Raw genomic sequence first — 57,290 nt, 5'->3', positions numbered from 1 at the left:
CGTGCCGGTCGCCTCGGCGATGCTGCCCATCCGGCTCGACACGACCGCCAGCACGCCGCGCGCGTCCTCGACGAGCGGCAGCAGGATCGGCAGCAACTGCATCGGCCCGCGCACGTTCGTATGCATCACCGCGTCGAAATCCTCGGCCGTGATCGTCTCGACGCCTTCGGTGCGCGGCCCGTACACGCCCGACACGAGCACGGCCGCATCGAGCCGTTCGCCGTCGAGCTTCCAGCCGAGCGCCGCGATCTGCTCGGGCCGCGCGATGTCGAGCGCATGCGCGTGCGCGCCGAGCGCGCGCAGCGCGTCGAGCGACGCTTCGTCGCGCGCGGTCGCGATCACGTTCCAGCCGTCGCGCCGGTACTGCCGGACGAATTCGCGGCCGAGGCCGCGCGATGCGCCGACGATCAATACGGTTTTCATGCCCGTCGCTCCTTTCCTGGGCGCCGCCTGGGCGGTGCCGGTGTCAGATCCGTTCGAAATGGGTCGCGGCCGCGTGACGGCGGCCGCCACGCGCATGCCGCGTTACTGCGCGTCGTCGCACGGCTTCAGCGTGGCGGCGACCGCCTGCGCGACGCCTTCGAGCCGCCGCGCGGCGTCCGCCGCGATCATGTCGTTGTCCGGCGCATGGTTGCCGCCGGCGGTGAGCGCGGCCACGCAGCGCTTGTAGGTCTCGTCGAGCGCGTCGAAGTTCGACACGGCCATCCCGAGGTTGCGCATCCGGCCGTCGTGCACGCCGTACACGAGCCCGTGCACGGTGAGCGACTGGCCGCGGGCCCACGCGTCGTTGACGATCGTCGTGCGGCATACGTTGACGACCTGCTCGATCGCGTTCAGCTCGATCAGGCGGCGATAGCGCGCTTCGCCGACCGGCCAGTCCTCGAGCAGCGCCGCGTGACGCTCGCGCACGTCCTGCACGTGATGCAGCCAGTTGTCCGCGAGGCCGACGCGCCGGTTGAGCAGCGCCGCGTTCACGCCGGAGCAGCCGTAGTGGCCGACGACCATGATGTGCTTCACGCGCAGGATGTCGACCGCGAACTGGATCACCGACAGGCAGTTCAGGTCGCTGTGCACGACGACGTTCGCGATGTTGCGGTGCACGAACACTTCGCCCGGCGGCAGGCCGATGATCTGGTTCGCGGGCACGCGCGAATCCGAGCAGCCGATCCACAGGTACTCCGGCGCCTGCTGGTCGGCGAGGCGCGCGAAGAATTGCGGATCGTCCTCGAGCTTGCGCTTGACCCAGGCTTCGTTGTTGTCGAACAGATGTGAGAGCGGATTGTCTGGGGTATTCATCGGTGGATTCCGTTGACGGAAATCGGATCGATATCGGATCGATCGGCAGGTTCGGTGTCCGCGGCGTCAGGCGGCGCGCTGCGCGTCGCCTTCGCCGTCGTTCTGGTCCGTCGCGCCGAAGCGCGCGGGGTAGCGCACGTTGAAGCGCAGCGCTGCGTCGTACGGATAAAAATCGGGCAATTCGCCCTGCAGCAGGCGGTCCTTGCTCGCCTGCCACAGCGCGGGATCGAAGAAGTCCGCGTGGTGCTTCATGAACACGTCGCGCACGCGCGGGTCGCCGAGCAGGAACGGTCCGTAGGTCTCCGGAAAGATGTCGTGCGGGCCGACGGTATACCACGGTTCGCCGGACAGCTCGTCTTCCTCGTTGCGCGGCGGCGGCACGCGGCGCACGTTGCAGTCGGTCAGGTACTCGATCTCGTCGTAGTCGTAGAACACGACGCGGCCGTGGCGCGTGACGCCGAAGTTCTTGTACAGCATGTCGCCCGGGAAGATGTTCGCCTTCATCAGCTCCTTCACCGCATTGCCGTATTCCTTCACGCCGTGCTCGACGTCCGCGTCGCTGCCGTTCTGCAGGTACAGGTTCAGCGGCGTCATCCGGCGCTCGATGTACAGGTGCTTGATCACGAGGTTGTCGTCCTCGTATTCGAGCAGCGACGGCACTTCCTTCTCGAGCTCGCGCACGAGCGCGTGGTCGAGCCGCGCGAGCGGCAGCGCGACGCTCGAATACTCGAGCGTGTCGGCCATCCGCCCGAGGCGGTCGTGGCGCTTCACGAGCTGGTACTTCTCCATGATCTGCGCGCGCGTCGTTTCCTTCGGCGGCGGGAAGTGGTCCTTGATGATCTTGAACACGTACGGGAACGACGGCAGCGTGAACACGAGCATCACGAGGCCCTTGATCCCGGGCGCGATGATGAAGCGGTCGCTCGAATGCGACAGGTGGTGCAGCAGGTCGCGGTAGAACAGGTTCTTGCCCTGCTTCTGCAGGCCGACCGACGTGTAGATCTCGGCCTTCGGCTTGCCCGGCATGATCGTGCACAGGAAGTCGACGTACGCGGACGGCACGCCCATGTCGACGAGGAAGTACGAGTGCGAGAAGCTGAAGATGATCTGCAACTGGTCGCGGCGCAGCAGCACCGTGTCGAGCGCGAGCAGGCCCGGCCGCACGTGGCGGATCGGCACCGCGAACGGCAGCACGCGGTCGGCGTTGATGATGCGGCCGATGATGTACGCGCTCTTGTTGCGGAAGAACAGCGAGGACAGCACGTGGATCTGGAAATTCGGCGCCGCGTCGAAGCGGCCGAATTCGTCGTCGATCGCCTGCATCACGCAGCCGATGTCGCGCGGGAGATCCTCGAACGCCGGTTCGAGCTGGAAGTTCGTGACGACGCGCTCGAGCGTGGCGGCGAGCCCGTCGGTGCCCGGATAGTACGCGCGGTAGGTCGGTTTCGCGGCCGGCTCGTCGTTCTCGAGATACTCGGTCGAGATCGCCGGGCGCACGAAGATGAAATCGTTGCTGAAGTACGACCGGTGCAGGATCTTGCAGCACACCGAATTGAAGAAGGTTTCCGCGCACTCGGGCTGGCGGTGCGACGTGAGCAGGCCGATGTAGTGCAGCTTGATCTGCTGCCACACTTCGTCGTCGATGTTCTCCGCGTCGTATTCGTCTTCCAGCAGCTCGACGCATTCCTGCACGCGCTCGTCATATGACGTGATCCGCTCGCGTGCGAGCCGCTGCAGCCCGTGCCAGTCGGAATGCTCGAACAGCGTCTTCGCCTCGACCGCCGCTTCGCGGAAGATCCGGTAATGGCGATCGAAGTATTCGAGCATCGTCTGCGCGACGTCGAAACCGATCTGCGACGACAGCAGTTTGGGGAAGTGATTCATCGCGTGCAGGCTCGTTCGGGAGGGGCTGTAAGCACTCGCCATTTTAGCGCCCAAGTCGGCGTTTCAATGACTTTCGGGGTGACGCGCCAACGGCGTCCAATCGGCGCGTTGTTCACCGTTGCGTGCCGTTCGGTGCATCTTCGCGTAAAGATACGGGTACGGAACCGATTCTGGCACGAACTTTTTTTGACCGCCCGGCCGCCGCCGGGCACGCGTTCCGCACGACGGCGATAGAATCGACGCACCGCCCGCCGTGCCTGCCGCCGGCGGGCATTCGCACCGATAACGACGAGACGCCCCACCGATGAACGCACTGGAACACCAACTCGACTATCCCTTCGCCGACACGCTGCCTGCCGCGGGCGACACGTTCGAGGTCGCGCCCGGCGTGCGCTGGCTGCGCATGCCGCTGCCGTTCTCGCTCGACCACATCAATCTCTGGCTGCTGCGCGACGAGATCGACGGGCAGCAAGGCTGGACGATCGTCGATTGCGGGATCTCGTCGGACGCGATCCGCGCGCACTGGGAGCAGATCTTCGACACGCATCTCGACGGCCTGCCGGTGCTGCGCGTGCTGGTCACGCACTGCCACCCCGATCACTTCGGCCTCGCGAACTGGTTGTGCGAAGGCGGCGACCAGGGCCGCTGGAACGTGCGGCTGTGGATGACGCTCGGCGAATACATGTTCGGCTGCCTGATGGCGGCCGGCAACGGCTCGAACGCGGGCGGCGCGGCCGCCGCCGATCATTTCGCGCGCCACGGGCTGACCGATCCCGCCGCGCTCGACAAGCTGCGCAACCGCCGCGGCTACTACTCGGATCTCGTGCCGGCCGTGCCGCCGCGCTACCGCCGCCTGCGCGAAGGCGACGCGGTCGGGATCGGGGCGCGCACGTGGCGCGTCGTCACCGGTTTCGGCCATTCGCCTGAACATTGCGCGCTGCACAGCGAAGCGGACGGCGTGCTGATTTCCGGCGACATGGTGCTGCCGCGCATCTCGACGAACGTGTCGGTGTTCGACCTCGAGCCGGAAGGGAACCCGCTCGCGCTGTACCTGCAGTCGCTCGGCCGCTACGAGACGATGGCGGCCGACACGCTCGTGCTGCCGTCGCACGGCAAGCCGTTCCGCGGCGTGCGCACGCGCATCGCGCAGCTGCGCGAACACCACGATGCGCGGCTCGCCGAAGTGCGGGTCGCATGCGCGGAAAAGCCGACGAGCGCGGCCGACATCGTGCCGATCATGTTCCGCCGCCGCGAGCTCGACATCCACCAGATGACGTTCGCGCTCGGCGAGGCCCTCGCGCACCTGAACCTGCTGTGGCTCGCGGGCGAGCTCGTGCGCGAGCAGGGCGACGACGGCGTGCTGCGGTTCCGCGCCGCCGGCTGAGCGCGCTTCGTCGTCCTTACACGACGGGTTCGTAGCGCCACCCGTCGCGATGCCATTGCATCGTGTGCGTCGGCTCGAGCGCGGCGAGAAACGCGGCGTCGTGCGACGCCACCACGATTGCGCCGGGGAAACCGGCCAGCGCGGCTTCGATCGCACGCACCGATTCGAGATCGAGGTGATTGGTCGGCTCGTCGAGCAGCAACAGCTGCGCGGGCGTGCCGCGCCACAACGCACAGGCGAGCGCGGCCTTCAGCCGTTCGCCGCCGCTCAGCTGCCGGGCGGGCTGCGTCGCGCGCGTTGCATCGAGCTGCAACAACGCGAGACGGCTGCGCAGGTCGCCTTCGGCGAGCGGTGTATCGAGCAGCCCCAACTGCTCGACGATCGAATGCTCGGGGTCGAGCAGCGCGAGCCGCTGGTCGAGATAGGCGGCGCTGACGTGTGTCGTGCAGGCACCTGAGCGCGGTTCGAGTTCGCCCGCGAGCATCCTCAGCAAGGTCGATTTGCCGCAGCCGTTCGGGCCCGCCAGCGCGACGCGCACGGGGCCGCTCGCGGACCACGTGATTTCGCCGGTGCCGCCCGCGACGCGCCACGGCGGTTGCGCACGGTCGAGCGTGAACAGCTGGCGGCGCGCGCTGACCTCGGTACCCGGCAGCGATACGAGCACGGGGGCATCTTCTTCGACGCGCGCGGCCGCTTCCTGCACGCGTTCGTCGAGCGTCGCCTTGAAGTCGCCCTGTTGACGCCGGACGGCCCCCATGATGTTGCGCGCCGCCCCCTTGCGGCTTTGCTTCGCCCCCGACGACAGGTTCGCCGTCTTCGCGTCGCGCAGCGATGCGGCCGCGTGACGCTGGATCGTGTCGTGTTCCTGTTCGAGCCTGCGCCGTACGCGCCCGCGCTCGGTGCGTGCATGGTCGAGCGCCGCTTGGGCGGCCTGCTGCGCCGCGTCGCGCTGCGCGCGGTAGAGCGCGTAGTTGCCGCCATACGAGCGCGCACCGTGCGGCGTCAGCTCGACGATGCGCTGCACGCCGGCGAGCAGCGCACGATCGTGGCTAACGATGACGACGCCGCCGCGCCAGCCGTCGAGCGCCGCGCGCAGCCACGCGCGGCCCGGCGCGTCGAGATGGTTGGTCGGTTCGTCGAGCACGAGCAGGCCGGCGCCGGACAGCAGCGCGCCGGTCAGCGCGACGCGCGCGCGCTGGCCGCCGCTCAGCGCATGAGCGGGCGTGTCGGGGCGCACGTCGCGCAGGCCCGCCGCATCGAGCGCCGTGCGCAGCCGCTCCGCGAGATCCCAGCGATCGCCGATCAAGTCGAAATCTTGAGGCTCCGCGCGGCCGTGCGCGAGACGCGCGAGCGCGCCGAGCGGCACATCGAGCGCGGCGACCTGCGCGACGGTTCGCGGGCCGGCGGCGGCGAGCGCGTCGTGCTGCTGCGCGACGTAGACGACGGGCGTGTGCCGCTCGATGGTCCCCGCGCTCGGCGCGCGGCGCCCCGCGATCAGTTGCGCGAGCAGGCTCTTGCCGACGCCGTTGCGGCCGACGATGCCGGTCGGCGTGCGATCGATGGTCAGGTCGAGCGAATCGAACAGCGTGACGCCGTCGTCGAAGCGGAAGGAAACGTGATGAAGCGCGACGAGCGCGCCGGCGGGCGTGGCTGCAGCCATGAGCACCTCCAAAAATGCGTGAAGACCTTCGCGCGCGGCGTGCGTGGCACGGGCGGCGAAAACATTTCGGGAAGGCTTAGTGGTTCACTTTGGCTGGCGTCCGGTAGGAGGAACAGGCGCGCAGTGTAGCAAGCGGCGCGCGCGGGTCGCAAGCGAGCGGCGCGGGGCCGTCGCTTGCGCGCCACGCGCGGTTACTGCACGGCCACCGTCGTGAAGTTCTGGCGTCCGAACGGACTCACGTGATAACCGCCCACGTTCGTGCGCGTGAGCGCGGCGGCCGTCGGGTAGCCGAGCGGGATCCACAGCGCCTGGTCGTGGATGATCTTCTGCGCCGATTCGTACAGCTTCGCGCGCTTCGCCTGATCGGCCGTTGACTTGCCGTCGGCGATCAGCTTGTCGAGCTGCGCGTCGCAGAAGCGCGCGAAGTTGATGCCCGACTTCACTGCATTGCAACTGAACAGCGGCGACAGGTAGTTGTCCGGATCGCCGTTGTCGCCGGCCCAGCCCATGAACAGCATGTCGTGCTGGCCGAGCTTCGCCTGCTTGATCAGCTCGCCCCACTCGATCACCTTCACGTCGGCCTTCACGCCGATCTTCGCGAGGTCGGCCTGCAGCAGTTCCGCGCCGACCTTCGGGTTCGGGTTCAGCACGCTGCCGGTCGGGCGCGTCCAGATCGTCGTCGAGAAGCCGTTCGGGAAGCCGGCCTGCGCGAGCAGCTGCTTCGCCTTCGCGGGATCGTACGGATACGGCGCGACATCCTTCGCATAGCTCCACGTGTTCGGCGGGTACGGGTTGTTCGCGGCCGTCGCGGTGTTGTCGAACACGACCTTCAGGTAGGTCGCGCGGTCGAACGCGAGGTTCAGCGCCTCGCGCACCTTGTCGTTGTCGAGCGGCTTCTTCTGCGTGTTCAGCGCGACGAACGCGGTCATGAACGCGGGCGTCTGCACGACCTTCAGCGCGCTGTCGCCCTTCGCGGCGAGCACGTCCTGCGGCTTCGGCGACAGCGCGATCTGGCATTCGCCGGCCTTCACCTTCTGCAGCCGCACCGACGGGTCGGGCGTGATCGCATAGATCAGCCGGTCGACCTTCGGCTTCGTGCCCCAGTACGTCGGGTTCACGTCGTAGCGGATCAGCGCGTCCTTCGTATAGCTCTTCAGCACGAACGGGCCGGTGCCGACCGGCTTCGCGTTCAGGTCGGCCTGCTTGCCGGCCTTCAGCAACTGGTCCGCGTATTCGGCCGAATAGATCGACGCGAAGCCCATCGTCAGGATCGGCACGAACGTCGCGTTCGGCTCGTTCAGCACGAACTTCACGGTGCTGTCGTCGACTTTCGTGACCGACTTCACGAGCTTCACGAGGCCCATCGACTGTGCGTGCGGGAAGCCGCTCGCGCCGGCCACCTTGTGCCACGGGTTCGAATCGTCGAGCATCCGCGTGAACGTGAACACGACGTCGTCCGCGTTCAGCGCGCGGCCCGGCTTGAAATAGTCGGTGGTCTGGAACGCGACGTTCGGGCGCAGGTGGAACGTGTACGTGAGGCCGTCGGCGCTCGCTTCCCATTTGTCGGCGAGCGCGGGCACGACCTTCTTCGCGGCTTCGTCGTAGGACACGAGCGTGTTGAAGATCACGTCGGCCGATGCGTTGGTCGTGACGAGCGAGTTGTACTGCACGACGTCGAAGCCGTCCGGGCTCGATTCCGTGCAGACGGTGAGCGGCTTGGCGGCGGCGAGGCCGGGGGGCGGCGAGGGCGGCGGCAACGGCGGCCGCCGCGAACAGCTTGACGTGCATAGGATCTCCCACGTGGCTTGTGTTTTTTGCTGGGTGACGGATGCGGGCGCGGCCCGGAAGCGGGCAGGGCCGGCGCGGCTGGCGAATAGCATACCGTCAAAGCGCGCGACGCGTGAAAAAAGGCGCCGGAACGCGGCGAATTGACCGAAAAACGGCTGCGTTCGCGACGGAACGGGTGTTGATGCGGCGCAGGCGCGGGGAGGGGGACGGGCGGACGGCGAAGCGGACGGGCGCGGCGAGGGCGCCTCGGAAGGTGACGCGGAACCGACGCGTCGACGATACGGCCCGGCGCACGTCGCGCGGGCCGCGCCGACGCCTCGTCAGTGCGCGCCGGCCTTCGGCTTGCGCGGCGCCTTTTCGAACAGGCGGTCGTACAGCCAGCGCGGCAGCACGTGCAGCACCTTCGCGACGACGCCCATCTGCCACGGAATCACGCGGAACGCGTGCTGCCGCGCGATCGCGCGCGCCGCGCGTGCGGCGAAGCGGTCGGCGTCCATCAGGAACGGCATCCGGTACGGGTTGTGCGCGGTCATCGGCGTGCGGATGTAGCCGGGCGCGATCGTCACGACGCCGACGCCGGCCGGGCGCAATTCGACGCGCAGCGATTCGAGATACTTGATCGCGGCCGATTTCGACGCGCTGTACGCGCCGGAGCCCGGCAGGCCGCGCACGCCGGCGACACTCGCGACGCCGACCAGCGTGCCGTGGCGGGCGGCCGTCATCGGGCCGACGAACGGCTCGAACGTCGCGACCATCCCGTAGTAGTTGATGTCCATCACGTCGCGGAACGTCGCGAGGTCGCCCTGGCCCGTGACGGCGCCCTGGCTGATGCCCGCGTTCGCGATCACGACGTCGGGGCAGCCATGCGTCGCGATGAACGACGCGGCGGCCGTCGCGAGCGCGTCGGCGTCGCGCACGTCGGCGGAATAGACGGAGATGGACAGCTTGGGGAAGCGCCGCGCGAACGCATCGAGGGCATCGGTGCGCCGCGCGACGAGGGCGAGCGTGGCGCCCTGGCGGGCGTATTCCTCGGCCATCGCGAGGCCGAGGCCGCTCGACGCACCGGTGATGAAGACCTTCAGCGGAGTAGTCATGCCGGTGCGCGGACGGGGATCAGAGCTTCTTGTCCTGAACCTGCTTCACGAGGAAGTCGAGCACCTGGGCCGTGCCCGGGATGCTGTTCGTGTAGGCGGGGCCCGTCTTGTACTTGCCCTGGACGACGACCGTCGGCACGCCGTCGATCGCGTAGTCCTTCAACAGCTTGGCCGACTGGTTCACCTCGCCCTGCACGCTGAACGAGTTGTACGCGTCCATGAACTGCTTCTTGTCGACGCCTTGCGTGGCCAGGAAGTCGGCCTGCGCCTGCGGCGTCAGCAGGTAGTTCTTCTGCTTGTGGATCGCGTTGAAGATCGCCGGCGTGACCTTCTCGACGATGCCGAGCGCGGACACCGCGTAGAACAGTTTCGAGTGCGGAACGAAGTCGTCGCGGAACGCGACCGGCACGCGCTTGAAGTCGATGTTGTTGCCCTGTTTCTTCACCCAGGCCTCGATCGTCGGCTCGAATTCGTAGCAGTGCGGGCAGCCGTACCAGAAGAACTCGATCACCTCGACCTTGCCGGCCGGCGCGGACGCCGGCTGCGGCGACTTCATCACCTCGAAGTCCTTGCCGGCGACCGGCGCGGCGGGCGAAGCGTGGACGAGGCCGGCGGCCAGGCCCAGGGACAGAAGGAGCGTGCTAAGCAGTTTTTTCATGTTGTGAACGTCGAATCAGTTGCTCGGGTTACGGAACGTAACGGGTTCTGCGTGGGCTCGGCCGGTTGGCTTACTGCTTCGTGAAGCGGATCACAGCCGTGTCGACACCTGCGTCGGACAGGCGCTGACGGGCCGAGTTCATATCCTCGAACTTCGAGAACGGGCCGACGCGCACGCGGAAATAGGTCACGCCGCTGACGTCGCGCTTCGACACCTTCGACTCGAAGCCCTGGAAGCCGAGGCGCGCGCGCTGCTGCTCGGCGTCGCCTTCGGTCTTGTACGCGCCCACTTGCAGGAAGTAGCCGGTGTTCGCGTCGTTCGCGGTCGGCGGCTTCGCGGCCGCCGCGGCGGCGGCCGACGACGTCGGCTTCGGCGTGTTCGCGGCCAGCTGCTGTTGCTGCTTTTGCGCGGCGGCCTGCTGTGCCTGCTTCTGCGCGGCGAAGCGTGCGAGGTCATCCTCGCCGCCTTGCTGCTGTTGCTGCGCCTGTTGCGTCTTCTTCGGCGGCGGCGTGGTGTCGGCCGGCTTCGGTGCGACGGCGACGCCGTTGCCCGACGACGTATTGTTCGATGCCGCGGTGTTGTTCGAACCGCTGGTGCCGTTCGGGTTGCCCGACGGCGGCACCTCGACGATCTGCGGCTCGGGCAGCAGGCTGCCCTGGGTCTGGTTCGCGGCCTGGCCGGGCGCGGTGTTCGGCGGTGCGGGCTGCGCGGCCTGCGGCACCGGCTGGCCGGGCGTCTTGCCCTGCAGCGCGCGGTTCGGGTCGAACTGCTGCGGCTGGCTCGCGCCGTTGTCGGCCGGCGGCGGCGCGACCTTCGACACGAACGGAGACGGCGAACGCGTGATGTAGAGCGCCACCACCACGGCGATCGCCAGGCCGACGATCAGGCCCAGCACGATTCCAAGAAATGTCCCTCCGGCTTGTTTCGATTGCTTCGAAGTTCGGCGTGGTTGTGCCATTGCTTGAGTCACCTGCAAAAAGAATCGTGAAAAGGCCGCGGCAGGCGCTGCCGCGGCCATTCGCTGCCCGGATCGGGCTGCTTACATCTTGGCGGGCGCGGACACGCCGAGCACCGCCAGGCCGTTCTCGAGCACCTGCCGGGTCGCGGCGAGCAGCGCGGCGCGCGCATTGCGCGGCGCTTCGTCGTCGACCAGGACGCGCTCCGCATTGTAGAACGAGTGGAATTCGCCAGCGAGATCGCGCAGGTAGAACGCGACCGCGTGCGGCGCCAGCTCGTTCGCCGCGTGCGTGAGCATGTCCGGGTACTCGGCCAGCTTCTGCATCAGCGACGCCGCCTGCGCGCTCGTCAGCTGCGACAGGTCGGCGCCCGGCAGCTGCGCGACGTCGACGCTGTAGCGCGACTTCAGTTCGTTGAGCACCGAGCAGATCCGCGCATGCGCGTACTGGACGTAATAGACCGGGTTTTCGTCGTTCTGTTTCAGCGCGAGGTCGATGTCGAACACGAATTCGGTATCGGCCTTGCGCGAGATCAGGAAGAAGCGCACCGCGTCGCGGCCGCGCGTGATGGTGGCCTCGTCGATCAGGTCGGGTGCCGCTTCCTGGCCCGCCGCCGCGCCGCCCGACCATTCGATCAGGTCGCGCACCGTCACGTAGCTGCCCGCGCGCTTCGAGATCTTCACTTCCTGGCCGTCGCGCATCACGGTGACCATCTTGTGCAGCACGTAGTCGGGATAGCCCTTCGGAATCCCGATGTGCAGCCCCTGCAGGCCGGCGCGCACGCGCGCGATCGTGCCGTGGTGGTCCGAGCCCTGGATGTTGATCACCTTCGTGAAGCCGCGCTCCCACTTCGTCACGTGGTACGCGACGTCCGGCACGAAGTACGTGTACGTGCCGTCCGACTTGCGCATCACGCGATCCTTGTCGTCGCCTTCGTCGGTCGTGCGCAGCCACAGCGCGCCGTCCTGCTCGTAGGTCATGCCGGCCTTGATCAGCGCGTCGACCGTCTTCTCGACGCGGCCTTCGCTGTACAGCGACGACTCGAGGTAGTACTGGTCGAACTTCACGCCGAACGCCTGCAGGTCCATGTCCTGCTCGCGACGCAGGTACGTGACCGCGAACTTGCGGATCGCGTCGAGATCCTCGACGTCGCCCGTGCCCTTGACCGGTTCGCCGTCCGACGCGGCGACCGTCTCGCCGTTCAGGAAGTCGCGTGCGATGTCGGCGATGTATTCGCCGTTGTACGCGGCTTCCGGCCAGCCCGCGTCGCCCGGCTTCAGGCCGCGTGCGCGCGCCTGCGTCGAGATCGCGAGGTTGCCGATCTGCACGCCGGCGTCGTTGTAGTAGAACTCGCGGTGCACCGCGTAGCCCTGGCTCGCGATCACATTCGCGAGCACGTCGCCGAGCGCGGCCTGGCGGCCGTGGCCGACGTGCAGCGGGCCGGTCGGGTTCGCCGACACGAATTCGAGCAACACTTGCTTGCCTTTTTCGCGATCCGACGTGCCGAACGCGCGGCCCTGGTCGAACACGGCGGCGATCACCGCCTGCTTCGCGGCGGCCGACAGGCGCAGGTTGATGAAGCCGGGGCCGGCGATCTCGGCGGCTTCGACGAGGCCTTGCGCGGCCGGCTGCGCGGTGAGCGCGGCGACGATCTGTTCGGCGAGCTGGCGCGGGTTCGTGCCGAGCGGCTTGGCGAGCTGCATCGCGACGTTGCACGCGACGTCGCCGTGTGCGGCGACCTTCGGACGCTCCAGCGTGATGGTCGGGGCGACGGACGCCGCATCGGCGCCTTTCAGCGCGTGTGCGACCTGCTTGACGCTATCCGCGAGCAGGGCTTCGAGGGTCTGTTTGTGTGCTGGCAGCATGCTGGTAGAAGGCTTCGTTGGTGGCGGCCGGAAACGCCGGCCCGCCGGCGCGCTTTTTAAGCGCGCGTTTCAGGGATCGCAGAATTTTAACAGGTGCTAATATGCCGCTCAGGCGGTCCGCGTCCGCGAGGCCGGACGCCGGTCTGCCAGCGTTCCCCAACCGCGCCGCGCAGGCACAACAAGATGAAAAGGGAATTGTCATGATTACGTTCAAGAGCAAGGCGGCACAGGATCTCGACGTGCTGAAGGATTTCGCCGTGTACGTGCTGGGCCTCGTCGGCAAGCAGCTGGGCGAGCGCGGTGTGATTACGCACGACGAGCTGGACCACGCGATCGCCAAGCTGGAAGGCGCCGTTGCGCAGGCGAAGCAGGAACGCGCCGAGCATGCCGGCCATTTCCACGAGGACGAAGCCGACCACGCGCACCACGAAGTGCCGCCGAGCCTGGCACAGCGCGTCGCGCCGTTCCTCACGATGCTGCGCGAGGCGAAGGCCGGCGAGGCCGACGTGCACTGGGGCTTCTGAGCTTCGTTGCCCGGCAGGTCGAAAGACCGGCAACGCAAGAAAAAGCCCGCTCGAACGCGGGCTTTTTCTTTTGTCTGATCAAACGGGCGGGTGGCCGCCCGTCCGCGTCGATCAGAGCTGCGGCGCGAGCGCGCGGCGCGCGTCGTCGAGCGACAGCGCCATGCGCCGCGCGTAATCCTCGAGCTGATCCTGCCCGATTTTTCCGACCGAGAAATAGCGGCTGTCCGGATGCGCGAGGTAGAAGCCCGACACGCTCGCGGCCGGCAGCATCGCCAGCGAGTCGGTCACGCTCATGCCGATCTCGTCCGCATGCAGCACGTCGAACATGTCGCGCTTCACGAGGTGATCGGGGCAGGCCGGGTAGCCGGGCGCCGGGCGGATGCCCGCGTACTTTTCCGCGATCAGCGCGTCGTTGTCGAGCGTCTCGCCGCTCGCGTAGCCCCACAGCTCGCGGCGCACGCGCGCGTGCATCGCTTCGGCGAACGCTTCCGCGAAGCGGTCGGCGAGCGCCTTCAGCATGATCGCGCTGTAGTCGTCGTGGTCGGCTTCGAACTGCTTTTCCTTCACGTCGACGCCGAGGCCGGCCGTCACCGCGAACATCCCGATGTAGTCGGCCACGCCCGACGCCTTCGGCGCGATGAAGTCGGCGAGCGAACGATTCGGCCGCATCACGCCGTCGACCACCGGCCGCACGCTCTGCTGGCGCAGGTTGCGCCACGTGAGCAGCACTTCCGAGCGCGATTCGTCGCTGTAGATCTCGATGTCGTCGTCGTTGACGGTGTTCGCCGGCAGCAGCGCAATCACGCCGCTCGCGGTCAGCCAGCGACCCTGGATCAGGCGCGCGAGCATCGACTTTGCGTCGGAGAACACGCGCCGCGCCGATTCGCCGACGATCTCGTCGTTCAGGATCGCCGGGTACGGGCCCGCGAGGTCCCAGGTCTGGAAGAACGGGCCCCAGTCGATGTAGTTCGCGAGCTCGCCCAGGTCGTAGTTCTTGAACACGCGGCGGCCGATGAACTTCGGCTTCACCGGCGTATAGCCGGCCCAGTCGACCTGGGTCTTGTTCGCGCGCGCCTCGGCGAGCGTGACCATCGGCTGCGCCTTGCGGTTCGCGTGCTGGTCGCGGATGCGTTCGTAGTCGGATTTCAGCTCGTCGAGGTACTTCGCCGCGCCTTCGTCGGACAGCAGGTTCGACGCGACCGACACCGAGCGCGATGCGTCCGGCACGTAGACGACCGGGCCTTCGTAGTGCGGCGCGATCTTCACGGCCGTGTGCACGCGCGACGTCGTCGCGCCGCCGATCAGCAGCGGGATCTTCTTCACGCGGAAGTAGTCGTCGCGCTGCATTTCGGACGCGACGTACGCCATTTCCTCGAGGCTCGGCGTGATGAGGCCCGACAGCCCGATGATGTCCGCGCCCTCGACCTTCGCCTTCGCGAGGATCTCGTTGCACGGGACCATCACGCCCATGTTGACCACTTCGAAGTTGTTGCACTGGAGCACGACCGACACGATGTTCTTGCCGATGTCGTGCACGTCGCCCTTCACGGTCGCGATGACGATCTTGCCCTTCGCGCGCACGTCGCCGCCCGCTTCCGCGAGCAGGCGCTTTTCTTCCTCGATGAACGGGATCAGGTGCGCGACGGCCTGTTTCATCACGCGCGCCGACTTCACGACCTGCGGCAGGAACATCTTGCCCTGGCCGAACAGGTCGCCGACGACGTTCATCCCGTCCATCAGCGGCCCTTCGATCACGTTGATCGGACGGCCGCCGGCCGCGGCGATCTTCGCGCGCGCTTCCTCGGTGTCCTCGACGATGAAGTTCGTGATGCCGTGCACGAGCGCGTGCGCGAGGCGCTTCTCGACCGGCTGGTTGCGCCACTCGAGGTTCTCTTCCTTCTTCGCGGCGCCGGTCTTGAACTTGTCGGCGATCTCGAGCAGGCGGTCGGTCGAATCCGCGCGGCGGTTCAGGATCACGTCCTCGACGCGCTCGCGCAGTTCCGCGTCGAGATCGGCGTACACGCCGAGCTGGCCCGCGTTCACGATGCCCATGTCCATCCCGGCCTGGATCGCGTGATACAGGAACACGGTGTGGATCGCCTCGCGCACCGGGTCGTTGCCGCGGAACGAGAACGACACGTTCGACACGCCGCCGCTCACCTTCGCGTACGGCAGGTTCTGCTTGATCCAGCGGGTCGCCTCGATGAAGTCGACCGCGTAGTTGTTGTGCTCCTCGATGCCCGTCGCGACCGCGAAGATGTTCGGATCGAAGATGATGTCTTCCGGCGGGAAGCCGACTTCGTTCACGAGGAAGTCGTACGAGCGCTTGCAGATCTCGGTCTTGCGCTCGAACGTGTCGGCCTGGCCCGTTTCGTCGAACGCCATCACGACCGCGGCCGCGCCGTAGCGGCGGATCAGGTTCGCGTGGTGGCGGAACGCGTCCTCGCCTTCCTTCAGCGAGATCGAGTTCACGATCGCCTTGCCCTGCACGCACTTGAGGCCGGCCTCGATCACCTCCCACTTCGACGAGTCGATCATGATCGGCACGCGCGCGATGTCCGGCTCCGATGCGATCAGGTTCAGGAAGCGCACCATCGCCGCCTTCGAATCGAGCATCGCCTCGTCCATGTTGATGTCGATCACCTGCGCGCCGTTCTCGACCTGCTGGCGCGCGACGGCGAGCGCCTCGTCGAACTGGCCGTTGAGGATCATCCGGGCGAACGCCTTCGAGCCGGTGACGTTGGTGCGTTCGCCGACGTTGATGAAGAGCGTCCCGGGCGTGACGTTGAACGGCTCGAGGCCGGCAAGGCGCATCATGTGATCGGTCATGGCGGTGCGAATTCTGGTGATGAAGGACGTGGGGGGCGGTCAGGCGTTGTCGCTGTACTGGTTCGGCCAGCGGCGCGGCTTCACGTCGGCGAGCGCCTTCGCGATTTCGGCGATGTGTTCGGGCGTCGTGCCGCAGCAGCCGCCCGCGAGGTTCACGAGCCCGGCCTGCGCGAATTCCTTCAGCAGGCCCGACGTGACGTCCGGCGTTTCGTCGAAGCCGGTATCGCTCATCGGGTTCGGCAGGCCCGCGTTCGGGTAGCACGACACGTAGGTGTCGCACAGCTTCGCGAGCTCGGCGATGTACGGGCGCATCAGCGCCGCGCCGAGCGCGCAGTTCAGGCCGAACGTGAGCGGCTTCGCATGGCGCAGCGAATTCCAGAACGCCTCGACCGTCTGGCCCGACAGGATCCGGCCCGACGCGTCGGTGACGGTGCCCGAGATCATGATCGGCAGGCGCTCGCCGGTATCCTCGAACAGCTCGTCGAGCGCGAACAGCGCGGCCTTCGCGTTCAGCGTGTCGAAGATCGTCTCGACGAGGAACAGGTCGACGCCGCCGTCGAGCAGCGCCTTCGCCTGCTGGTAGTACGACGTGCGCAGCTCGTCGAACGTGACGTTGCGCGCGCCCGGATCGTTGACGTCGGGCGAGATGCTGGCCGTCTTCGGCGTCGGCCCGATCGCGCCCGCGACGAAGCGCGGCTTGTCCGGCGTCGCGTATTTCGCGGCCGATTCGCGCGCGAGCTTCGCCGACTCGACGTTCATCTCGACGACGAGATCTTCCATCCCGTAGTCGGCCTGCGCGACGGTCGTCGCGCCGAACGTGTTGGTCTCGACGATGTCGGCGCCGGCCGCGAAGTACTGGTCGTGGATCTCGCGGATGATCTGCGGCTGCGTGAGCGACAGCAGTTCGTTGTTGCCCTTGATGTCGCGCGGGAAATCCTTGAAGCGCTCGCCGCGATATGCGGCTTCGTCGAGCTTGTAGCGCTGGATCATCGTGCCCATCGCGCCGTCGAGGATCAGGATGCGCGATTTCAGCAGCGCGGGCAGTGCGGCGCCGCGCGTGTAGGGCGCGTCGAGCGGGACGGAAGCGGCGAGAGGGGTCGCAGACATGGGCGGAAGACCGGCGAAGACGGAAAACCGCCATTGTAGCCGGTGCGCCTGAGCGCCGCCCGGCCTTGCGCCGCGCGGGCGGCCCGCCAAATGAAAACCCCCGCCGGCGAACCGGGCGGGGGCGTGATCGGAGTGCTCGCGGGGGCCGCGCGGCGTGCGCGGCGAATGGCCCGGCCGCACGAGGCGCCGGGCCGCGGGTCGTCAGTGCAGCACGACGGGCATCATCATCAGGCTGTCGAATTGTCCGAGGAATTCGTCGACCTCGTCGAGCGACGGCTCATCCTCGATCAATTGCTTCACGTGTGCGCGGAATCGTTCGGCAAGCTCGCCGTCGATGAAGATTTCGCGCTGCGCGTTCTTGTCGACGATTTCGTATCCGCCGGCATTCATCAGATGATGGCCGGCCTGCGGCGCGAATTCGACGACGCAGTAGTTGGGGCTGTTGTAGATCATTTGCATGGCGGCACTCCTCTTCGCAGTGGCATCTGGCCTTGTTGTCCCCTAGGTGGGGCGAGCCTTGCCGGTTTCAAGGGGCTTGCGCTGCACACCCCGTTCCCGTTTGCGTGGGGTGTATCGGTTAGAAGCCGATATCGATGAAACGTTTCCCATTGTCTGCCGGTGGACGGAAATAGTTGTTAAAGAGTGTCATCGGCCATTTCACGGGAATCTGTAATCGGTCGAAATTGCCGAATCGCGTGCGCTTACGCGCGGGTTCACTGTGTGACAGTCGAAGCAGCCGGCGGCGCAGCCGGTTGGGCGGGCGGTTGCACGGCGGCCGGCGGCACCGGTTGGGCCGGTTCCGCGGCCGGTGTGGGCGAGGCCCCCGGCGCCGGCGCATCGGCGGGCGCGTTCGTTGCGCCGCCCGGCGGCGCGGCGTCGGCCGGCACGCTCGGCGCCGCGAGGCGGCCATGCCACACCAGCTCGATCTGCGCGCCGTTCGGCTCGGTCTGCATGAGCCGCGCGGGCAGCCAGCCGAGCGACGGCGCGAGCCACATGTCGATGCGGCGCGTATCGCCGTCCCGGCGCGGCAGGCGCATGAAGTGCCGCGCGTCGATAATGCCGGCCTGCGTCTGCACCTGCTCGTCGCCGATCACGGCGATCGGCCAGGTCTCGCCGCTGTTGTTGTCGATCACGAAGAACTGCTGCGTGACGCCCGGCTTGTACGCGGACGGATTGCCGCGCACGAGCCCCGACAACTGCATCAGCATGCTGAAGCGGTCCTGCACGCCGTCGGGCAGCGGTGCGTTGTTCGGCGTGCGCGTGAACACGACCTGCCGGATCTCGCGGTTGAAGATCGCGATGTCTTCCGGCCGCTTGCCGCGCTTCTCGACGTAACGGTCGGGCGCGATGCCGAACGCGTCGATGCGGCCTTCGCTGCGATAGGTGAACGGGCCGACGAACGGCACGGGCATCGACACCGACAGGTCGTACGTGTGCCCGTCGGTGCGCCAGCGGATCGTGCCGATCATGTTCTGCATCCCGTTGTAGAACGTGTCGTATTGCAGGTCGCCGGACGGCGGCGCGGCGAACTTCACGCCGCTCGTCGCGGGGCCCGGCGTCGCGGCGCTGCCGGCGCCGGCGGCCGATGCGGCTTGCGCGCCCGACGCACCCGGTACGCCGCTCGCCGCCGACGTGGCGGCAGGCGGCGGTTCGCCGTGCTCGGCCGTCTGCGTCGACGTGAGGACCGGCTCGGGCGCCGGCGCGGGTTTCGGCGCGGCAGCCCTGGGCGTGGCGGGGGCCGGGCGTTCGACCGGCTTCGGCGCCGGCGGGGCAGGCTGGCGCTCGATCGGCCGCGGTTTCAGCAGCTCGATCTGCACGGGGATTTCGGCGGGCGGCGGCGTGAACGATTCGCGGCTGCGCATAAGCCAGACGGCGGCGAGCGCATGCAGCACCAGCACGACGACGAGCGCGACGGCCACGCGCAGCCAGCGGCGGGGCAGGGCGTGACTCGGGCGGATGTCGGCGGGCTGAATGGGCATCGGAACAGGATCGGGGCGGTCGCGTGACGTCGGGCGCGCAAGCGCGCCACAGGAATCGGACCGTCGGATGCGCTGCGCGTTCGCGATGCGAGACGTGTACCGGTGCGTCAGGCGTCGCGTGCGTCGGGACTATAGCCGAGTTCGTAAGACAGTTTCCGCGCGCATGCGCGCAGCGCGGTGTCGATCTCGCCGCCCCACGCGATGTCGAACGAGCCTTCCTGGCCGAGCGCGACGAGCGCGAGCGCGAGTTCGCCGACCGCATCGAATACCGGCATGCAGAACGCGTGGATCGTCGGCAGCAGCATCCCTTCGACGCGCGCGGCTTCGTGCCGGCGCACGTCGGCGAGCACCGCGTCGACCTCGTCGAGCGTGCGCGGGCCGCCGTGGTGCGGCGAGCGGCGCGTATCGGCGAGTTCGCGCTCGAGCATCGCGGCGGTCTTGCCGCGCGGCAGGTACGCGGCGAACAGCAGGCCCGTCGCCGAGCCGAGCAGCGGCATCACGTCGCCGAGCTTCAGCGACGCCTTCGCCGGATGGCTCGATTCCATCCAGTGCACGATCGTCGGCCCCTGGTTGCCCCACACCGCGATACCGACCGTCTGGTCGAGGCGGTCGCGGAATTCGGTCAGCGCGATCCGCGCGAGCTTCACGCCGTCGACGCGCGCGAGCCGCGCGAGCCCCATCTGCAGCGCGAAACCGCCCAGCTCGTAGCGGCCGGACACCGGGTCCTGCGACACGACGCCGAGCCGCGAGAAGCTGACGAGGTAGCGGTGCGCCTTCGCGGGACTCATGCCCGCGCGCTGCGCGAGATCGCGCAGCATCATCGCGCGCGGCTCGCTCGTCAGCACGTCGAGCAGGCGGAAGCCGACCTCGATCGACTGGATGCCGGAACGGACTTTCTCCCCGTGCTCGCCGGAAGCGGCGTCATCGGTGTCGGAGTCGGCGAGATCGTCGTCGGGAAGCGGGCTGGCGGGCATGGGCAACGGGTGCGCGAAAATGCGGCAGGAATCGGGGCGGAAACGGCAGGCGCGATCGTCGCGCGCCGCATGGATTCACCATCGTAAAATAGATTCCCTCCATCGTCACTACAACGGCAGAGTCCCCCTTATGAAACTTGCTTCGCTGAAGGACGGCACGCGCGACGGCCAGCTGATCGTCGTGTCGCGCGACCTGCACACCGCGGCGATCGCCGACACGATCGCGCCGACGCTGCAGCGCGTCCTCGACGACTGGGCGTTCTACGCGCCGCAGCTGCGCGACCTGTACGACGCGCTGAACCACGGCCGCGCGCGCCATGCATTCGCGTTCGATCCGGCCAACTGCATGGCGCCGCTGCCGCGCGCGTTCCAGTGGGCCGACGGCTCCGCCTACGTGAACCACGTCGAGCTCGTGCGCCGCGCGCGCGGCGCGGAGATGCCGCCCGAATTCTGGACCGATCCGCTGATGTACCAGGGGGGCAGCGACGATTTCCTGGGCCCGCGCGACGACGTCGTGTGCCCGTCGGAGGAATGGGGCATCGATTTCGAGGCGGAAGTCGCGGTGATCACCGGCGACGTGCCGATGAGCGCATCGCCCGACGCCGCGTTGAAGGCCGTGCGCCTCGTCACGCTCGTGAACGACGTGTCGCTGCGCAACCTGATTCCGGCCGAGCTCGCGAAGGGTTTCGGCTTCTTCCAGAGCAAGCCGGCCACCGCGTTCGCGCCGGTCGCCGTGACGCCCGACGAGCTCGGCGACGAATGGCGCGAAGGCCGCGTGCACCGGCCGATGATCGTCCACTGGAACGGCAGGAAGGTCGGCCAGCCCGATGCGGGCACCGACATGGTGTTCCACTTCGGCCAGTTGATCGCGCACGCGGCGAAGACGCGCAACCTGCGTGCCGGCTCGATCGTCGGCTCGGGCACGGTGTCGAACAAGGACGCGAAGCGCGGCTACTGCTGCATCGCCGAGAAGCGCTGCCTGGAGACGATCGAGCACGGCGCGCCGCAGACCGAATTCATGCGCTACGGCGACACCGTGCGCATCGAGATGTTCGACACGGCCGGCAAGTCGATCTTCGGCGCGATCGAGCAGTCGGTCGCCCCGCCCGACGGCGCGGCGTAAGCCGCGTACCGCGACACCCGGCCCCGGTCCGCGCGCCGGGTTTCGCCCGATGTTTGCCCGCGCGGGCTTGGCTACACTCGATTCAAGAGCGTCGAACAAGGAGCGGCACATGGCCGATCTCGCCGCGTACGGCGGTTACGAAGCACTGAAGGTGACGCGCCGCGACCACGGCGTGCTCGACATCGTGATGAGCGGCGAGGGCGCGAACCGCAGCGGCCTCGCGACCGCGAACGCGCGCATGCATCGCGAGCTCGCCGACATCTGGCGCGACGTCGACCGCGATCCCGACACGCGCGTCGCGGTGATCCGCGGCGAAGGCAAGGGCTTTTCGGCGGGCGGCGATCTCGCGCTCGTCGAGGACATGGCCAACGACTTCGACGTGCGCGCCCGCGTGTGGCGCGAGGCGCGCGACCTCGTCTACAACGTGATCAACTGCAGCAAGCCGATCGTGTCGGCGATGCATGGCCCGGCCGTCGGCGCGGGGCTCGTCGCCGGGCTGCTCGCCGACATCTCGATCGCCGCGCGGGATGCGCGCATCATCGACGGCCATACGCGGCTCGGCGTCGCGGCCGGCGACCACGCGGCGATCGTGTGGCCGCTGCTGTGCGGGATGGCGAAGGCGAAGTACTACCTGCTGCTGTGCGAGCCCGTGAGCGGCGCGGAGGCCGAGCGGATCGGGCTGGTCTCGCTCGCGGTCGAGCCGGCCGACCTGCTGCCGAAGGCGTACGAAGTGGCCGAGCGGCTCGCGCAGGGTTCGCAGTCGGCGATCCGCTGGACCAAGTACGCGCTGAACAACTGGCTGCGCTCGGCCGGGCCGACCTTCGATACGTCGCTCGCGCTCGAGTTCATGGGCTTCTCGGGGCCCGACGTGCAGGAGGGCATCCGCTCGCTGCGCGAGCGGCGCCCGCCCGCGTTCCCCGGCGACGCGCCGTTCTGACGCGCGCGCTATGATCGATTCACGCGCGGCCGCGCGACGCATGGCGGCCGCCTCGCTTCCCCAGTCAAACAGGATGCCCGTATGACGACCGATGCCTCCGACGCCAACCCTTTCGCCGGCTTTGCCGGCTTCAAGCCCGCCGACATGATGGACCGCATGTGGGACATGATGCGGATGTCGCCGTTCGGCGGCATGGCGCCGTTTCCCGGCGCGGCGACAGGGCTGCCGCCGTCGCTGTCGAGCATGTCCGACATGATGGCGCCGCTCACGAGCGTCGAGGAACTCGACAAGCGGATCACCGATCTGCGCGCGGTCGAGCAGTGGCTGAAGCTCAACCTCGGGATGCTGCAGTCCGCGATCCAGGCGCTCGAGGTGCAGCGTGCGACGCTCGCGACGCTGCGAGCGTTCGGCGCGTTCGCGCAAAGCTCGATGTCGGCGGCCGAGGACGCGGCCGTTGCCGCCGCGCAGGCTGCGAAGGCCGCACCGTCCGGCGACGCGGCGCCGGCGCCGGATGCCGCCGATGCGCCCGCCGGCGACGCCGGGCAGGCGTTCGACCCGGCCGGCTGGTGGAACCTGCTGCAGTCGCAGTTCAACCAGCTCGCGAGCCTCGCGATGGCGCAGCCGGGCATGCAGCCCGCCGCGCCCGGCGACGCGCCGCCGGATGCGGCCGCCGCGCCGGAACCGGTCGCGAAGCCGGCGCCGGCGGCCGCCGCGCCGCGCAAGCCCGCCGCGAAGCGCGCAAAGCCGTCCGGCTCCGCCGCGGCGCGCGCCGCCGCCGCTTCGTCGCCCGAAACGCGTCCGCCGAAGCGCTCGACGTGACGCGGCGCCGGTAGCAGGTCGATCATGCGGCTCGCGCTCGTTCTGATGGGGGGCGGCGCGCGTGCCGCCTACCAGGTCGGCGTGCTGAAGGCACTGGCCGAGATCGCGCGCGAAGCCGATCCGCAGCGGCACACGCTGCCGTTCGCGGTGGTGTGCGGCTCGTCGGCCGGCGCGATCAACGCGACGTCGCTCGCGAGCCACGCGGACGATTTCTCTCACGGCGTGCGGCGCCTGCTCGAGTTCTGGGAGCCGCTGCGCGCCGATTACGTCTATCGCAGCGACTGGCTCGGCATCGCGGCCGCCGGCGCGCGCTGGCTCGCGACCATGACGTTCGGCTGGGCGGCCCGCCGCTCGCCGCGCGGGTTGCTCGACAACACGCCGCTCGCACACCTGCTGCAGCGCGAGCTGAGCTTCCACCGGATCGAGCAGATGCTCGAGGCGCGGCTGCTGCATGCGCTTTCGATCACCGCGCTCAGCTATTCGAGCGGCCGGCACCTGACGTTCTACCAGGCGGCGCAGCCGATCCAGGCATGGCGGCGCGCGCAGCGCACCGCGCGGCTCGTCGACCTGTCGGCGTCGCACCTGCTCGCGTCGTCGGCCATCCCGTTCGTGTTCCCGGCCGTGCCGCTCGTGCTCGACGGGCAGATCGAATACTTCGGCGACGGGTCGATCCGGCAGATCGCGCCGCTGTCGCCGGCCATCCACTTCGGTGCGGACCGGATCGTCGTCATCGGCGCGGCCGACCCGCGCCCCGAAATCCCGGCCGCGAACGGCGCCGGGCTGGTGCGCGGCTACCCGACGCTCGCGCAAATCGGCCAGCAGGTACTCGCGAGCGTGTTCCTCGACTCGATCGGTTCGGACATCGAACGCATCGAGCACATCAACCGGATGATCGAGCACCTGCCGCACCAGGTCGAGGTCGACAGCGGCTGGCGGCACGTGGACGTGCTCGCGATCGCGCCGTCCGAGCGCATCGAGCTGATCGCCGCGAAGCACCTGAAGCAGATGCCGGCGACGATGCGCGGGCTGCTCGGCGCGATCGGCGGCAGCCAGCCGGCCGGCGCGTCGTTCGCGAGCTACCTGCTGTTCGAGGAGGCATTCACGCGCGAGCTGATCGAGCTCGGCTACGTCGACGGGCGCGCGCAGCGCGACACGCTTGCCGGCTGGATCGCGCAGGCGGACGGCAGCGGCGCGACGGCGGCCGGCACGCCGCCGGAGGGCGGCCACGCGGCCGGCAAAATACGGGTCTGACACGCGCAGGGGAATGTAAGGTTGCGTTTTCGCGACGGTTGCCCGCGACCGATCGCCGCACCGCGGTGGGCGGCGCGCGACCGGGCAAGCGTCTCGGAACCGTCATGCACGCGTGATATCATGGCCGCCGCCGTATACACCATATCGAGCAGCCCGCCGATCCGGCATCCGCACGGGACCCTCCGGGGAACCCGCCTGGGGCAGGGGACGGGCGCGCCAACGAGCCGGCCAGCGCCGGCCCCCAACGCAGGCAAGCGTGGCCGGCTCCGTCCGAACGGAGCGCGGCTGCGGCATGCCCAACGGCGGCGACGCGGCCGCACGGCTGCCGGACGAGGAATCAACGTCCGGCGGGTCGGTTTCCCGCGTAAAATTTGAGTCTTGGCTGCAAAAAGCGCGCGTGGCGCGCCGGCGCGGCAACAGTCACGTTTAGAGAAGTCGCATTGCGCAGAACAGGGGTGGGACCATCATGAACACGATGCTTTATCCGGAACTTTACAGGTCGCTCGAAGCCGTCCGCTGGGACATGGAGAAGGACATTCCGTGGGACAAGTTCGACGCTTCGCTGCTCACCGACGAGCAGGCGAAGACGATCAAGATGAACGCGATCACCGAATGGTCGGCGCTGCCCGCGACCGAAATGTTCCTGCGCGACAACCAGCACGACAGCGATTTTTCCGCGTTCATGAGCGTGTGGTTCTTCGAGGAGCAGAAGCATTCGCTGGTGCTGATGGAATACCTGCGCCGCTTCAAGCCGGAGATGGTGCCGACCGAAGAGGAACTGCACGCGGTGCGCTTCCAGTTCGACCCGGCGCCGCCGCTCGAGACGCTGATGCTGCACTTCTGCGGCGAGATCCGCCTGAACCACTGGTACCGCTGCGCGGCCGACTGGCACACCGAGCCCGTCATCAAGCAGATCTACGAAACGATCTCGCGCGATGAAGCGCGTCATGGCGGCGCCTACCTGCGCTACATGAAGAAGGCGCTGAACAACTGCGGCGACGTCGCACGCGCCGCGTTCGCGAAGATCGGCGTGCTGATGGCGTCGGCGCGCCGCACCGAGAAGCCGCTGCATCCGACCAACCTGCACGTGAATCAGGCGCTGTTCCCGCGCGACACCGTGCAGTCGCGCCTGCCCGATCCGGAATGGCTCGAGCGCTGGCTCGACGAGCAGATCCGTTTCGACGGGGAGTGGGAAAAGAAGGTCGTCGAGCGGATCCTGCACAACCTGTCGATCCTGTTCGAGCGTACGTTCGCGACCGCGCAGGAGCTGAACCGCTATCGCAAGGAAGTCACCGGCCGCCTGCAGGCCGAAAGCGGCCCGTCGTCGGCCGCGCAGCCGGCCTGAGGCCGGCAGGTGCCGCCGCCGGCGTGATGCGCGCCGGCCGCACGGCGCCGTCGCGTATTCGTTGCATGAAGCCCGCCTGGCCAGCCCGGCGGGCTTTTTAACTGGCGCCGCCGTTGCGCGGGCCATCGTTCATTCCGTCCGATCTCCACCATGTCCGCTACCTTCGAACGCAAGCTGATCACCCGTGATGCCCTCGTCGCACTGCGCGCGTCGCTGCCGTCGCCCGTCGTGTTCACCAACGGCGTCTTCGACATCCTGCATCGCGGCCACGTCACGTATCTCGCCGACGCGAAAGCGCTCGGCGCGTGCCTGATCGTCGGCGTGAACAGCGATGCGTCGGTGCGCATGCTCGGCAAGGGCGACGACCGGCCGATCAATCGCGAAGAAGACCGCGCGGCACTGCTCGCGGCGCTGGAAAGCGTCGACTGGGTCGTGACGTTCGGGGAAAAGACGCCGGTGTCGCTGATCGAGGCCGTCCGTCCGGACATCCTCGTGAAGGGCGGCGACTACGACATGGATGCGTTGCCGGAATCGGCGCTCGTGCGCGGCTGGGGCGGCCGTGCGCTGGCGATTCCGTTCGAGCACGACCGCTCGACCACCGCGCTGCTGAAGAAGGTGCGCGCGCAGCAGCCCTGAGCGCGGACCGGCGCCGTCAGGGCGCGGACGTGGCGAGCGGTGCGGTCGTGACCGCCGGCGGCGCGATCGGGCCGCCGATGACGGGCTGGTCGGTCGCCTGCGCGAGCGGTGTCACGCGCAGCGCGTCGGGCCGCACCTGCCGCGACAGCACGCCGGGTTCGCGCGGGCCGGCCGCCGGCAGCGGCCCGAACACGCCGCGTGCCACCACGAACGCGAGCATGTTGGCGAGAAAGAGAACAGCGATCAGCCAGCGCAGCATCGTCGAAACTCCTTGTCGTCATCGACGTGGTTCACGTCATTCAGTCGAGCCGGCCGCATGGCCGGCTTTTTCATGGTTCGCGCCGATAGATTGCGCGGGCGATTGCAGCCGCGCCGCGCGCCCCGCATCGTCGGTGTGACGCGCGTCCGTCCGGACCCGCGCCGTCACGTACCGGCGCGCTGCCGGCACCTGTTCCGTCAATCCTGCGCGGCCTCGGCCGCGATCAGCGCGAGCCCGGACAGGATCAATGCATCGTGCCGCGTGTGCGGGACCGTCAGCGCGCGCGCGACCTCGTCCGCCGCACCGCCGGCCAGTACGAGCCGCACGGGTGCCTGCCAGGCTTCGGCCAGGTCGCGCCACGCGCGTTCGATCAGCCCGGCCTGCGCATACAGGCACCCGGCCGACAGCGAGCGCGGCGTATCGACCTGGAACGGCTCGGCCTGCGCACCGGCGAGCAGCCCGCTCGCGATATCGGTGGTCAGCGTCGGCAACTGCGCGGTGTGCGTGCCGAGCGCGCGCATCATCAGCGCCCAGCCCGGCGCGATCAGCCCGCCCGTGAAGCGGCCGTCCGCGCGCAGCGCCTCGAGCGTCGTCGCGGTGCCGAATGTCGCGATCAGCAGATGCTCGCCGGGAAACGCCGCGTGCGCGCCGATCAGGCCGGCCCAGCGGTCGCTGCCGAGCTGTTCGGGTGTCGTATAGCCGTTCGTCACGCCGCATTGCGCGGGCCGCGCGCGGATCGTCGTGCGCGGCAGGCCCGGCCAGCGCCCGTCGAGCAGCGCGTCGATCCGCGCGGCGACGTCGGCGCCCGCGACGTTCGAGATCCACGCGCCGTGCGGCCGCGCCAGGCGCGACCAGTCGGGATCAGCGCCGCCGTCGCGCGTGTGGCCGAACGCGCCCGTATCGACGAGCGTGCGCCGCGTGTCGGCGAGCGCCCACTTGATCCGGCTGTTGCCGGCGTCGATCAGCAGGTGCGGCTCGCTCATTGCGCTTCACGCAGCGATACGTCGCCGGCCGCGATCGTCTGCACGCCGTCCGGCGTGTCGAGCAGCAGTTGCCCGGTCGAGTCGATGCCCGTCGCGATGCCGCGCGCACGTTCGACACCCTGCTCGAGCAGCACGACTTCGCGGCCCGCATACGCGTGCAGCGCGTGCCAGCGCGGCAGGAACGGCGCGAGGCCGTCGGTGCCGAACTGCGCGAGCGCGGGCGTGAGTGCGTTCAGCGACGCGGCGAGCGTATCGGTGAGGTTGGCCGACGCGCATGCGATCGACAGCGCGGCGGGCGGCAGCCCGCTCGCGAGCGTCGCTTCGCGCGCGCGCAGCGCATCGACCTGCGCGGCGACGGCTTCCGCGCCGCGCACGTTGATGCCGAAGCCGATCACGACGGCGGTGGCGTCGGCGGTGGTCCAGACGGTTTCGATCAGGATCCCGGCGAGCTTGCCGACGATGTGCGGCGCACCGTCGTCGGTCATCAGCAGCAGGTCGTTCGGCCATTTGAGCACGACGCGCGCGCGCGCGTCGAGCGGCAGCGTGGCCAGCCCTTCGGCGAGCGCGACGCCGATCGCGATGCTGAGGCCGCCGAGCGCGTCGACGGGGCGCGGCACGATGCAGCCGACCGAGCACAGCAGCGCATTGCCGGGCTGCGCGAACCACGGGCGGCCCTGCCGGCCGCGGCCGGCCGTCTGCTCGAACGCGACGCGCACGAGCGGCGCGGGCAGTGCCTGGGCGTTGCGCGGCAGCGCCTTGAGCCGCGCCGAGACGTCGGCATTGGTCGAGCCGGTGGCGGCGACGATGTCGAGCGGCCACGCGCGCGGCGCGGCGTCCAGATGGGCCTCGAGCCGGTTGCGCGCGATGTGCGCGTCGCCGGATTCGGGCGTGTCGGAGGAGGTGGGGGCGTTCATGGCGCCTATTGTAGCGACAGGGGGCGGGGGCGCGTCGGGAAGCGGGGAGACGGGGATACGCCCCTTGCGGTGCCGGGGCCGGGTCGTCGCTGAATGCTCGACGCCATCGCGTGGCGTTGTCGGCCAAGGGGACGATCGTTATTCGGGGTTTCGAATTTTCGTGATTGATTCCCGATTTGCGGTCACGCGTTTGGGGGGCTGCGCGATTTTCGCCAATTCGAGATGAAAGAGGACCGCGGATGAGTCGCCGGGCCGCGAGATTGCGCCATCATTTCTCAGGTCCGATATCACGGGTTGCGGCGGGCGTCGCGTCACTGCCTTCCCATGAATTCGAGGATTTCCGCTCCAACTCTCCGCATTGGCCCTGGCAGCGTATCCGATTCCCGGCGCATCCGTTTCATAAACGGGATGCGAACGCCCGGCGAGGACATACGTCACGTTCGGAACGAATGTGCCATGTCAGGCCGCTGTGCCCCGATCTGTCGGACAGTCGTTGTACAGCGCATTTGTGGTCGATGTCTTCAGCGCACGCGTGCCGATCAGCGTGCCCGGTACCAATGCGTCGCGCGACGCGGAGACGCCGGCCGGGGCGATCGGCGCTGCCGCCGCGACTCGGACGTATCCGCAAGCTAGGGCTTCTGCGCGCGATACACCGGACAGAAGAAGCCGACGAAAAGCATCCTCGCCAACAGCAGGCTTCGGGTGGTCGTTCGCACTCGCGATACCGCAAAAGCATCGAAGAAATCTGACTCGTCCCCAACCTGCACTCCGGTCACAACGGGTCGCGTCTTCCTGGTCGATGACCGGCTTGGCTCGCGGGTCCGCTCATATGGGACATCAAACGAAAAACCTCAATATCGTACTTGTCCTATTTGAAAATCAAATCAAATCGGTCGCGTCCAATTCGATAAATTGTCCGAAATTTCGATAATGGTCTTCGAATCGCGCTTCGTCATTTTTAGACACGAGCACCGAATGATGCATGCACGTTTCAAATCATCAACCATCGTTTGAGATCAATACCATGAAACTCGCAACCAGCACCAAGATCGTTTCGACCCTTCTGGCCGTGGCAGGCCTCGGCCTGGCATCGGCGGCCCACGCGGCGGACGGCACCATTACGTTCACCGGCAACGTTACCGCGGCGACCTGCAAGATCGACGGTACGGCCGCGGGCGCGACGTCGAACAAGTCGGTCGCCATGCCGACGGTCAGCTCGGGCTCGCTGAACGCCGCGGGCGCGGTCGCCGGCCGCACGGCCTTCGGCTTCAAGCTGACGGGCTGCGCGGTGGATAGCGACAATTCGAAGGGCAACCCGACGAAGGTCCAGGTCATGTTTGAAAACGCAACGAACGTGACGGCCGACGGCAAGCTGTCGCTCGACAAGGGCACGATCGAAGCGCCCGAGGCGAAGAACGTCGTCCTGCAGGTCCTGAACGACCAGCAAGCCCCGATCAAGGTCGGCGCGAACTCGCTGGACCAGAACTCGCAAGTCGTCTCGATCGGCGAGGACGGTACCGCCCAGCTGAACTTCTTCGCCGAATACCTGGCGACGGGCGCGGCGACCGGCGGTTCGGCCAATTCGAAGGTCCAGTACTCGCTCATCTACCAGTAAGTCTCGCGCTTGCTCCGGCCCGCTCGTTCGACGGGCCCGGGGCGGTGTGCCGATGCATGCCGCCCCGCGGGCCATCCCCTTGCCGCCCGTCGACATCAACGACCAGCACCCTTCGAGAGTTCACATGAACGTCATCAGAAAATCGCTCCAAACCGTCGCTCTGGCCACCGTCCTGATTGCTTCGCAAGCCTGCGCGAGCGTCGTGATCTCCGCGACGCGCGTCGTTTTTCCGAGCAACGAGCGCGAGATGACGATCAAGCTGACGAACGATGGTCCGGGGCCGGCGCTGATCCAGGCCTGGATCGACAAAGGTGACGCGCATGCGTCGCCGGAAGCCGTCGACGTGCCGTTCACGCTGACGCCGGCGATGTTCCGCATGGAGCCGAACAAGGGGCAAACCTTGCGGCTGCTGTATGCGAACGAGCCGCTGCCTGCCGACAAGGAATCGCTGTTCTGGCTCAACGTGCTGGAAATCCCCCCGAAGATCGCGAACGCCGAGCGCAACCAGCTTCAGGTCGCGTTCCGGACGCGCATCAAGATCATGTTCCGCCCGCAGAACCTGCCCGGCAGCGCGCAGAACGCGCCGGCGCAGGTCCGCTGGCAAGTCGTGCGCGGCACCGGCGGTCATTACGTGCTCAACGCGACCAATCCGACGCCCTACGTCGTCAACCTGGGCAGCGTGCAGCTTCAATCGAGCGGCCATCAATACGATGCGGGCGCGGGCTACGTCCTGCCGGGCGGCACCCAGGCCTTCCCGGTCCCGGACCTCAAGGCGCCGCCCGCGGCCGATGCGCGTGTCCGGTTCGGCAGCATCAACGACTGGGGCGCCTCGGCCAACCACGAGATGCCCGTTTCGATGCAATGACGCCGAGCCGGCTGCTCGCCGGCAGGGCTGCCTGACACAGCGCCTACTCGTGTAACGCGTCGTGCGTGATTGCGCAGGCGCGCGCCGCTTCATGGCCTTTTTGCCTCTCCCGGAGCGCCCTTGCCATCCGCGCCCATCGGGCGCCCATGTCCCGGCCCGTGTTTTCGATTTCAATCCGACGCAAATAGGAGTCCTCAGGAATGACATCGTCGATCCGACATCTTCGTCCGGATGAGACCCGATTGCCGCGGCTCAAGCCGATGTCCGTGCTGATGCTGTCCGCCCTTGCCGTCTGGTCGATCGACAGCCGCGCAAACACCGACACCGCGGTGCCCGCTGCCCGGGAAGCGTTACAGGTCGCGCAGATCGACGTCGCGCAGGCCCAGTTCGACCCCGACTTCCTGAGCAACGGCGCAGGCCAGGCAGTCGACATCACGCGCTTTGCGCGCGGCAACGTCACCGCGCCGGGTACCTACACCGTCGATCTCGTCGTCGGCGAGGACTGGGTCGGTCGATACGACATCGAATTCAAGGCCGCGCCCGGCACGCCGGACGCGCAGCCTTGCTTCGACGAGAAAACGCTGCGCCGTATCGGCATCGATTTCACGAAACTTCCCGCGCAAACCGTCAAGGCCGTCACGATCGACGGAGAATGCCGGCGTATCGGCCAGCTCGTGCCCGAGGCAAGCGCGTCGTTCGACTTCAGCGAGCAGCGCCTGACGCTCAGCATCCCGCAGGCGTCACTGGTACGCCGTGCGCGAGGCTATGTGAGCCCCGACCAGTGGGACGACGGCGTGCCTGTCGGCATGCTCGATTACAACCTGAACGTCTACAGTTCGAAGGTCAAGGGCAGCCGTGCGGACACGCAGGGTTATCTCGGGCTGAACAGCGGCGTCAATATCGGCAACTGGCACTTCCGCCACAATGGTTCGTACTCGTGGTCCGAGCGCGGCGGCAGCCGCTATCAGAACGTGTCGACCTACGTGCAGCGCGATCTGCCCGCGCTGTCGTCGCAACTCGTACTCGGCGAAACGTTCACGTCCGGCGAGCTGTTCGACTCGGCCCAGTTTCGCGGCGTACGGCTGTCGACCGACGACCGGATGCTGCCCGACTCGATGCGCGGCTACGCGCCCGTCGTACGCGGCGTCGCGAACAGCAACGCGAAGGTGACGATCCGCCAGAACGGCGTGACGCTGTACGAGACGACCGTCTCGGCCGGTCCGTTCGAGATCAACGACCTGTACCCGACCGGTTATGGCGGCGACTTGCGCGTGTCCGTCACCGAGGCGGACGGTTCCGTCCATACGTTCTCCGTCCCTTATGCGGCGGTTCCGCTGTCGCTGCGACCCGGTATCCAGCGCTACAGCTTCGTCGCGGGCGCGCTGCGCAACCAGCAGGGCACGAGCAACCCGCTGTTCGCGCAAGCCACCTATCAGCGCGGCCTGACGAACCTGCTGACCGGATACGGTGGCGTGACGGTTGCGGCCGGTTATACGGCGGCGATGCTGGGTGGCGCCTTCACTACGCGGGTCGGCGCGCTCGGTCTCGACTTCACGCAGGCCGTCACGTCGGTTCCCGGCGTGAAACGCTTCAGCGGCTCGAGCCTGCGGATCAGCTATTCGAAGTCCGTCGCATCGACCGGCACCGACGTATCGATCGCCGCATACCGTTACTCGACGAACGGTTATTTCAACCTCAACGACGCGATGAGCGCCCGCGACTCGGTCCGCAACGGCTATTCGGTCGACACCGTCTGGCGGCAGCGCAATCGCGCATCGCTGATGGTCAGCCAGCGCCTCGGCAAATCGGGCGGGCAATTGAGCCTGACCGCGTCGGCCGCCAGTTACTGGAACCGCTCGGGCTCGGACATCGACTACTCGGTCGGTTACAACAATTCGTTCCGGAATATCTCGTACAGCCTGTCCGCCACGCGCCAGCGCAATGTCGGCGGCAACATGAGCACGCTGTACTACGCCAGCGCGACGATTCCGTTCGGCAAGTCCGGCTCGACGATGCTGACCAGCAACCTGTCGCATGACACGCAAGGCCGCACGCAACTGCAATCGATGCTGTCCGGCTCGCTCGGCGTCGACAACGCGTTGTCGTACAGCGTCGCCGCGAACCACACGAACGGCCAGGGCAGCGCGAGCACCGACGGCAGCGGCAACGTCACATATCGCGCACGCTTCGCCGAGTTCAACGTCAGTGCCGGCGGCAGTTCGAACTACCGGCAGGGTTCGGTCGGCATTCGCGGCGCGGCGGTCGCGCACGGCGGCGGCATCACGCTGTCGCAACCGCTGTCGGAAACGTTCGCCATCGTCGAGGCCAAGGGCGCGGAGGGTGCACGGCTCACGAGCGCGTCGGGCGCGCGGGTCGACCACCGCGGTTACGCGATCGTGCCTTACCTCACGCCGTACAACATGAACACGGTCGAACTCGACCCGAAAGGCATCTCGATGGATGTCGAACTGAAGGAAACGAGTCAGCAGGTCGCGCCGCGCGCCGGCGCCGTGCCGCTGCTCAGGTTCGACACCGATACCGGGCGCGCCGCCGTGATCCAGGCGCGCCGGGCGGACGGCACGCCGCTGCCGTTCGGTGCGGCCGTGACCGACGATACCGGCAAGAGCCTCGGCGTCGTCGGCCAGGCCAGCAAGATCTTCGTGCGCGGCCTGAAGGACCAGGGCGAACTCGCGGTGAAGTGGGGAGACGACGCCCGCTCGATCTGCCGCATCGAATACACGTTGCCGGTCAAGCAAGGCAACAACAAGCCGGCTTCCTTCGAGCCGATCAAGGGCGTATGCGGCGCGAAGACGCATGCCGCGGCGCTTTGATTCGCGGGTTACGCCCCCGCACCCTTCTGGAATCGATATGAAACGAGTACCGTTTGCATCGCCTCTCGCGTCGGCCCCCCTTCTGTTGCCGCGTGCAACATTCAATTTCCACGCGCCGGCGCCGCGTTTCATCAAGGCATTCGCTTTCTCGCTGCTCGCGATGCTTGCTCATCCCGCGTTTGCCGCCTGCCAGGCGAACTCGATGATCGTCACGCTTCCGAGTCCTCTCACGTTCAGTGGGCCGGCCGATGCGAACCCGCTCGGCGCGCAGATCGGCGGCTGGAGCGGTCAGGTCGCGGACAAGCGAGCGTTCGACATCGCCAACTGTCCCGGCTGGACTGCCAATGCGGTTCCGCAGGATGCGCCGATCAACGGCCTCACGCATCAGTCCGACGGCGAGTCCTATCCGGTTTACCCGACGGGCATTCCCGGGGTCGGCTATGTCATCGGCATCAAGGATCCCAATGCGAGCAACTGGATCAGCGTCGCGCCGCCGCAAACCCAGACCTATCCGGCGCCTGGCACGACGACCGGTGGCGGACAAACGTCGTTGGGATTCACCACGCAGATCAAACTCATTGCGACAGGCCCGGTGCCGTCCGGCACGCATTTTTTCGCACCGCGAGTCGTGGCGAAAATGATCGCGCTGGACGGCAACAAGAAGCCCGTCGCCACACCGCTTTCGCTGACCCTCGGCGCGTTCACAGTCGAAGCCAAGAGCCGCGGATGCAAGGTCGTGCAGGGCGGGAACCAAGCGATCACGCTGCCGACCGTTGCCACCTATGCCTTCAAGGGCGTCGGCTCCACGGTGGGCGCGTCGAACCGGTTCACCATCGGCATTGCATGCGATCAGGACGTCGCGGTCTACGCGACCATGACGGACGTGAGCAATCCGTCCAATACCGGCAATACGCTCAGTCTCGGCCCGGACTCTTCCGCCGCGGGTGTTGGCTTGCGGTTGTACAAGCGCGACGAGACGCAGCCCATCATGTATGGTCCGGATTCGTCGCGGAAGGGCAACGTCAACCAGTGGCTGGTCGGCAATACCGCGTCCGGCGCTCAGATATTCACGATTCCGTTCGAGGTGAAGTACGTGCAGACGGACGCCAAGATCAGCCCCGGCAGCGTGAAGGCCAAGAGCAGCATCACGTTTTCCTATCAGTAAACCGGAACGCGCGGTACGTCGATGCCATGGTTAGTCATGGTGGACGCCTGTTGCCCGGGCGCCGCCCGCCGCAGCGAGTGGTGGCGGGCTCGCCTGCTATGACGTTGCGCTCTTCGGCAAGATCACCTGGCGCCAATGCGAGGGAAATGGACCCGGGGGAAGGGAGATCATGAATTCAACGAGGTGCCTTGGTGAGCGCGCTCGTGGCTGCGCACTGGCTCACGACGCCATCGATCAGGCCGATATAGGCGGCATTGGTGCTTCGGCAAGAGACCGGCTGGCACCATCCGGCATCGATGGGTAACGTGCCAAGTAACGGAAAGCGACGGAGCCGATGCGTCGCTTTCCGGGTTTTCGTCACGGCGCGACAACCGGATGCTTCAGCGCATGCGCGGTCTCGATCCACTGCGCGTGGAATTCATCCGCATCGGGCTTGAGCCCCAGCTCGCCGTTGCGATAGGCCATCGCGAGCGTCTGCACGGCCTCCGGCAGCTCGTGCTCGGCGGCGCGGCGATAGAGCGCCAGCGCGCGCGCGTCGTCGCGCGGCACGCCGCTGCCGTCGCGGTACGCGTTCGCGAGCATGAAATCCGCGGCCGGGATGTCCGCGCGCGACGCGATCTCGAACCAGTGCGCGGCCTGCACCGGATCGGCGGCGATGCCGTAGCCGCTGCGATAGATCAGCCCGAGGTAATACGCGGCGGCCGGGTCGCCCTGTCCGGCCGCCGCGCCGAGCAGCGCACGGGCGCGTGCGTAGTCTTTCGGGATGTCGCTGCTGCCGAGCAGCAGCGCCTTGCCGAGCGCGAGCTGCGCGCGCCTCGCAGCCGGCGCGTCGGCCTTGCCGTCGGCCGTCGCGGCCGTTTCCAGCCAGCCGCGCCCCTCGTCGCGCAGCCCCGGTTCGCGCGCGTCGACGAGCGCGATGCCGAGCGCCGCCTGCGCGGCGCCCGAGCCGCGGCGCGCGAGCGTGCGCAATTGCGCCAGCGCGTGCGGCTCGGTGGCCTGCGTGACCATCGCCTGCCACTCGTCGAGCTGCGCGGCGCTCGGCGCGGGGCCGTTGCCGCGCAGGCCGGTCGCCGCGACGACGGCCGCGACGGTCACGGCCGCCGCCGCGAGCAGGGCGGCCGGCGGGAGTTTCGCGCGCAGCACGCGCCGCGCGGCGGCGGCGACGCCGGTTTCGGCCGGCCGCATCGTCCGGATCGGTTGCATCGGATGTCTCATTGCGTGAGGTCGATCTCGTAGGTCGCGAGGTTCTTGCCCGAGCCGTCGTCGGCCGCGACCTGCGTGATGCCGGTCAGGCCGGCCGCCGCTGCGTCGCCCAGGCGGTTCGGCGCGGACGCGAACTGCACGTGCGCGACCGAGCTCGCGAGCTTCGTGAAGCGCCAGCTGCGCTGCGCGCCGTCGGCCGCACGCGTGATCGCGGCGCGTTTCTTGATGAACGCGATCAGCACGTCGCGGTTCGCGTCGGGCGACGCGAAGATCGTCTTGCTGCCGTCGAGGCCCGGGAAGTTGCCGCCGCCGCTCGCGCGGTAGTTGTTGGTCGCGACGATGAACTGCGCGTTCGGATCGATCGGCGCGCCCTTGTACGTCAGGTTCTTGATGCGGCTGCCGACGGCCTGCGTGACGTCGATTTCATACGCGAGGTCGGCCGACGTGAACATGTCGAAGTTGTAGCCGGGGAAGGTGCTGACGAGCGGCTGCACGGTCGCCTTGGTCGGGTCGATCCGGTTGAAGCGCTTCGCGGCCGTCTCGAGCCAGTTCTTCACGTCGGCGCCGCTCACCTTCACCGCGTACACGGTGTTCGGATACAGGTACAGGTCGGCCGCGTTGTTGATCGCGAGCGCGCCCGGCGCGACATCGGTGTAGTCGGTGCCGCCGCCGAAGCCGCTCTTGAACGGCGCGCTGACCGACAGCACCGGCAGCGACGCGTACTGCGGCAGGTTCGCCTGCACGTAGGTCTTCACGTAGTCGGCCTGCGCCTCGTTGACGATCTGGATCGCGCCCGGATCGCCGACATCCGCGAAGTACGAGTTCATCCGGTAGTCGGTCGAGCCGATCGGCGTCTTCACGTAGTCGATCGTCGCCTGGTGCTCGGCGGCGATCGCGGCGGACACCGACGGATCGGGCGCGACGTAGCTCTTGTCGGCATTCTGGATCGACCGCGCCTCGACGGTCGTCTGCGACGGGTCGACGCTCCATGTCTTGCCGTCGAACTTCAGGCCGAGCTTGATCACGCCGAGGTGCTTGCCCCAGTAGTTGGCCATCACGGTCGGCACGCCGTTGACGGTGCCCTTGACCTTGTCGACGCCCGGCAGGTTGAACTGCGACACGGTGCTGTTCGCGTCCGGGAACACCTGGTGCGAGTGGCCGATCAGCATCGCGTCGATGCCCGTCACCTTCGACAGCCACCAGCTGCCGTTTTCCATCGTCGGCGAGTACGTGGAATTGTCGAGGCCGCCGTGCGAGATCGCGACGACGAGATCGGCGCCCTTCGCGCGCATTTCCGGAATGTACTTCTCGGCGGCTTCCTTCAGGCCGGTCGTGTAGACCTTGCCGTCGAGCCAGCGCTTGTCCCAGTTCATGATCGCGGGCGGCGTGAAGCCGATGATGCCGATCTTCACGGGCGCGCTGACCGTCCTGCCGTCCGGCGTCGTGGCCGTCACCGTCCGCGTCAGGATCGTGTACGGCGTGAACAGCGGCGCGTTGGTCTTCGCGCTGATCACGTTCGCGAGCACCTGCGGGAAGGTCGGGCCCGCGCACTTCTTCTGCTGGGCCGGCGCGGGCAGGCCGTCGACCTCGAACGTGTTGCCGGTCACCTGCGACAGGTACGGCAGCCCGTAGTTGAACTCGTGGTTGCCGATTCCGCCGCCGTCGAATTTCGCGGCGTTCATCACCTTGTAGATCGCGAGCGTCTGGTCGCAGCCGATCGGCTTCACGAGCGCCTGGTAGTCCGACAGCGCGGTGCCCTGGATCGTGTCGCCGTTGTCGAGCAGCAGCGTGTTCGGGTACTGCTTGCGCGCCTGCGCGATCAGCGTCGACACGCGCTCGAAACCGAGCGAATTGTCGGCGGCGAGCTTGAAATAGTCGTATGACAGCACGTTGGTGTGCAGGTCGGTCGTCTCGAGCAGCGCGAGCGTGGCCGTCGTACCGACGGGCGTCTGGGTCTGCGGCTGTGACGGTTGCGTGGCGGTGACGTCGTCGCCGCCGCAGCCGGCGAGGGCGAAGGCGAGGCTGGCGAGCGCGGCGGCGGCCGGTACGTGGCGGCGGGAAAACGGGGGGAAGCGCATCGGTTGTCCTGTTCGGTGTTCTGTTTTATGAAACGCGAGGGATGCAGCGAATGGCGGCGCGGCGCGCCGACGGCCTGATGTGCGGCGCGAGAGAGTATCGAAAGGAAACGTGACGGAAGAATGAAAGGTCACGACGCCGGCAGCGGTCAACCGCCAACCGGCGGCCGGCATCGGGCCGCGGCAGACGGCGGCGCCGGGCTGGCCCGGACCGGGCGGCCGCGGCGGGGCGCCCCCGCCCGGCGCGGTCGCGGAAATCGTCACGTCGCGGCATCGGGCGGTTCGCTACAATGGCCGCTGTCATCCTTTTGCAAACAACCTGCCCTTGGACTTCGAGACTCCTCCCGGCCTCTCGGTCGACGCCGGCGGCCAGGGCCAGACGGTGCGCCTGTACGGCCAGTGGACCGCGCTCGCGCTCGCGCGCAATCGCGGCGCCGTGGCGCGCCGCATCGCGGGCATCGCCACCGGCCGCGTGAGCGAATGGGATCTGTCCGGCATCGAGCGGCTCGACCACGTCGGCGGCCAGGCGCTGTGGCGCGTATGGGGGCGCAAGCTGCCGGCCGGCGTCGCGCTGAGCGCCACGCAGCGCACGATCTTCGAGCGCATCGAACGGCTCGACAGCGGCCGCGAGGCGCCGGAGCGGCTCGTGCGCGTCGATCCCGTCACGCGGCTCGGCCAGGCGATCTTCGCGTTCGGCGAGCACCTGCAGGGCGGCATCGCGATGTTCGGCCTCGTGATCCTCGATGCGCTGTCGGTGCTGCGCCGCCCGCGGACGATGCCGTGGAAGGAAACCTCGGCGAACATCTACAGCGCCGGCGCGCAGGCGCTGCCGATCACCGCGCTCGTCGCGTTCCTGATCGGCATCGTGCTCAGCTACCTGTCCGCGCAGCAGCTGCAGATGTTCGGCGCGAACCGCTACATCGTGAACATCCTCGGGCTGTCGGTGATCCGCGAGCTCGGCCCCGTGCTGTCGGCGATCCTCGTCGCGGGCCGTTCGGGCTCGGCGATCACCGCGCAGATCGGCGTGATGCGCGTGACCGAGGAGCTCGACGCGATGCGCGTGATGGGCATCCCGCACGGGCTGCGGCTGATCCTGCCGCGCGTGCTCGCGCTCGGCATCGCGATGCCGCTGCTCGTGATGTGGACCAACATCATCGCGCTGACGGGCGGCGCGCTGGCCGCGAAGCTCGTGCTCGGGATCGACGTCAACTATTTCGTGCGCTCGCTGCCGGGCGTCGTGCCGATCGCGAACCTGTACATCGGCGTCGGCAAGGGCGTCGTGTTCGGCATGCTGATCGCACTGGTCGCGTGCCATTTCGGCTTCCGGATCAAGGCGAACTCGCAGAGCCTCGGCGAAGGCACGACCACGTCGGTCGTGTCGTCGATCACGGTCGTGATCCTCGCCGACGCGGTGTTCGCGATCCTGTTCCAGAACGTGGGGCTCGGATGAACGCATCGAACGAAACGACCGCGCATGCGGCGGCCATCGGCGCCGGGTCGGTCGGCCCGCGGCCGGCCGGGGAGGCCGACGCCGGCGACCTCGTGATCGAGGTGCGCAACCTGACCAAGCGCTACGGGCGCAACATCATTCACCAGAAGCTCGACTTCGACGTGCGGCGCGGCGAGATCGTGTCGATCGTCGGCGGCTCGGGCTCCGGCAAGACGACGCTCGTGCGGCAGATCCTTGGCCTCGAGCGGCCGACGTCGGGCACGATCAAGGTATTCGGCGAGGATACGGCGACGATCGACGACGCGAGCGCGCGGATGATGCGCACGCGCTCGGGGATGCTGTTCCAGCAGGGCGCGCTGTTCTCGTCGATGACGGTGTTCGACAACGTCGCGCAGCCGCTGCGCGAGCTCGGCCGCGTGCCGCCGGACCTGCTGCACGACATCGTGATGCTGAAGCTCGAGATGGTCGGCCTGCCGTGCAAGCACGCGTCCAAGATGCCGGCCGCGCTGTCGGGCGGGATGGTGAAGCGGGTCGGCATCGCGCGCGCGATCGCGCTCGAGCCCGAGCTGCTGTTCCTCGACGAGCCGACGGCCGGTCTCGATCCGCAGGCGTCGGACGAATTCGTCGAACTGATCGCGACGCTGCACCGCACGCTGGGGCTGACCGTCGTGATGGTGACGCACGATCTCGACACGATGGTCGCGCTGTCGACCCGCGTCGCGGTGCTGGCCGACCGCAAGGTGCTGGTCGCCGCGCCTGTCGAGGAGGCCGCGAACGTCGACCATCCGTTCATTCACGAATATTTCCTGGGGCTGCGCGGGCGCCGCGCATTGCAGGCGCTGCCGCCCGAGCGGCGCGCGAAGCTGCCGAAGGCGGCCCTCGAACCGGCGCTGTCGAGCGTCGAGTTGTAACAGGCAAGGACAAGGAACCCTCTGATGGAAAACAAATCACATGCGTTCTGGGCCGGCCTGTTCACGATCGCGCTGACGCTCGCGATCGCGGGCACCGTGTTCTGGTTCAACGTCGACCGCACCGTTCGCGTGCCGTACGACCTGCTCGCGCGCACCAATGTGACGGGGCTGTTCCCGGACGCGGCCGTGCGTTTTCGCGGCCTCGACGTCGGCAAGGTGCAGTCGATCGGTTTCGACCGCACGCATCCGGGCCAGATCCGGATCCGCATCCTCGTCGACCACGACGCGCCGATCACGCAGTCGACCTACGGCAGCCTCGGCTTCCAGGGAGTGACGGGCATCGCGTTCGTGCAGCTCGAGGATACGGGGCGCGACCTGGCGCCGCTGCCGTCGTCGGCGAAGTCGATCGCGCAGATCCCGATGCGGCCGAGCCTGTTCGACCAGATCCAGGAGCGCGGCGACGTGCTGCTGCGCCAGCTCGAGCTGGCGGCCAAGAGCGCGAACGCGCTGATGTCGCCCGAGATGCGCGAGCAGTTGCGTGCGACGGCAGAGAGCCTGCAGCACGCGGCCGACGGCGCGGCGACGCTGACGAAGCAGCTCGGTCCGGCGGTCACCGCGCTGCCGGAGACGATGCACGAGGTGAATCGCGCGATGGCGTCGGCGAACACGCTGCTGCAGCCGAACGGGCCGCTCGTGTCGAACCTGAACAAGGCCGGTACGGCCGCCGAGCAGGTCGGCGTCGCGCTGAACGACCTGAACGCGCGCGTGCAGTACGACACGCTGCCGCGCTTCAATTCGCTGGCCGGCAGCGTCGGCGACGCGTCGCGGCAATTGAAGGACGTGGCCGGTGAACTCGGCCGCAACCCGCGCAGTCTGTTGTTCGGTTCGCCCGGCGCGGCGCCGGGGCCCGGCGAAGCAGGCTTCGTCTGGCCCGGTGCGACCGCCGGGAAATGAAGCGCGCATCCATTGCCCGTCCGGCCGGAAACGGCCGGGCCATGACGCCTATCGAAACCGGAAACCTCATGCAGGAACATGCCATGCCACGAATCCTTGACCGCGCGCTGCGTCCCGCCGCGGCCGCGCTTGCCGTGCTGACGCTCGCGCTGGCGGCCGGCTGCGCCGGCAACAGCGCGGTGCTGTCGAATGTTCGCTACGACCTCGGGCCACCGTCGTCGGTCGTGACGGCCGGTTCGGGCCCCGCGCTGAAGGTGCTCGACGTCGTCGCGCCCGACGCGCTCGACTCGGACAAGTTCGCGTACCGCCTTGCCTACGCGGATGCGCAGCACGTGGCCGCCTATCGCGACAGCCGCTGGACCGCGCCGCCCGCGCAACTGCTCACGCAGCGGCTGCGCGGCGCGCTGTCGTCGCGCGGCGCGGTGCTCGAAGGGGCCGACGGCGTGCGCGCGCCGACCCTCAAGGTCGACCTGAACGAATTCGAACAGGTGTTCGACGGGCAGTCGCAGAGCCACGGCGCGGTGACCGCGCGCGCGACGCTGACGCTCGACGGCAAGGTGCTCGGCCAGCGCACGTTCGTCGCGCGGGCACCGTCGAGCACGCCGGACGCCGCAGGCGGCGCGCGCGCTCGCGGCGGCGAGCGACGAGCTCGTGTCGCAGATCGCCGCATGGGCCGGCATGCAGGCGTACGCGGGCACGCCGTGACGCGACCCGCGCAGCCGCGATGAACGCGACCGGCACGCATCGCGCATCGCCGCTCGCGCGGCAGGCCTTCGCCGCTTACGCGGCGCTCGTCGTCTACGCGTCGCTGTATCCGTTCGACGGCTGGGTGTCGCTCGGCATCGGGCCGTTCGATTACCTGTTCGCACCGATGCAGCGCTACGTGACCGCCTTCGACGTGGTCACGAACGTGCTCGGCTATCTGCCGTTCGGCGCGCTCGGCGTGCTCGCGCTGCACCCGCGCTGGCGCGGCGTGGCCGCGACGCTGATCGCGGGTGCGCTCGGCGTGCTGCTGTCGGGCGCGATGGAAGCGCTGCAGACCTACCTGCCGACGCGCGTCGCGTCGAATCTCGATCTCGGCGCCAACGCGCTCGGCGCATTGCTGGGCGCGGCGCTCGTCGCGCCGGCCACGGGCGCGCTGCTCGACCGCGGCGCGCTGCGCCGGCTGCGTTTCGCGTGGTTCGAGGCCGACGGCGCGACACCGCTGCTGCTGGCCGCGCTGTGGCCGTTCGCGATCCTGTTTCCGTCGCCGTTCCTGTTCGGCATCGGCGACTGGCCGGCCGCGCTGTGGGAACGCGCCGACGCGTCGATGCAGGACGCGCTGCTCGCGTGGCTGCCGGCCGCGTGGCGCGTCAGCGAATGGCCGGAGCGGGTCGACGGCTGGCTGTCCGATTCCGCGTGGGAGGCCGTGCTCGGCGGGCTGATGCTGTTCGCCGCGCTGGCGATCGCGTCGCTCGCCATGCGGCCGCGCGCGCCGCGCATCCGGCTGCTGGTCGCGCTGGTCGTCGTCACGCTCGTGCTGAAGGCGGCCGCGACGTTCATGCAGTCGGCCACCGGCCTCGTCGTCGTGTGGGCGACGCCCGGCGCGCGGCTCGGCATCGAGCTCGGCTTCGCCGCCGCGCTCGTCGCGCTGCGCGTGCCGCAGACCTGGCGCGCGGCGCTCGCGGCGCTGGCGCTGCTGGCCGGCGTGGCACTCGTGAACCTGCTGCCGGTCAACCCGTTCTTCGACTTCACGCTGTCGGGCTGGCGGCAGGGCCGCTACGTGCACTTCAACAGCATCGCGCGCTGGCTCGCGTGGATCTGGCCCTATGCGGCGCTGATCTGGCTCGGCCAGCGCGTCGAGCATGCGTGGCTGCCGGGCGCGCTGCGCCGCTGACCGGGCCGCCGGGGTGGGGCGGCAGCGGCGCTTGCGCGGGCAGCCGCGTGCGCCGGTCGCTATAATCGTCCGCATCCTCCGTTGCCTCCCGCGCAACGGCAATCCATCGCCCTTCTTTTCGGCACGGCGTCGCGCCGGGCCGCTCGTCACCACCATGGATTCCTACTACCAGCACCACGTCTTCTTCTGCCTGAACCAGCGCGAACCGGGCGCCGAACGTCCGAGCTGCGCGCAATGCGATGCGCAGACCATGCAGGAGTACGCGAAAAAGCGCGTGAAGGAACTCGGCCTCGCGGGGCCCGGCAAGGTTCGCATCAACAAGGCCGGCTGCCTCGACCGCTGCGAGGAAGGGCCCGTGATGGTCGTGTATCCGGAAGGCACGTGGTACACGTACGTCGACCAGGCCGACATCGACGAGATCGTCGAATCGCACCTGCGCGACGGCAAGGTCGTCGACCGCCTGAAGATCTGAGCGGGCCGGCCGAATGAACGTACATACGCAGAAATCGCTGATCGCGGGTCCGGTCGGGCAGATCGAAATCGCGGTCGACCTGCCGGATGCCGTGCGCGAAAGCGGCGCCGCGCCGCGCGGCATCGCGCTCGTCGCCCATCCGCATCCGCTGTTCGGCGGCACGATGGACAACAAGGTCGCGCAGACGCTCGCGCGCACGCTCGTGCAGCTGAACTACGTCGTCTACCGGTCGAACTTCCGCGGCGTCGGCGCCACCGAAGGCGTGCACGACAACGGCGCCGGCGAAGCCGACGACCTGCTCGCGGTGCTCGCGCACATGCGCGCGCAGCCCGCGTACGCGGACCTGCCGCTCGTGCTCGCGGGCTTCTCGTTCGGCACCTTCGTGCTGTCGCACGTCGCGAAGCGGCTGCGCGACGCGGGCGAGTCGATCGAGCGGATGGTGTTCGTCGGCACGGCCGCGAGCCGCTGGCAGGTGGCCGACGTGCCCGAGAACACGCTCGTGATCCACGGCGAAACCGACGACACGGTGCCGATCGCGTCGGTGTACGACTGGGCGCGGCCGCAGGAGCTGCCGGTCGTCGTGATCCCCGGCGCCGAGCATTTCCTGCATCGCAAGCTGCACGTGCTGAAGCGCATCATCGTCGACGCGTGGCGGTAACCGGCGCCCGCGCGCGGGGGTGACGGCCGCAGGCCGGTGCCCGCAGCGCGTGCCCGCGCTTGCCGCGGGCGCGACCCGCCCGCGCGGCATCGCGCCGCACGCGGCGCTCGCTTCGACTTGCACGCCGCCTGCACGCGCCTTTCGAGGGGCTTCACGCGCGATCGCCTACGGCAGCTGCCCGAGGCCGAGGCGCGCTGCCCGCCGACGGGTCGGGGCTCGACTTCCGCCGCCCTCGATGTGCCGTCTTTCCGCATCCGTGGCGGCATCGCCAGGCGCCCCGGCGCGGCCGGGCGGTGCGCCGGTTTGCGCGATGCCGCGAGCGCGAGTCGGCCGGCACATCGACACCGTTTCGCACCGAACGCGCCACAAGGTTCGCGAAAACGCCCTGCGCGGCCACGTATAATGGCCGGATTCCGCGTCGCCCGCGGCCCGGCTGGGCCCATGCGGCGCTCGTTTCGCCGCCTGTCCGCCCGCTCGCGACGGCCGCGAACCGAACGCGTCCGCACGAGTCCAACCGGCGCGTTTCGCGCCGCCCGACGCTGTCGGGCGCGTGCCCGGAACGCCCGCCGCCTTGCCGTTCAACCCTGCGCGTTTCGCACCGCACTTTCTGCCATCAGCCTGAATCGATCATGCGTCTGTCTTCCCAAGGCCTCAAGTCCCTCGCTTCCTCCATCGCCTTCGGCACCGCCGCGCGCAACGTCGCGCTCGGCGTGATGCTGCCCGTCGCGCTCGCATCGACGATCGTCGTCGCCGAGGCGAAACCGGCCGCCAAGGCCAAGGCCGCGCATGCGGCGCCGGCCGCCGAGCAGTTCACCGGCGCGCCCGCGACCTACATGCCGGGCGCGGTGCCGCCGCCGGGCGTGAACGCGCGCTCGTGGGTGCTCGTCGACGCGACCAGCAACACGGTGCTCGCATCGGGCAATGCGGACGAACGCGTCGAGCCGGCCTCGCTGACGAAGCTGATGACCGCGTACCTCGTGTTCGAGGCGCTCGACAAGAAGAAGATCTCGATGGAACAGATCGTCACGCCGAGCGACGCCGTGCGCCGCGTCGGCCGCGACGAGTCGCGCATGTTCATCGAGGCGAACAAGCCGGTGTCCGTGCATGACCTCGTGTACGGGATGATCATCCAGTCGGGCAACGACGCCGCGATCGCGCTGGCCGAACTCGTCGGCGGCAGCGAAGGGCAGTTCGTCACGCTGATGAACGACGAAGCGCAGCGCCTCGGCATGAAGGGCACGCACTTCGCCGACGTGAACGGCATGCCCGACCCGAACCACTACACGACGGCCGGCGACCTCGCGAAGCTGTCCGCGCACCTGATCCGCGATTTTCCGCAGTACTACAGCATCTTCTCGGAGAAGGAATTCAAGTACAACAACATCCGCCAGGGCAACCGCAACCGCCTGCTGTGGCTGGATCCGACGGTCGACGGCCTGAAGACGGGCCATACGCAGGCGGCCGGCTACTGCCTGATCGCATCGGCGAAGCGCGCGATTCCGGGCGTCGACGGCCAGCGCCGCCTGGTGTCGGTGATGATGGGCGAGCAGAAGGAAGGCGAGCGCACGCAGGACAGCATGAAGATGCTGAACTACGGCTACAGCGCGTTCGATTCGGTGCGCCTGTTCAAGGGCGGCCAGGCGATCTCGACGCCGCGCCTCTACAAGGGCAAGGAAAACACCGTGCAGGTCGGCGTGAAGAGCGACCAGTGGGCGACCGTGCCGCGCGGCCTCGGCGACAAGGTCAAGACGGAGGTCGACGTCAACGCGCCGCTGATCGCGCCGCTCGCGGAAGGCCAGCAGGTCGGCACCGTGAAGATCGTCGCCGACGGCAAGACGCTGTCCGAATTCCCGGTCGTCGCACTGCAGGCGGTGCCGGAAGCGGGTATCTTCGGGCGTATCTGGGACTCGATCCTGCTGATGTTCAGCAAGAAGAAGTAAGCCCGACGGGCCTTTGTTTTCACGACTTCATCCCCATCTGTCATCACTATGAGCCAAGCCGAATTCGAACCGATCGTCTACCTCAGCGTTGCGTCGCAGGAGGAACTGGTGCCGCTGTCCGAAGCCCGTGTGCCGGTGCTCGACCGCGGGTTCATCTTCGGCGACGGCGTGTATGAAGTCGTGCCCGTTTATGCGCACGACGGCGCGCACGTGCCGTTCCGGATCGATCAGCATCTGGAGCGGCTCGCGCGCAGCCTGAAGAAGATCGGCATCGACGATCCGCACGACGCGGCCGGCTGGCGCGCGCTGATCGAGCACGTGGTCGCGGCGAATGCCGAAGGCCTCGGCGACGGCAACGCGCTCGTCTACCTGCAGGTGACGCGCGGCGTCGCGAAGCGCGGCCATGCGTTCCCGGCGGACGCGGTGCCGACGGTGTTCGCGATGACGAGCCCGCTGCGCCTGCCGTCGGAAGAGGAGCGCGCGAAGGGCGTGCGCTGCGTGACGGCCGAGGATCGCCGCTGGCTGCATTGCGACATCAAGTCGATCTCGCTGCTCGGCAACGTGCTGATGGCGCAGCATGCGGCGGAGCGCGACGCGTTCGAGACGCTGCAGCTGCGCGACGGCAACCTGACCGAAGGTTCGTCGTCGAACGTGTGGATCGTGAAGAACGGCGAGCTGATCGCACCGCCGCGCAGCAACAAGATCCTCGAAGGGATCCGCTACGCGCTGGTCGAGCAGCTGGCCGACGAATGCAAGATCCCGTTCGTCGCGCGCGAGATCAGCGAAGTGGAGTTGCGCGCGGCCGACGAGATCATGATCACGTCGGCCACGAAGGAAGTGCTGCCCGTCACGTTGCTCGACGACCTGCCCGTCCAGGGCGGCAAGCCGGGCCCCGTGTTCGCGGCGTTGTACGACGCGTACCAGCGTGCGAAGGCACGCGAGTTTGAACAGTTTGACCTAACCCGGAGAAAGTGATGAGCGAACCGACCAAAACCATCGAGGTGACCGGCGCGATCGATACCCGGAAGGAGTCGCTGCTGGAGTTTCCGTGCGATTTCCCGATCAAGATCATGGGCAAGGCGCACCCGGAGTTCAAGGACACGATCTTCAAGGTCGTGGCCGTTCACGACAACGAGATCGATGTCGAGAAGATCGAGGAGCGCGCGTCGAGCGGCGGCAATTACACGGGCCTCACGATCACCGTGCGCGCGACGAGCCAGGAGCAGCTCGACAGCATCTACCGCGCACTGACCGGCCATCCGATGGTCAAGGTCGTCCTTTAAGCGCCTTCCAGCCGCCTGAGCGCTTTCCATCCTCCTTCCCGCGCGCACTCGGCGGGGGTCTTCCCCGCCGCGCGCCGCGCGTCCAGCTCGTCGCACAGCCGCTTGTATTCCACGACCTGCTCGAACAGCCAGGTCCTGAACGCCTGCACGCGCGGCGTGTTCAGAAGCGGCGGCGGGCACACGAAAAAATAGTGCCACGGGCTCTGCCCGTCGATGTCGAACAGGCGCACGATGCGCCCGTCGAGCAGGTCGTGTACCGCGAGCGAGCGGCGTACCAGCGCGATGCCCTGGCCGTCGATCGCGGCCAGCAGCAGGTTCGACGAATCCTGGTACAGCACCCCCCCGTTTCGGCTCGGTCAGCGTATCGAGCCCGGCCGCGTCGAACCACGGCCGCCACAGCTCGTCGTCCGAGCGCAGCAGGTTGTAGTGGACGAGATCGGCGGGCGTTTGCGGCAGCTTGCCGCCGTTCAGCGTCGGCGCACAGGCCGGAAAGAACACCTCCTCGAACAGCGGCTCGACGTGCAGCCCCGGATAGGTGCCGGAGCCGAAGCGGATCGCGAGGTCGACGTCGTCGCGCGCGAAATCGGTGAGCGAGTTGGTCGACTGCAGCTCGACGTCGATTTCCGGATGCCGCTCGATGAACGAGCCGATGCGCGGCGTGATGAAGCGCGCGGCGAACGACGACAGCATCGACACGACGAGCCGCCGGTCGCGGTCGCTCGAGCGCACCTCGCGCGTCGCGTCCGCGATCACCATCAGCGCGGTGCGGATCTGCTGCGCGTAGCGCATGCCGGCGTCGGTCAGGCACAGCCGCTTGCCGTTGCGTGTGAACAGCTGCACGCCGAGCTCCTCCTCGAGTGCGCGAACCTGATGGCTGACCGCGCCGTGCGTGACGTACAGCTCGTCGGCGGCGCGCGAGAAATTCTCGTGACGGGCGGCGGCTTCGAACGCGCGAATCGCGTTCAGCGCAGGCAGCTGGCGGAGGTCCATTTGCTAATTTTCCTCACATCGACGTGAAAATTGGTCGTTTTGTCGGACGCCTTGAAGTGTCTACGATTGTAGCCATCGAAGCACTTATTGGCGGAGTCGATCATGCAAGAAATCTCTTCAAGCATCACGTTCGAAATCCCGGCGGGCGAAACCGTACCGATGAAGGTACAACGCAGCACGCGGCTGATCGTTCAATGCGGGCCGGTCTGGGCCACGCGCAGCAACGACGTCGACGACTACTTCCTGGTCGACGGCGAGACGCTGAAGCTGCGCCGCGGCGAGCGGCTGTGGCTCAGCGCGGAAGGCCGCGAGGGCGCGTGCGTCGCGTTCTCGGTGTCGCGGCCGCCCCGGGAGGTCGCGCTCGGCGGGCTGGCACGGCTGCGCGAACGCGTGAGCGCACTGTTCCACGACGGCTGGCGCACGGTCTGACCTGCATGTCGTCCGACGGATACCGGCGATCCGTCCCCGTCCCAAGGCCGGCGAGACCCATGGGTTTTCGGTAAACTACCGCCCATGTCCGTTTCGCCGGTTTCCATCGTGTCCACCCCTGTCGCCGTTTCCGCATCGCCCGCCGATTCCCCGGCCCAGCCGGTCACCGTGCGCTGGCGGGGCCTCGAGGCCTACGAGACGAGCTTCGACGCGATGCGCGCGTTCACCGACGCGCGTACGGCCGATACCGGCGACGAGATCTGGGTGGTCGAGCATTCGCCCGTCTACACGCTCGGCCAGGCCGGCGACCCGGCCCACCTGCTGGTGGCCGACAGCGGCGTGCCGCTCGTGAAGGTCGACCGCGGCGGACAAATCACCTACCACGGCCCCGGCCAGATCGTCGTCTACCTGCTGCTGGACCTGCGCCGGCGCAAGCTGATGGTGCGCACGCTCGTGACGAAGATCGAGGAGGCCGTGATCGAAACCCTCGCGGCGTATAATCTCGCTTCGGTCCGCAAGGCGGGCGCGCCGGGGATCTACGTGGCATCCGGCGTGCACGAGGGCGCGAAAATCGCGGCCCTCGGCCTGAAGATCCGCAACGGCTGCAGCTATCACGGGCTCAGCCTGAACGTGAAGATGGATCTGCGCCCGTTTCTTGCGATCAACCCGTGCGGCTATGCCGGACTGGAAACCGTCGACATGGCGAGCCTCGAGGTTGCCGCCGACTGGAACGACGTCGCGCACACGCTGGTGCGCCGTCTGATCGCCAACCTCGACGGCGCATCCGCGGCCGCCGACAAGCCGCAGGCACTGGAACAATCGAATGACTGACGTTACCGCTTCTCCCGCACCGGCCGATTCGGCCGCCACCGCTGCCTACGATCCGACCGCCAAGCAGAAGGCGCAGGCGAAGACGGCGCGCATCCCGATCAAGGTCATTCCGATCGAGAAGCTGAAGAAGCCCGAGTGGATCCGCGTGAAGGCGGCCACCGGCAGCTCGCGCTTCAACGAGATCAAGACGATCCTGCGCGAGCACAACCTGCACACCGTGTGCGAGGAAGCGAGCTGCCCGAACATCGGCGAATGCTTCGGCAAGGGCACCGCGACGTTCATGATCATGGGCGACAAGTGCACGCGCCGCTGCCCGTTCTGCGACGTCGGCCACGGCCGCCCCGATCCGCTCGACGCCGACGAACCGAAGAACCTCGCGCGCACGATCGCCGCGCTGAAGCTCAAGTACGTGGTGATCACGAGCGTCGACCGCGACGACCTGCGCGACGGCGGCGCCGCCCACTTCGTCGAGTGCATCCGCGAAGTGCGCGAGCAGTCGCCGGAAACGCGCATCGAGATCCTGACGCCGGACTTCCGCGGCCGTCTCGACCGCGCGATCTCGATCCTGAACGCCGCACCGCCCGACGTGATGAACCACAACCTCGAAACGGTGCCGCGCCTGTACAAGGAAGCGCGCCCGGGTTCGGACTACGCGCACTCGCTGAAGCTCCTGAAGGACTTCAAGGCGCAGCATCCGGACGTCGCGACGAAATCGGGCCTGATGGTCGGCCTCGGCGAGACGGAGGAGGAAATCCTGCAGGTGATGCGCGACCTGCGCGCGCACGACGTCGACATGCTGACGATCGGCCAGTACCTGCAACCGTCCGAGCACCACCTGCCGGTGCGCGCGTACGTGCATCCGGACACGTTCAAGATGTACGAGGAAGAGGCGTACAAGATGGGCTTCACGCACGCGGCCGTCGGCGCGATGGTGCGGTCGAGCTATCACGCCGATCTGCAGGCGCACGGGGCCGGCGTGGTCTGAGCGCCGCGTTCGCGCAGCAGTCTCATGCAGTCGAAACAAGCCCGCAGCGATGCGGGCTTTTTCGTTGCCGCGCCGGCCGTCCGTGCTGCCGCACGGCAATCGCCACCCGACCGGACACGCGATCCGGTCGAACGTGGAAAGCAAAGCTGAAACGGCATCGATAGCTTCGCAGGATAAGTTCGCTCCCGCGGCACACAAAGCTCGTAAAGTCGGCTCTCCCGCAGCAATGCCCGCATTCCGAAGGAGAGCCGCATGTCCCGTTTCAGCTTCATCCGCCGCGCCGTCGTCGCGCTGACCGCCTTTGCCGCGCTCGGCGCGGCGCACGCCGAATCGCGCGAAGTCGTGATCGCGTACCAGGACATGGTCGTGCCGTGGCGTTACGCGCAGGCGAGCGGTGAAGTCGAAAAGGCGACCGGCTACAAGGTCACGTTCCGCAAGCTCGACAGCGGCGCCGACGTGATCCGCGCGCTCGCGTCGGGCTCCGTGCAGCTCGGCGAAGCCGGGTCGAGCCCGATCGCCGCCGGTCTGTCGCAGGGGCTCGACATCTCGCTGTTCTGGGTGCTCGACAACATCAACGACGCCGAGGCGCTCGTCGCGCGCAACGGCTCGGGCGTCACGAACGTCGCATCGCTGAAGGGCAAGAAGATCGGTGTGCCGTTCGTATCGACGTCGCACTTCCATACGCTCGTCGCGCTGCAGGCAGCGGGCGTCAATCCGAACGACGTGAAGATCGTCAACCTGCGTCCGCCCGAAGTCGCGGCCGCATGGGCGCGCGGCGACATCGACGCGACCTACATCTGGGATCCGGTGCTCGCGAAGGTCAAGCAGTCGGGCACCGTGCTGACGACGTCGGGCCAGGTTGCGAAAGAAAGTGGCAAGGCGACCTTCGACGGCTTCGTCGTGAGCCGCAAGTTCGCGCGCGAGAATCCCGAGTTCGTCACGCGCTTCGTGAAGGTGCTCGCGGCGGCGGACGCCGACTACCGCACGCATGCGGCGGCATGGAAGGTCGGCTCGCCGCAGGTCGCCGCGGTCGCGAAGGTGTCGGGCGCGAACGCGCAGGACGTGCCGGCGAGCCTCGCGCTCTACGCGTTTCCGACGGCAGCCGAGCAGGCGTCGCCGACGTGGCTCGGCGGCGGCGCGCAATCGGGCGCCGCGAAGTCGCTCGCGGCCACGGCCACGTTCCTCAAATCGCAGGGCACGATCCAGACGGTGCTGTCCGACTATTCGGCCGGCGTCGATCCGCAGTTCGTGCAGAAGGCCGCGCGCTGAGCGCGGCGATCATCGCGGAGTCCCGAGCATGAGCACGCTGGAAGTCCGTCAGGTATCGGTTGCCTATCCGGGCGAGCGCGGCAGGCCGACGACGCAGGCGCTCGCGCGCGTCGACCTGCGTATCGATGCCGGTGAATTCGTCGTCGCGCTCGGCGCCTCCGGGTGCGGGAAGACGACACTGCTGAACTGCATGGCCGGCTTCGTCGCGCCGACGACGGGCGACGTGCGCGTCGACGGCGTGCCCGTCACGGGCCCGGGCGCCGATCGCGGCGTCGTGTTCCAGAAGTACGCGTTGCTGCCGTGGCTCGACGTGCTCGACAACGTCGCGCTCGGGCTGCGCTTCGCGCGCGTGAAGAAGGCCGAACGCGAGGCGCGGGCGCGACAGATGCTCGCGCTCGTCGGGCTCGACCATCATGCGCATGCGCGCGTGTACGAGCTGTCGGGCGGGATGCAGCAGCGTGTCGGCATCGCGCGTGCGCTCGCGAGCGACCCGCGCGTGCTGCTGATGGACGAGCCGATGGGCGCGCTCGACGCGATGACGCGCGGCTCGATGCAGGCGCTCGTGCTCGACGTGTGGGCGCGTACCGGCAAGACCGTGTTCTTCATCACGCACGATGTCGAGGAGGCGTTGTTTCTCGCGACGCGTCTCGTCGTGATGACACCGGGCCCGGGGCGCATCGCGGAAACCTTCGAGCTGCCGTTCGCGCGTCGCTACGTCGAATCGCGCGATGCGCGCGCGGTGAAGTCGTCGCCGGATTTCATCGCGTGGCGCGAGCGGCTGATCGCGTACCTGCATCGCGACGAGGCCGTCGCGGAGCACGCATGACGAGCGAACTCGCGCGGCACGGCGCGGCCGTCGGGCGCGGCCGGAACAGCACTTTGCACAGGCAGGACAGCATGAGCACGCAGGATTCGTGGGCGGCCGATCGCGCGGCCGCGGGTATCGAGCAGGGCGGTCGCACGGAACACGAGGCGGCGGTGCGTCGTGCGTCGTCGTCGCGCCGCTACCGGCTGCCGGGGGAAGGGAAGACCGCGCGACTGAGCGCGGCGACGGTCGCGGCGCTGGCCGTGCTGTGGTGGGTCGCGACGCATCGCCAATGGCTGCCGCCGCTGTTCCTGCCCGCGCCGGAAGCCGTATGGGCGGCGTTCGTCGATGCGTGGCACGGGCGCATCCAGGGCGGCCTGCCGCTGTCCGACCATCTGCTGTGGAGCGCCGCGCGCGTGTTCGGCGCATTCCTGCTCGCGACCGCGATCGGCGTGCCGGCCGGCATCCTGATGGGCGTGAGCCGCGTCGCGCGCGGCGTGCTCGATCCGCTGCTGGAGTTCTACCGGCCGCTGCCGCCGCTCGCGTACCTGCCGCTCGTCGTGATCTGGTTCGGCATCGACGAGACGGCGAAGCTCGTCGTGATCTTTCTCGCCTGCTTCGCGCCGATCGCGATGGCCGCACGCGCCGGCGTGCGCGCGGCGACGGTCGAGCAGATCAACGCCGCATATTCGCTCGGCGGCAGCTTCGCGCAGATCGTGCGCCACGTGGTGCTGCCGGCCGCGCTGCCGGAAATCCTCACCGGGCTGCGGATCGCGATCGGCTTCGGCTGGACGACGCTCGTCGCGGCCGAGATGGTCGCCGCGACGGCCGGGCTCGGGCAGATGGTGCTCAATGCGTCGAGCTTCCTGCGCACCGATATCGTCGTGATGGGCATCCTGATCATCGGCGCGATCGCGTGGCTGTTCGATCTCGCGATGCGGTGGGTCGAGCGGCGCGTCGTGCCGTGGAAGGGGCGCGGCTGAAGCAGCGCGCGACACGCCCGGATCGGCTGGCGCACGACCGTCAGCGGCCGGGCGTAAGCGGCGGTGAATTCGGCGACGAATGCATCGCGCGGCAGTCGGGGCACCGACGCGCATCGCCGTACCGGCGATGCCGGCCGCCTGCAATCACGCGCTCATGTTCTGCGCTTGCGCAGGCGCTGCGTCGAGCGAAGCCGCCGGGTCGATCAGCCACGTGAAGTTGTCGCTCATCGCCCTCACTCGCCCATCGCCACCCCTTCCCGACGCGGATCCGCGCCGCCGAACCACACCGTCTGCCCCTGCACGTTCAGCCGCTGGATCCCCTGCAGCCCGGAGTTCATCTCGACGACCTGCACGTCGTGCCCGCGGCCCTTGAGCCCGTCGGCGAGCGCCTCCGACACGCGGCCGCGCTCCAGTTGCGTCGGCCCGTTCATCGACCCGAAGTTCGGCAGCGCGATCGCCTGCTGCATCGTCATGCCCCAGTCGAGCACGCCGACCAGCGTCTTCGCGACGTGGTTGATGATCGCGGGGCCGCCTGCCGAGCCGACGACCATCGTCACCTGTTTCGTCTTCTTGTCGAACACGAGTTCCGGCGACATCGCCGAGCGCGGCCGCTTGCCCGGCTGCACGCGGTTCGCGACCGGCCGGCCGTTGTCGTTCGACACGAACGAGAAATCGGTGAGCTGGTTGTTCAGCATGAAGCCGCGCACCATCAGCCGCGAGCCGAACGCATCCTCGATGCTGGTCGTCATCGACAGCGCCTGGCCGTAGCGGTCGACGATCGCGATGTCGGACGTCGACGGCCGTTCGGGGCTGCGATCGTCGGCCATCGCGAGCGTCGCGCCCTGCGGCGTGCCGGCCTGCGCGACGCCCATGCTGGTGTCGCCGATCAGCCGCGCGCGCTGCGCGAGATAGGTTTTGTCGGTGAGGCTCGCCCAGCTGCCGCCCGGCAGCGGCACGAAATCGGGATCGGCGACGTAACGCGCGCGGTCCGCATACGCGAGGCGGCCGGCCTCGCTGAACAGGTGCGCGGCGAACGGCGTCGGCTCGTAGCCGACATCGTTGCGCACCGGCTTCTGCGCGCCGATCTGCTGCCAGTCGGGCATCGCCTCGAGGATGCCGAGCATCTGCGCGATCGCGAGGCCGCCCGACGACGGCGGCGGCATCCCGCACACCACCGAGCGCCGGTAGTCGGCGCACAGCGGCGTGCGCACCTTCGCCTTGTAGCGCGCGAGATCCTGCAGCGACAGCAGGCCCGGGTTGGTCGGGTGCCTGCGCACCTTCGTGACGATGTCGCGCGCGATCGCGCCGCTGTAGAACGCATTCGCGCCGCGCTCGGCGACCTGGCGCAGCACGGTCGCGAGCGCGGGGTTCTTCAGCACCGTGCCGGCCGCCTTCGGCGTGCCGTCGGCGTTGTAGAAGTACGCGCGCGCGGCCGGGTCGTTCTTCAGGTACCGGTCGTTCGCGATCAGCGTCGCGAGCCGCGGGCTGATCGTGAAGCCCCGCTCGGCGAGCCGGATGGCCGGCTGGAACAGCCGGCGCCACGGCAGCTTGCCGTGCGCGCGGTGCGCGGCGTCGAGCATGCGCAGCACGCCCGGCGTGCCGACCGAGCGGCCGCCGACGACACCTTCGTAGAAGCTCATCGGCTGGCCGGTCGGCCCGTAGAACAGCCGGTCGGTCGCGGCGGCCGGCGCGGTCTCGCGGCCGTCGTACGCCTGCGCCGTCTTGCCGTCGAAGTACAGCATGAACGCGCCGCCGCCGATCCCCGACGATTGCGGCTCGACGAGCGCGAGCACCATCTGCGTCGCGATCGCCGCGTCGATCGCGGTGCCGCCGGCCTTCAGCATGTCGTAGCCGGCCTGCGTCGCAAGCGGGTTCGCGGCCGCGATCATGAAGTGCTGCGAGGTCCAGCCCGGCTTGTCGGTCCATCCCGACGACAGTTCGGGCGCGTGAACGCCGGGCAGCGGGACGGCCGCGCCCGATGCGGCGGCGACCGGGACGACGGCGCCCGACGGCGCGGACGGGGACGTGCAGCCGGCGTTGAACGCGACGAGCGCGACGGCGGCAAGCAGCGTCCAGGGACGCGGGTGCGGGCGAATCCGGTCGAACATTGAACCCTCGGCAGCAGTGAATGCGAATGAGGCGACGGCGCCGGCGCAACGCGGCTGCCGGCCCGGCGCGCTATTGTCGCCGCGCCGCCGGCGGATTGTCATCCGACAGAAAACCCTGACGAATCGCGGCGGGCCCGCCCCGGCCGGTCTTTCCGGCCTGTTCGAGGATGAACTCTATGAACGTCGACGTCGCGCGCGTGTGATGCCGGTTCGGCATGTACAGCATGTACATGTGCGTGCCGAAGATGCTGAGCCGGTACGCGTCGAGCGACGTGACGACGGTGCCGCGCCGCATGTCGTCCTGCATCACGTAGTCGGGCACGATGCCGACGCCGATGCCCGCGAGGATCGCCTGGCGCAGGAACAGGAAGTTCTCCGAAATCAACGTGGGTTCGAGCAGCACCTCGTGGCGCTCGTCGCCGAGATACGCGGCGATCCGGAGCTGCCGGCCCATCACCGTCGCGGTGACGACCGGCGCGGCGGCCAGCGCGCCGAGGCTCGACGGCATCCCGTGCGCGGCCGCGAACGCCGGCGACGCGCACGCGACGTAGCGCACCGCGCCCATGTCGCGCGCGACGAGGTTCTGCGGCGGCTCGGACATCACGCGGATCGCGATGTCGACTTCGTCGCGCATCAGGTCTTCGACGCGATTCTCGAACACGACGTCGAGCACGATGCCCGGGTGCAGCCGCTTGAACGCGAGCAGCCAGTCGGACATCACCATCTGCCCGTAGCCGCTCGGCACCGACAGCCGCACGCGGCCCTGCAGGTCCTGGCCGAGCGTCGTCACCGATTCCTGCGCGGCGAGCAGTTCGTTGCGGATGCGCCGGCCGTGCTCGTACAGCTTCAGCCCGATCTCGGTCGGCTCGATGCGCCGCGTCGTACGCCGCACCAATTGCTGGCCGATCGAGCGTTCCAGCTGGTTCAGCCGGTAGCTGACGTTCGCGCGGCTCATCTTGAGCCGCTGGGCGGCCTTGCTGAGATTGCCGGCGTCGAGGATCTCGACGAGCAGCGTCAGCGCGTTCAGGTCCATGTTTTCGCTCCTGATCCATCCCGTTTAACGGTCGGAATGCATCCAGTGTCAAGTCAGACTTGACAGCTTGTAAAGGCAAGAGGGAATTGTCAATGAATCTCGATCAATCGAGAATCGGGTCATGCCTCGTGCACAGACTGGAGACGCCATGAATGCCCCCGCCCCCGTTACTATCTTCACGCCCCGATTGTCGGGGCTTTGGCCAGCCAGGCCCGGCATGATTCTCGCCCCCAGTCGCAGTCATGATCCGGGGGGTGTTGTCACCGGGCCTGGTGGGTGGCTGGTGATCGCTGA

At 68.3% G+C, this 57,290-nt stretch carries 47 protein-coding genes and 3 pseudogenes (1 of these 50 running past the window's edge); 28 read left to right on the top strand and 22 right to left on the bottom strand.

From position 1 onward, the window contains the following. The 3 genes from HWX00_RS28410 to aceK form a co-directional block, all read right to left on the bottom strand. A protein-coding gene (locus HWX00_RS28410) for an SDR family oxidoreductase (RefSeq protein WP_034189162.1) crosses the window boundary here: on the bottom strand, positions 1-423 show its 5' portion. It extends 255 nt beyond the left edge of the window; 423 of the gene's 678 nt are visible here — the first part of the coding sequence; the start codon lies at positions 421-423; the stop codon falls past the left edge of the window. A 102-nt stretch (positions 424-525) separates the two neighbouring features. Continuing rightward, positions 526-1,296 (bottom strand): carbonate dehydratase, encoded by a 771-nt coding sequence (can, locus tag HWX00_RS28405; RefSeq protein WP_034189163.1) that lies wholly within the window; start codon positions 1,294-1,296, stop codon positions 526-528. Positions 1,297-1,362: 66 nt separating this feature from the next. Then, positions 1,363-3,180 carry a bifunctional isocitrate dehydrogenase kinase/phosphatase gene (gene aceK, locus HWX00_RS28400; protein WP_175028298.1) on the bottom strand — a complete coding sequence of 606 codons (1,818 nt, stop codon included), beginning with the start codon at positions 3,178-3,180 and terminating at the stop codon, positions 1,363-1,365. Between the two features lie 304 nt (positions 3,181-3,484). On the opposite strand from aceK, the gene HWX00_RS28395 reads away from it, so the two are divergent. After that, positions 3,485-4,564, top strand: coding sequence for an MBL fold metallo-hydrolase (locus HWX00_RS28395; protein ID WP_034189165.1), 1,080 nt, complete (start codon positions 3,485-3,487; stop codon positions 4,562-4,564). 16 nt (positions 4,565-4,580) lie between these two features. Here the strand turns inward: HWX00_RS28395 and HWX00_RS28390 are convergent, their stop codons facing one another. The 6 genes and pseudogenes from HWX00_RS28390 to argS form a co-directional block, all read right to left on the bottom strand. After that, on the bottom strand, positions 4,581-6,224 hold the full coding sequence (locus tag HWX00_RS28390) for an ABC-F family ATP-binding cassette domain-containing protein (RefSeq protein WP_175028297.1): 1,644 nt from the start codon (positions 6,222-6,224) through the stop codon (positions 4,581-4,583). Between the two features lie 191 nt (positions 6,225-6,415). Further along, positions 6,416-8,012 (bottom strand): annotated as a pseudogene (locus tag HWX00_RS28385) (ABC transporter substrate-binding protein). A 320-nt stretch (positions 8,013-8,332) separates the two neighbouring features. Then, the gene (locus HWX00_RS28380; protein WP_049032404.1) at positions 8,333-9,106 is read right to left on the bottom strand and encodes an SDR family oxidoreductase; all 774 of its coding nucleotides are present in this window, start codon (positions 9,104-9,106) and stop codon (positions 8,333-8,335) included. A 19-nt stretch (positions 9,107-9,125) separates the two neighbouring features. Beyond that, on the bottom strand, positions 9,126-9,764 hold the full coding sequence (locus tag HWX00_RS28375; protein ID WP_175028296.1) for a thiol:disulfide interchange protein DsbA/DsbL: 639 nt from the start codon (positions 9,762-9,764) through the stop codon (positions 9,126-9,128). Positions 9,765-9,834: 70 nt separating this feature from the next. Next, complete coding sequence (locus HWX00_RS28370; protein WP_175028295.1) at positions 9,835-10,722, bottom strand: SPOR domain-containing protein; 888 nt, start codon at positions 10,720-10,722, stop codon at positions 9,835-9,837. An 81-nt stretch (positions 10,723-10,803) separates the two neighbouring features. Further along, a complete protein-coding gene (gene argS, locus HWX00_RS28365) occupies positions 10,804-12,585 on the bottom strand; it encodes an arginine--tRNA ligase (protein WP_059558831.1) in 1,782 nt (593 codons plus the stop codon). Positions 12,586-12,785: 200 nt separating this feature from the next. Between argS and HWX00_RS28360 the strand changes: the two genes are divergently transcribed. Next, entirely contained in the window at positions 12,786-13,109 is a 324-nt protein-coding gene (locus HWX00_RS28360; protein ID WP_011353361.1) for a DUF1840 domain-containing protein, read from the top strand. Positions 13,110-13,220: 111 nt separating this feature from the next. On the opposite strand, the gene metH is transcribed toward HWX00_RS28360, so the two are convergent. The 5 genes from metH to HWX00_RS28335 all read right to left on the bottom strand — a co-directional run bounded on the left by metH (position 13,221) and on the right by HWX00_RS28335 (position 19,998). Further along, entirely contained in the window at positions 13,221-15,938 is a 2,718-nt protein-coding gene (metH, locus tag HWX00_RS28355; protein ID WP_049030054.1) for a methionine synthase, read from the bottom strand. A gap of 39 nt (positions 15,939-15,977) precedes the next feature. Beyond that, a complete protein-coding gene (locus HWX00_RS28350) occupies positions 15,978-17,045 on the bottom strand; it encodes a homocysteine S-methyltransferase family protein (protein ID WP_034189174.1) in 1,068 nt (355 codons plus the stop codon). 201 nt (positions 17,046-17,246) lie between these two features. Next, entirely contained in the window at positions 17,247-17,504 is a 258-nt protein-coding gene (locus tag HWX00_RS28345; protein ID WP_006477667.1) for a BTH_I0359 family protein, read from the bottom strand. A gap of 254 nt (positions 17,505-17,758) precedes the next feature. Next, on the bottom strand, positions 17,759-19,024 hold the full coding sequence (locus tag HWX00_RS28340; RefSeq protein WP_175868160.1) for a DUF3108 domain-containing protein: 1,266 nt from the start codon (positions 19,022-19,024) through the stop codon (positions 17,759-17,761). Positions 19,025-19,131: 107 nt separating this feature from the next. Then, positions 19,132-19,998, bottom strand: a complete 867-nt coding sequence (locus tag HWX00_RS28335) for an IclR family transcriptional regulator (RefSeq protein ID WP_034189176.1) — start codon at positions 19,996-19,998, stop codon at positions 19,132-19,134. 130 nt (positions 19,999-20,128) lie between these two features. On the opposite strand from HWX00_RS28335, the gene HWX00_RS28330 reads away from it, so the two are divergent. The 6 genes from HWX00_RS28330 (at position 20,129) to rfaE2 (ending at position 26,109) form a co-directional block, all read left to right on the top strand. Continuing rightward, a complete protein-coding gene (locus HWX00_RS28330; RefSeq protein ID WP_034189177.1) occupies positions 20,129-21,121 on the top strand; it encodes a fumarylacetoacetate hydrolase family protein in 993 nt (330 codons plus the stop codon). A gap of 109 nt (positions 21,122-21,230) precedes the next feature. Continuing rightward, on the top strand, positions 21,231-22,058 hold the full coding sequence (locus tag HWX00_RS28325; protein ID WP_034189178.1) for an enoyl-CoA hydratase/isomerase family protein: 828 nt from the start codon (positions 21,231-21,233) through the stop codon (positions 22,056-22,058). An 81-nt stretch (positions 22,059-22,139) separates the two neighbouring features. Further along, complete coding sequence (locus tag HWX00_RS28320) at positions 22,140-22,877, top strand: PhaM family polyhydroxyalkanoate granule multifunctional regulatory protein (RefSeq protein ID WP_034189179.1); 738 nt, start codon at positions 22,140-22,142, stop codon at positions 22,875-22,877. 24 nt (positions 22,878-22,901) lie between these two features. Further along, positions 22,902-24,128, top strand: coding sequence for a patatin-like phospholipase family protein (locus tag HWX00_RS28315; protein WP_034189180.1), 1,227 nt, complete (start codon positions 22,902-22,904; stop codon positions 24,126-24,128). Between the two features lie 466 nt (positions 24,129-24,594). After that, the gene (locus tag HWX00_RS28310; protein WP_011353352.1) at positions 24,595-25,473 is read left to right on the top strand and encodes a ferritin family protein; all 879 of its coding nucleotides are present in this window, start codon (positions 24,595-24,597) and stop codon (positions 25,471-25,473) included. Positions 25,474-25,623: 150 nt separating this feature from the next. Further along, on the top strand, positions 25,624-26,109 hold the full coding sequence (rfaE2, locus tag HWX00_RS28305; RefSeq protein WP_006477674.1) for a D-glycero-beta-D-manno-heptose 1-phosphate adenylyltransferase: 486 nt from the start codon (positions 25,624-25,626) through the stop codon (positions 26,107-26,109). Positions 26,110-26,125: 16 nt separating this feature from the next. Here rfaE2 and HWX00_RS28300 read toward each other — a convergent pair whose 3' ends face one another. The 3 genes from HWX00_RS28300 to HWX00_RS28290 form a co-directional block, all read right to left on the bottom strand. Beyond that, on the bottom strand, positions 26,126-26,368 hold the full coding sequence (locus HWX00_RS28300) for a hypothetical protein (protein WP_175029315.1): 243 nt from the start codon (positions 26,366-26,368) through the stop codon (positions 26,126-26,128). Positions 26,369-26,565: 197 nt separating this feature from the next. Then, complete coding sequence (locus HWX00_RS28295; protein ID WP_124608988.1) at positions 26,566-27,351, bottom strand: type III pantothenate kinase; 786 nt, start codon at positions 27,349-27,351, stop codon at positions 26,566-26,568. Continuing rightward, positions 27,348-28,265, bottom strand: a complete 918-nt coding sequence (locus HWX00_RS28290) for a biotin--[acetyl-CoA-carboxylase] ligase (RefSeq protein WP_175029316.1) — start codon at positions 28,263-28,265, stop codon at positions 27,348-27,350. Before HWX00_RS28290 ends, HWX00_RS28295 begins: the two co-directional genes overlap by 4 nt. Before the next feature lie 1,024 nt (positions 28,266-29,289). Between HWX00_RS28290 and HWX00_RS28285 the strand changes: the two genes are divergently transcribed. The 4 genes from HWX00_RS28285 to HWX00_RS28270 all read left to right on the top strand — a co-directional run bounded on the left by HWX00_RS28285 (position 29,290) and on the right by HWX00_RS28270 (position 34,741). Beyond that, the gene (locus HWX00_RS28285; protein WP_034189185.1) at positions 29,290-29,880 is read left to right on the top strand and encodes a fimbrial protein; all 591 of its coding nucleotides are present in this window, start codon (positions 29,290-29,292) and stop codon (positions 29,878-29,880) included. A gap of 124 nt (positions 29,881-30,004) precedes the next feature. Further along, positions 30,005-30,745, top strand: a complete 741-nt coding sequence (locus HWX00_RS28280) for a fimbrial biogenesis chaperone (protein WP_124670252.1) — start codon at positions 30,005-30,007, stop codon at positions 30,743-30,745. Between the two features lie 260 nt (positions 30,746-31,005). Next, positions 31,006-33,576, top strand: a complete 2,571-nt coding sequence (locus tag HWX00_RS28275) for a fimbria/pilus outer membrane usher protein (RefSeq protein ID WP_404823856.1) — start codon at positions 31,006-31,008, stop codon at positions 33,574-33,576. Positions 33,577-33,613: 37 nt separating this feature from the next. Then, positions 33,614-34,741, top strand: coding sequence for a fimbrial protein (locus HWX00_RS28270; RefSeq protein WP_175029317.1), 1,128 nt, complete (start codon positions 33,614-33,616; stop codon positions 34,739-34,741). 357 nt (positions 34,742-35,098) lie between these two features. Here HWX00_RS28270 and HWX00_RS28265 read toward each other — a convergent pair whose 3' ends face one another. Both HWX00_RS28265 and HWX00_RS28260 read right to left on the bottom strand, forming a co-directional pair. After that, a complete protein-coding gene (locus HWX00_RS28265) occupies positions 35,099-35,944 on the bottom strand; it encodes a tetratricopeptide repeat protein (protein WP_069706677.1) in 846 nt (281 codons plus the stop codon). 8 nt (positions 35,945-35,952) lie between these two features. Then, positions 35,953-38,022 (bottom strand): bifunctional 2',3'-cyclic-nucleotide 2'-phosphodiesterase/3'-nucleotidase, encoded by a 2,070-nt coding sequence (locus tag HWX00_RS28260; RefSeq protein WP_175029194.1) that lies wholly within the window; start codon positions 38,020-38,022, stop codon positions 35,953-35,955. A gap of 322 nt (positions 38,023-38,344) precedes the next feature. Between HWX00_RS28260 and HWX00_RS28255 the strand changes: the two genes are divergently transcribed. The 10 genes and pseudogenes from HWX00_RS28255 (at position 38,345) to HWX00_RS28210 (ending at position 47,563) form a co-directional block, all read left to right on the top strand. After that, complete coding sequence (locus tag HWX00_RS28255; protein WP_034189191.1) at positions 38,345-39,469, top strand: MlaE family ABC transporter permease; 1,125 nt, start codon at positions 38,345-38,347, stop codon at positions 39,467-39,469. Further along, positions 39,466-40,380, top strand: a complete 915-nt coding sequence (locus HWX00_RS28250) for an ABC transporter ATP-binding protein (protein ID WP_034189192.1) — start codon at positions 39,466-39,468, stop codon at positions 40,378-40,380. Before HWX00_RS28255 ends, HWX00_RS28250 begins: the two co-directional genes overlap by 4 nt. A gap of 24 nt (positions 40,381-40,404) precedes the next feature. Continuing rightward, entirely contained in the window at positions 40,405-41,334 is a 930-nt protein-coding gene (locus tag HWX00_RS28245) for an MlaD family protein (RefSeq protein WP_034189193.1), read from the top strand. A gap of 68 nt (positions 41,335-41,402) precedes the next feature. After that, positions 41,403-42,039 (top strand): annotated as a pseudogene (locus tag HWX00_RS28240) (ABC-type transport auxiliary lipoprotein family protein). Between the two features lie 19 nt (positions 42,040-42,058). Then, the gene (locus HWX00_RS28235; RefSeq protein WP_124670229.1) at positions 42,059-43,210 is read left to right on the top strand and encodes a VanZ family protein; all 1,152 of its coding nucleotides are present in this window, start codon (positions 42,059-42,061) and stop codon (positions 43,208-43,210) included. Positions 43,211-43,364: 154 nt separating this feature from the next. Then, positions 43,365-43,682: a (2Fe-2S) ferredoxin domain-containing protein gene (locus HWX00_RS28230; RefSeq protein ID WP_011694422.1), complete on the top strand. Its 318-nt coding sequence runs from the start codon at positions 43,365-43,367 to the stop codon at positions 43,680-43,682. Positions 43,683-43,695: 13 nt separating this feature from the next. Next, positions 43,696-44,340 carry an alpha/beta hydrolase gene (locus tag HWX00_RS28225; protein WP_049032355.1) on the top strand — a complete coding sequence of 215 codons (645 nt, stop codon included), beginning with the start codon at positions 43,696-43,698 and terminating at the stop codon, positions 44,338-44,340. Between the two features lie 629 nt (positions 44,341-44,969). Continuing rightward, the gene (locus HWX00_RS28220; protein ID WP_034189196.1) at positions 44,970-46,280 is read left to right on the top strand and encodes a D-alanyl-D-alanine carboxypeptidase family protein; all 1,311 of its coding nucleotides are present in this window, start codon (positions 44,970-44,972) and stop codon (positions 46,278-46,280) included. Positions 46,281-46,328: 48 nt separating this feature from the next. Further along, complete coding sequence (locus HWX00_RS28215) at positions 46,329-47,255, top strand: D-amino acid aminotransferase (RefSeq protein ID WP_175029195.1); 927 nt, start codon at positions 46,329-46,331, stop codon at positions 47,253-47,255. Beyond that, on the top strand, positions 47,255-47,563 hold the full coding sequence (locus HWX00_RS28210) for an HP0495 family protein (RefSeq protein ID WP_034189198.1): 309 nt from the start codon (positions 47,255-47,257) through the stop codon (positions 47,561-47,563). The genes HWX00_RS28215 and HWX00_RS28210 overlap by 1 nt, the downstream gene beginning before the upstream one ends. Here the strand turns inward: HWX00_RS28210 and HWX00_RS28205 are convergent. After that, a pseudogene (locus HWX00_RS28205) lies at positions 47,560-48,553 on the bottom strand (transcriptional regulator GcvA). The gene HWX00_RS28210 and the pseudogene HWX00_RS28205 sit on opposite strands and share 4 nt — an antisense overlap. Positions 48,554-48,655: 102 nt before the next feature. On the opposite strand from HWX00_RS28205, the gene HWX00_RS28200 reads away from it, so the two are divergent. From HWX00_RS28200 to HWX00_RS28175, 6 genes are all read left to right on the top strand, one after another. Further along, positions 48,656-48,982 (top strand): DUF2917 domain-containing protein, encoded by a 327-nt coding sequence (locus HWX00_RS28200; protein WP_034189295.1) that lies wholly within the window; start codon positions 48,656-48,658, stop codon positions 48,980-48,982. Between the two features lie 84 nt (positions 48,983-49,066). Continuing rightward, the gene (gene lipB / locus HWX00_RS28195) at positions 49,067-49,813 is read left to right on the top strand and encodes a lipoyl(octanoyl) transferase LipB (RefSeq protein WP_069706680.1); all 747 of its coding nucleotides are present in this window, start codon (positions 49,067-49,069) and stop codon (positions 49,811-49,813) included. Then, positions 49,806-50,798, top strand: a complete 993-nt coding sequence (gene lipA / locus HWX00_RS28190) for a lipoyl synthase (protein WP_034189201.1) — start codon at positions 49,806-49,808, stop codon at positions 50,796-50,798. Before lipB ends, lipA begins: the two co-directional genes overlap by 8 nt. Positions 50,799-51,050: 252 nt before the next feature. Continuing rightward, positions 51,051-52,067 (top strand): taurine ABC transporter substrate-binding protein, encoded by a 1,017-nt coding sequence (gene tauA / locus HWX00_RS28185; protein WP_034189202.1) that lies wholly within the window; start codon positions 51,051-51,053, stop codon positions 52,065-52,067. A gap of 28 nt (positions 52,068-52,095) precedes the next feature. Further along, the gene (locus tag HWX00_RS28180; protein ID WP_034189203.1) at positions 52,096-52,893 is read left to right on the top strand and encodes a taurine ABC transporter ATP-binding protein; all 798 of its coding nucleotides are present in this window, start codon (positions 52,096-52,098) and stop codon (positions 52,891-52,893) included. After that, positions 52,890-53,855 (top strand): ABC transporter permease subunit, encoded by a 966-nt coding sequence (locus HWX00_RS28175; RefSeq protein WP_175029196.1) that lies wholly within the window; start codon positions 52,890-52,892, stop codon positions 53,853-53,855. Before HWX00_RS28180 ends, HWX00_RS28175 begins: the two co-directional genes overlap by 4 nt. A gap of 233 nt (positions 53,856-54,088) precedes the next feature. Here the strand turns inward: HWX00_RS28175 and ggt are convergent, their stop codons facing one another. Together ggt and HWX00_RS28165 are read right to left on the bottom strand one after the other, a co-directional pair. After that, the gene (gene ggt / locus HWX00_RS28170; RefSeq protein WP_175029197.1) at positions 54,089-55,963 is read right to left on the bottom strand and encodes a gamma-glutamyltransferase; all 1,875 of its coding nucleotides are present in this window, start codon (positions 55,961-55,963) and stop codon (positions 54,089-54,091) included. 70 nt (positions 55,964-56,033) lie between these two features. Then, complete coding sequence (locus HWX00_RS28165) at positions 56,034-56,996, bottom strand: LysR family transcriptional regulator (protein ID WP_049030921.1); 963 nt, start codon at positions 56,994-56,996, stop codon at positions 56,034-56,036. Positions 56,997-57,290 lie beyond the last annotated feature (294 nt).

It is taken from the genome of Burkholderia seminalis DSM 23518 (assembly GCF_902832885.1).
Classification (GTDB): Bacteria; Pseudomonadota; Gammaproteobacteria; order Burkholderiales; family Burkholderiaceae; genus Burkholderia; species Burkholderia seminalis.
The sequence above is the reverse complement of the archived record's forward strand: the minus strand, read 5'-3'. Positions and strand labels throughout refer to the sequence as shown.

Coding starts and splice junctions, on each gene's coding strand:
- HWX00_RS28265 (WP_069706677.1), bottom strand. CDS start 35,944: ATGCAACCGATCCGGACGATGCGGCCGGCCGAAACCGGCGTCGCCGCC.
- HWX00_RS28300 (WP_175029315.1), bottom strand. CDS start 26,368: ATGCTGCGCTGGCTGATCGCTGTTCTCTTTCTCGCCAACATGCTCGCG.
- HWX00_RS28285 (WP_034189185.1), top strand. CDS start 29,290: ATGAAACTCGCAACCAGCACCAAGATCGTTTCGACCCTTCTGGCCGTG.
- HWX00_RS28390 (WP_175028297.1), bottom strand. CDS start 6,224: ATGGCTGCAGCCACGCCCGCCGGCGCGCTCGTCGCGCTTCATCACGTT.
- lipB (WP_069706680.1), top strand. CDS start 49,067: ATGTCCGTTTCGCCGGTTTCCATCGTGTCCACCCCTGTCGCCGTTTCC.
- HWX00_RS28320 (WP_034189179.1), top strand. CDS start 22,140: ATGACGACCGATGCCTCCGACGCCAACCCTTTCGCCGGCTTTGCCGGC.
- can (WP_034189163.1), bottom strand. CDS start 1,296: ATGAATACCCCAGACAATCCGCTCTCACATCTGTTCGACAACAACGAA.
- HWX00_RS28275 (WP_404823856.1), top strand. CDS start 31,006: ATGTCCGTGCTGATGCTGTCCGCCCTTGCCGTCTGGTCGATCGACAGC.
- HWX00_RS28200 (WP_034189295.1), top strand. CDS start 48,656: ATGCAAGAAATCTCTTCAAGCATCACGTTCGAAATCCCGGCGGGCGAA.
- HWX00_RS28295 (WP_124608988.1), bottom strand. CDS start 27,351: ATGAGCGAGCCGCACCTGCTGATCGACGCCGGCAACAGCCGGATCAAG.
- HWX00_RS28340 (WP_175868160.1), bottom strand. CDS start 19,024: ATGCCCATTCAGCCCGCCGACATCCGCCCGAGTCACGCCCTGCCCCGC.
- argS (WP_059558831.1), bottom strand. CDS start 12,585: ATGCTGCCAGCACACAAACAGACCCTCGAAGCCCTGCTCGCGGATAGC.
- HWX00_RS28375 (WP_175028296.1), bottom strand. CDS start 9,764: ATGAAAAAACTGCTTAGCACGCTCCTTCTGTCCCTGGGCCTGGCCGCC.
- HWX00_RS28350 (WP_034189174.1), bottom strand. CDS start 17,045: ATGTCTGCGACCCCTCTCGCCGCTTCCGTCCCGCTCGACGCGCCCTAC.
- aceK (WP_175028298.1), bottom strand. CDS start 3,180: ATGAATCACTTCCCCAAACTGCTGTCGTCGCAGATCGGTTTCGACGTC.
- HWX00_RS28175 (WP_175029196.1), top strand. CDS start 52,890: ATGACGAGCGAACTCGCGCGGCACGGCGCGGCCGTCGGGCGCGGCCGG.
- HWX00_RS28220 (WP_034189196.1), top strand. CDS start 44,970: ATGCGTCTGTCTTCCCAAGGCCTCAAGTCCCTCGCTTCCTCCATCGCC.
- rfaE2 (WP_006477674.1), top strand. CDS start 25,624: ATGTCCGCTACCTTCGAACGCAAGCTGATCACCCGTGATGCCCTCGTC.
- HWX00_RS28315 (WP_034189180.1), top strand. CDS start 22,902: ATGCGGCTCGCGCTCGTTCTGATGGGGGGCGGCGCGCGTGCCGCCTAC.
- HWX00_RS28215 (WP_175029195.1), top strand. CDS start 46,329: ATGAGCCAAGCCGAATTCGAACCGATCGTCTACCTCAGCGTTGCGTCG.
- HWX00_RS28360 (WP_011353361.1), top strand. CDS start 12,786: ATGATTACGTTCAAGAGCAAGGCGGCACAGGATCTCGACGTGCTGAAG.
- HWX00_RS28270 (WP_175029317.1), top strand. CDS start 33,614: ATGAAACGAGTACCGTTTGCATCGCCTCTCGCGTCGGCCCCCCTTCTG.
- HWX00_RS28325 (WP_034189178.1), top strand. CDS start 21,231: ATGGCCGATCTCGCCGCGTACGGCGGTTACGAAGCACTGAAGGTGACG.
- tauA (WP_034189202.1), top strand. CDS start 51,051: ATGTCCCGTTTCAGCTTCATCCGCCGCGCCGTCGTCGCGCTGACCGCC.
- metH (WP_049030054.1), bottom strand. CDS start 15,938: ATGACCGATCACATGATGCGCCTTGCCGGCCTCGAGCCGTTCAACGTC.
- lipA (WP_034189201.1), top strand. CDS start 49,806: ATGACTGACGTTACCGCTTCTCCCGCACCGGCCGATTCGGCCGCCACC.
- HWX00_RS28395 (WP_034189165.1), top strand. CDS start 3,485: ATGAACGCACTGGAACACCAACTCGACTATCCCTTCGCCGACACGCTG.
- HWX00_RS28235 (WP_124670229.1), top strand. CDS start 42,059: ATGAACGCGACCGGCACGCATCGCGCATCGCCGCTCGCGCGGCAGGCC.
- HWX00_RS28165 (WP_049030921.1), bottom strand. CDS start 56,996: ATGGACCTGAACGCGCTGACGCTGCTCGTCGAGATCCTCGACGCCGGC.
- HWX00_RS28380 (WP_049032404.1), bottom strand. CDS start 9,106: ATGACTACTCCGCTGAAGGTCTTCATCACCGGTGCGTCGAGCGGCCTC.
- HWX00_RS28345 (WP_006477667.1), bottom strand. CDS start 17,504: ATGCAAATGATCTACAACAGCCCCAACTACTGCGTCGTCGAATTCGCG.
- HWX00_RS28330 (WP_034189177.1), top strand. CDS start 20,129: ATGAAACTTGCTTCGCTGAAGGACGGCACGCGCGACGGCCAGCTGATC.
- HWX00_RS28245 (WP_034189193.1), top strand. CDS start 40,405: ATGGAAAACAAATCACATGCGTTCTGGGCCGGCCTGTTCACGATCGCG.
- HWX00_RS28310 (WP_011353352.1), top strand. CDS start 24,595: ATGAACACGATGCTTTATCCGGAACTTTACAGGTCGCTCGAAGCCGTC.
- HWX00_RS28230 (WP_011694422.1), top strand. CDS start 43,365: ATGGATTCCTACTACCAGCACCACGTCTTCTTCTGCCTGAACCAGCGC.
- HWX00_RS28370 (WP_175028295.1), bottom strand. CDS start 10,722: ATGGCACAACCACGCCGAACTTCGAAGCAATCGAAACAAGCCGGAGGG.
- HWX00_RS28180 (WP_034189203.1), top strand. CDS start 52,096: ATGAGCACGCTGGAAGTCCGTCAGGTATCGGTTGCCTATCCGGGCGAG.
- HWX00_RS28250 (WP_034189192.1), top strand. CDS start 39,466: ATGAACGCATCGAACGAAACGACCGCGCATGCGGCGGCCATCGGCGCC.
- ggt (WP_175029197.1), bottom strand. CDS start 55,963: ATGTTCGACCGGATTCGCCCGCACCCGCGTCCCTGGACGCTGCTTGCC.
- HWX00_RS28335 (WP_034189176.1), bottom strand. CDS start 19,998: ATGCCCGCCAGCCCGCTTCCCGACGACGATCTCGCCGACTCCGACACC.
- HWX00_RS28225 (WP_049032355.1), top strand. CDS start 43,696: ATGAACGTACATACGCAGAAATCGCTGATCGCGGGTCCGGTCGGGCAG.
- HWX00_RS28210 (WP_034189198.1), top strand. CDS start 47,255: ATGAGCGAACCGACCAAAACCATCGAGGTGACCGGCGCGATCGATACC.
- HWX00_RS28280 (WP_124670252.1), top strand. CDS start 30,005: ATGAACGTCATCAGAAAATCGCTCCAAACCGTCGCTCTGGCCACCGTC.
- HWX00_RS28290 (WP_175029316.1), bottom strand. CDS start 28,265: ATGAACGCCCCCACCTCCTCCGACACGCCCGAATCCGGCGACGCGCAC.
- HWX00_RS28260 (WP_175029194.1), bottom strand. CDS start 38,022: ATGCGCTTCCCCCCGTTTTCCCGCCGCCACGTACCGGCCGCCGCCGCG.